Below are 57,348 nucleotides of genomic sequence, written 5' to 3'. Positions count from 1 at the left end.
GCCGAACCCGAGCTTGACGTAGACGAAGTGCTCGAGGCCGGCCGCGGCGCCGAAGGCCAGCTCGCCCAATGCTCCGAGGTTCGCGTCGTTGTGCACCGCCACGGCCCGCCCGAGCCGGCCGGCCAGCTCGTCGGCGAGCACGACCCCGTTCCACCGCGGCATCAGCGAGCGCGAGCCGATCGTGCCGTCGGAGGCCACCAGCGGCCCGGGGACGGACGACACGACGGCCCGCAGCGCCTCCAGCTCGGTCCGGGCCTCGAGCAGCGCGCTCCGCAGGAGCTCCTCGACGCCCTCGAGCGCTCCGGCCGGCGAGGAGTCCACGTCCAGCTCGGCCGCCCGCTCGGCGACGACGGAGCCCGCCAGGTCGGCCACGGCGACGCGGACGTGCCGGTGGCCGAGGTCGATGCCCGCGACCATGCCCGCGGACCGGGTAAGGGAGAGCAGCGTCCCGGGCCGGCCGCGCCCCTGCTTGGAGCCGCGGTCCGGCTCGGACTCCTGCACCAGGCCCGAGGACGTGAGCTCGGCGACGATGCTCGCGACCGTCGTCCGGGACAGGCTGGTCGCCCGGGCGAGATCGCTCCGGCTGGCGACCCGGACGGCTCCCAGCGCGCTCAGCACCCGGTCGCGGTTCGCCGCCCGCAGCGCTTCGATGGACCCCCGTGCATCTTTCACGCGTACAGGGTGCCCGACGCGTCAATGACGGCCGGGCGCGCTCAGTACGCTGGAAGGGACATGCCGCAGCCTTCCGTACCGCCGCTGACCGCCCTGCCCGCACCGACCGGCGCAGACGTGCTGCGCACCTTCCTCCCGGCGCTCGCGGCCGCGCTCGACGGCGCCGGGCCGGCCCTGCTGCCGCTCCCCCCGATGCCCGCGGCGACCCGGGCCCGGGTCGAGTCCGCGCTGCGCCCCGACGACCAGTCCGCTCCCCTCGAGCACGACGACGTCGCCGTGGTCGTGACCACCAGCGGCTCCACCGGCGCACCCAAGGGAGCCCTGCTTCGGCGAAGTGCGCTGCAGGCTTCGGGCATCGCGACCGAGCAGCGGCTCGGCGGGCCCGGTCACTGGCTCCTTGCCCTGGGCGTCGGGCACGTCGCCGGCCTGCAGGTCGTCGCCCGCTCGCTGCTGGCGGGCACCGAGCCCGAGGTGCTGGACCTCGACGCAGGGTTCACGCCGGGTGCGTTCGTGGCCGCGACCGGCCGGCTGCACCGGCGGGGCGGGCGGGCGTACACCTCGCTGGTCCCGACGCAGCTGGCCCGCCTGCTGGAGGCGGGGGGCGCCGCGCTCGAGGCACTGGCCGCGTACGACGCCGTCCTCGTGGGCGGGGCGGCGGCCCCGGCAGCGCTGCTCGAGCGCGCCCGCTCGGCCGGCGCCCGGGTCGTGACGACCTACGGGATGTCCGAGACGTGTGGGGGCTGCGTCTACGACGGCGTGCCGCTCGACGGCGTCGGGTTCGAGCTCGAGCCCGACGGGCGCGTGGTGCTCTCCGGCCCGGTCCTCGCCGCCGGCTACCGGCTGCGGCCCGACCTGACCGCCGAGCGGTTCGGCGAGCGCGGGTTCCGCACCGACGACCTCGGCGAGCGGGCCACCGACGGCCGGCTGCGCGTGCTCGGCCGCGTCGACGACGTCGTCATCAGCGGCGGGGAGAAGGTCGCGCTCGCGGCGGTCGAGGTCGCTGCGTCCGGCCACCCCGGCGTCCGCGCCGCCGCCGCTTTTGCCCGGCCCGACCCGGAATGGGGGGAGCGCGTGGCGCTGGCCGTCGTACCCGCCGACCCGGCCGACCCGCCGGCGCTCGCGGACCTGCGCGCCGTCGTGCGCGCCGCCGCCGGACGCGCGGCCGCCCCGCGCGAGCTGGTGCTGCTGCCCGCACTGCCGATGCTCGCCTCCGGCAAGGTCGACCGGCTCGCGCTGCGGACGGCCGGCTCGTGAGGACGACCGCCCAGTGGGTCTCCGGCGCGCGCCCGCGCACGCTGCCGGCCGCCGTCGCACCGGTGCTGGCCGGGACCGGTGCCGCAACCGCCGTCGACGGCGCCGTCGCCTGGCGCGCGGTCGTGGCCGGGGTCGTCGCCCTCGCGCTGCAGGTCGGCGTGAACTACGCCAACGACTACAGCGACGGCGTACGCGGCACCGACGAGAACCGCGTCGGGCCCTTCCGGCTCGTCGGCTCCGGCGCCGCCCGCCCCTCAGCGGTCAAGGCGGCGGCGTTCGCGGCGTTCGGCGTCGGCGCGCTCGCCGGCCTCGCGCTCGTCGTCGCGACCGGCGCGTGGTGGCTGATCGCGGTCGGGGCCGTGTGCATCGCCGCGGCGTGGGGCTACACCGGCACCTCGAGGCCGTACGGCTACCGCGGCCTGGGCGAGGTCGCGGTCTTCGTGTTCTTCGGCCTCGTCGCGGTCATCGGGACGACGTTCGCGCAGGCCGAGCGGGTGCCGGCCGAGGCGGTCGTCGCCGCGGTCCCGGTCGGCGCGCTGGCCTGCGCGCTGCTCGTCGCCAACAACCTGCGCGACATCCCGACCGACGCCGTGTCCGGCAAGCGCACGCTGGCCGTCAAGATCGGCGACCGGCGCAGCCGGCTGCTGTACGCCGCGCTCGTCGCCGTCGCGGGGGTGGCCCCGGTCGTCCTGGCCTTCCTGACCGGGCCGTGGGCGCTGCTCGGGCTGCTCGCCGCCCCGCTCGCCGTCGGGCCGCTGCGCGTCGTGCTCGGTGGGTCGCTCGGCCGCGCGCTCGTCCCCGCGATCGCCGGCACCGGCAAGCTGCAGCTCGCGTACGGCGCGCTGCTGGGGCTGGGGCTGGCGCTCTCCTAGCTCGCGCCGCGCGGGGTCGTCCGCTCGCGCCGGGCGGGGCCTGTCCACCGGGGCACCCGCGGCTCGCCTGGCTCGCGCCGGGCGGGGCGATGGGATAGGAACGCCCCATGCATGCCGACGACATCGACGTGACCGCCGCCGGCGAGCACGAGTACGCCGTGACCCTCGCCTCCCGGACGCTGCACGTCAGTGTCGACCCGGGCCTCCTCGAGGAGCTCGGGCTCACCGCCGTCCAGGAGCCGCTGCTCCTGCGCCGTGCGGTCGAAGGCCTGCCCTCCGCGGAGCTCGCCGAGCTGCCCGAGACGATCGACTTGCGCGAGCTGGGCGCGCGCGTGCCGGGGTTCCCCGAGGTGACGCTGGCGCGCCTGCGTACCTGAACTGGGCTTCGCGGCAGCGCGCTTCAGCGACGGCTCGTGCTCGCCCGCCCGCGAGGGTGCGCTTGCGCCCGAGCCGCTGCGCTCGCCCGCGACCGTGCCCCCCTGCGCCGCAGGCGCTGCGCTCGCCCGCGACGGCGCGCCTGCGGCGCTGCGCCGGACGGGTGAGCTGGCGGTCCGCCTCGCGCAGCGCCTCAGCTGCGCAAGTGCCCTCCCGATGAGGACGCCGAACCCGGCCGGGCGGCGGCCGCCACGAAAGGTACGAGGGTGAGAACGTTCCTCGGTCCCGGCCGCGCGCTGATGGCGCGTCTGCCCTACGCCGGCAAGCTGGGAGCGCTGACGGTCGTCCTGCTGCTGCCGCTGGGCTTCGTCGCGGCGCAGTACCTCTCCGCGCAGAACTCTCAGATCGCGTTCAGCCAGAAGGAACGCGAGGGCGTCGCATACGTCCGGCCCGCGTTGGAGCTGCTCGCCGGGGCCGTGTCGGCGCGTCACGCGGCCGTCTCGGGGCAGCCGGTCCCGGCCTTGGCGGCGCAGGTGGCCACGGTCGACGACGCCACCGACCGGCTGGGAAGCCGGCTCGGAGTCAGCGACGAGTGGCAGGCCGCGCGGGACGCGATCACCGCGGCGCAGGCCAGCCAGGAGGGGGCGGGATCGGCGTACGCGGACTGGACCGCGGCGACGCAGGCACTGCTCGCCCTGGTCGTGGCCACGTCCGACGGCTCCAACCTCACCCTGGACCCCGACCTCGACTCGTACTACGTGATGGACGCGGTGATGTTCCGGCTGCCGCTCCTGCTGGACACCGCGGGCGGCGCCGTCGACCGGGCGGCCGTGGCCCGGCTGGACGGGTCGGCGAGCGAGCTCGACAGCGCCCGGGTGGCCCTCGCCGTGTCGAGCGGCACGCTGACCACCACGCTGCAGGCGGTTTCCACCGGGCTGCAGACCTCGGTACGGCAGACGGCCGACGCCGGGCTCCGCGAGATCGAGCCGCAGGTCGGCACCGCCACCGGCGCAGCGCAGGGCGTTCTCGACACCGTGACGGCATCGGTGGGCAACGGGCGAGTGGACACCGTCCCTGTCGACGCCGCCGAGCCCGCGACCGCAGCTGTCGCCGCACTGTCCTCCCATCTCGTGGACGACCTCGACCGGCTCCTCGAGACCCGCATCGACGGCTTCGTGTCGGCCAAGCGCGTCGTCCAGTCGGCCACCGGCGCCGCGCTGCTGCTCGTCGCCTACCTGCTCGCCGGGTGCTACCTGTCGACCGTGCCTCCGCTGCGGCGTACCCGTGCCGCGCTCGACCGCATCCGCGGGGGCGACCTGACCGTACGAGTACCCGTCGACACCGCGGACGAGGTGGGCGCCATGGGCAGCGCCCTCAACGAGGCCGCCGAGTCCCTGTCGGAGACGATGCGCGCCATCACCGACAATGCCGAGTCGGTCGCGGGCGCGGCCCTGACCCTGAGCGCCGCATCGGGCGACCTGTTCGACGCGTCGCGGACCGCTGCCGGCGAGACCGCGTCCGCTGCGGAGGAGGTGCGCACGGTCACGGCGTCTGCCGACACCGTCGCGCACGGCACCGACGAGATCGGCAGCGCCATCCGCGAGATCGCGCAGGGCTCGGCGTCGGCGACCTCGGTCGCGGCGTCCGCGGTCGAGGCGACGCGCGGCAGCAGCGAGCTGGTCGCGCAGCTCGGGCGCAGCAGCGAGGAGATCGGTGCCGTGGTCAAGCTCATCACCACCGTCGCGGAGCAGACCCACCTGCTGGCGTTGAACGCGACGATCGAAGCAGCCCGGGCCGGCGAGTCCGGTCGGGGCTTCGCGGTGGTCGCGGAGGAGGTCAAGCAGCTGGCGCAGCAGACCGCGCAGGCGGCCGAGGACATCGTCGCGCGCATCAGCGGCATCCAGTCCGACGCGCGCGTCGCGGTCACGTCGATCGACGCTTCGGCCGACGTCGTCGTGCAGATCGCCGACATCCAGCAGTCGATCGCGGCCGCCGTCGAGGAGCAGGACGCCGCCGCAGCACAGATGGCGCGCAACGTCGGTGACGTCGCCGGCGCCAGCGCTCGCATTGCCGGCAGCGTCGAGGCGGCTGCCCGCTCGGCACGGGCCGTCGAGGCGAGCGCGGCGACCACCCGCACGGTCGCCGAGGGGCTCAGCGGCAACGCCGAGCAACTGCGGTCGGTCGTCGGGCGCTTCACAGTGGGGTGAGTAACGGCTCGCGCCCACACGCCCGAGCACGCCGGCCATAGCCGAGCACGCCATCGCACGCCGGCCATAGCCGAGCACGCCGTCGCACGCCGGTTACACCCGGGCACGCCGGAGCACGCCGGCCCACCGGGGCACGCCGTCGCACGCCGGCCACACCCGGGCACGCCGGAGCACGCCGGCCACACCCGGGCACGCCGAAGCCCGGGGTCTTGACGCCAATGCCCCGCGACTCGGCCTACTCCGGGTCCAGGTCCTCCGGCGGGACCACGTAGCGCCGGCCGAGCGGGCTCCGCCAGGTGACGACGCCGTCAGGTGAGCGTGTCGGCTCCCAGCCGCCGTGGGTCTTCGCGTTGTGCCATCGCCGTCGCAGCGGCTGCAGGTTGGCCCGCGTGGTGTTGCTCCCGTCGAACGGCACGACGTGGTCGAGGTCCGCGCGGCTCGCGGGGTAGCCGCTGCCCGGCCCTCGACATGTGCGGTCGCGCGCGCTGACGAAGGCCGCCAGCCGCGGGCTCGGCCGGTAGGCCTGTGACCCGACGTCCAGCAGCTCGCCGCTCTGTGGCTCGGTCACCCATCGCCGCCACGAGCCGTCCGCAGCCAGCTCTCGCGCGACCGGCGCCGGGATCGGCCCGTAACCCTCGAGCTCGCCCGGTCGCTCCGACAGCCCGAGCAGGGTGTCCAGCCCGACGGTCACACGCACCGCCGGGCGGGCCAGCGTCGCCCGTGGGAGCCCGGGCAGCACGTCGGGGTCGGCGAGGACTGCGGCGCACAGCGCGACCAGGCCGTCCGCGCGCCGTGCGGCGACCGGCACCGGCTTCCCGTCCTCGGGATCGACCGCCGGCATCGCCGAGGCCACCGCGCCGAGTGCCGCCCAGATGGTCGCCACGCCCGCCGCGTCGGTGGTGACGGCGACCTGCGCCATCCCGTCGGGCAGGTCCGACTTCTCCGCGCAGCGGGCCGCCCGAGCCGCGGCCTGTCGCTCCGCCGCTCCCGCTGGGTCGACCGCGGCCACGGCCCGCCGCAGAGCCCGCCGTGTCTGCGCCACGGTCTGCCGTCCTGCCCGGGCCAGCACCCGCTGCTGCACGAGCTCGGTCGCGGCGTCGTCGAGCGGGGCGCACAGCTCGACCACCGCGGCCGCTTGGCGAAGCTCGATACGGCCCGCCTCCAGCTCCGTCAGCGTTGGAGTACAGCGCCCGGTCAGCTCCGCGGCCTGGCGCAGGCGCGCGGACACCGTGGGCCACGACCACCGCAGAGCGGCGCCGATCTCGGCCTCCGCCGCCTGCTCCCCGGACCAGTGCTCAGCAGCCAGGCTCCCGGGCTCCGGGGCGCATTCGGTCGCTATCGCCGCGCCGGCGGCGGCGAGGGCACGCGCTTGCTGCGCAGACACCCACGCGCCGACCCGCTCCCAGCCGCGGACGACCTCCACCCGGTCGTCCGCAGGGAGCTCGCGCGCCGCGAGGAGCAGCAGGAGGTCGACGAGGGCAGGCCCTGGAGGAGCCGCCGCGACCAGCTCCGCCACCGGCGCCTCGATCGGCAGTAGATGAACCGACGGTTCGCGTCCGGGCACCGGCGGCAAGGTCTGGTTCAGGGCGAAGTGCGAGGCCGTCGGTGAGGGGTCATCAGGCGCGGTCGGCGAAGCGGTCGGTGAGGGGTCATCAGGCGCGGCCGGCGAAGCGTCGGACCGAGCCGCCGGCGAGACCTCGGCACCGGCCGCCGGCGAGACCTCGGCACCGGCCGCCGGCGAGACGTCGGTACCGGCCGCCGGCGAGACCTCGGCAGCAACAGCCGGCGTCGCCTCGCACCTGGCCGCCAGCGCGGGGTCGGCAGCAACAGCAGGCGAGACCTCCGCAGCAACAGCCGCCAACGCGTCCGACCCAGCCCCCGGCGACGCGTCAGCAGCCCCCGGCGAGACGTCAACAGCAGCTGCCGACAAGACGTCGTCAGCAGCAACCTCCGACGCGTCACACCCAGTCTCCGGAGGAGCGTCGTGTCGCGCGGAGGTGCCTGAGGTGGCGTTGGCGCCTGCGTGCACGATGTCGACTCGGTGACCGGCCGCAGCCTCGGGCCGGGAGGAAGGTGGAGCCGGTTCCGTGAGGGCTCGCTCGCCTTCTCCGTGGGCGCCCCACGTCGCGCTCTCGAGGGACTGCGCAGGCGCATCGTGCCCCAGCCTCGGAACTGACGTGGACCGGGCTGCCGGGTCCCGGCGCACGCACAGCGGGCGCAGGGTCCACGTGGCCGCCGCCGGAGTCTCCTGCCCGGCCCCATGGGAAGCCGACGGCGGGCGCAGGCGGAGCCTCCTCAGCCTGGCCGCGCTGGCCGCCGCTTCCGAGAGCCCCATGTCGCGCACGCTAGACGGCACCACTGACAATCCGCTCCGAGCTTCCACAGGGCTGAGGATCAGCCGCGTCCTGAGGGTGGTTCCGCGGGCACGGCTGGGGCGGCGGCTGAAGCACCCTGGAACCCAGCGTCGCCGTGTCGGCTCTCGGCCCTCGTGTTCAACAGCAGGCCGCCGGTCGCCCCTCGAGGCCCTGAGCGAGGCCGGTCGCCGCCTGCCAGCGTGCTCGCCGGAGCCCCGGCGACCACTCCCGCGCGGACAGGCATGGACGCGCTCCACCGCGTACCGTGAACCATGGCCCCGCACCGGACGTCCCGCGACCTGCGCCGCGCCAGCCTGCTCGCGGTGGCACTGACGCTGGGGCTGGAAGGGTGCTCCTTCGAGGACGAGCCCGGCTCCCTGCGCCCCGAGGCCGTCGCCCAGACCTCGAGCGCCGGGTCCGAACCGCCCACGCGGGACGTGACCCCGTCGCCCAGCCCGAGTGCCCCGTCCCCCGAGCAGAGCGCCGCACCGTCGCCCATCCCGAGCGCGACCACGACGCCCGCGCCGGGCGAGACCCCCACGCCGACCGCCACGCCCACCCGCCGCCCCGCGGTCACCGGCATGATGAGCATCCCGGCCCTCGGCGTACGCGGGCTGAAGGTCGTCCCCTACCGGGGCACCACCGACGACGCGGCCGGCACCCGCATCCAGAACCGCGGCGTCGCCGCCAGCCCCCGCGGATCTACCGGCGGCGTCGGGCCGGGCGAGGTCGGCAACTACCTCGTCACCGGCCACCGGCTCTCGGCGGGCGGGGTCTTCCGTGAGCTGCCGCGGCTGCGCAACGGCGACACCGTGACGGTGACGTCGGACGGCGTCGTCTACACGTACGTCATCTCGGGCACGCGGGAAACGTCGTTCCGCTCGACGTCCTCCCTCGCGCGGCAGCGGGCGGCGGTCCCGGGCTACCCGGGGCGGCGGGCCACCAAGGCCATGATCACCATTTCGACCTGCGCCACGCTCGAGGATCACGCCGCGGGCAACTACTGGTCCGACGAGTTCGACAACCCCGAGCACCGCATCGACAAGATCGGCGTGCTGCGGTCCAGCCGCGTGCTCTGACCGCCGCCGCGCTGAATACCGTCCGCAGGCACAAGCGCCTGCGCGAAAGCCCCGCTGGAAGGGGGGGAACCAGCGGGGCCTTCGCAGCCTGGTGGCCTTGCTGCCGTCAGCCGAGAAAGCGTCGGGCCGGCGACGGCAGGGCGGCTCGCAACGGGACTGACGAGCGACTGATCCCGGCCCGATCAACCGAGAGCGCGCTTCGCCCCGCACCACGGGAAGCCCTGAGGAAATGGCCGTTCACGAGGAACCGGCCGAATCCTCATCCCACAAGCGATGACGTCGCGCGCCTCAGCTGACCTTGACGGTCGAGGTCGCGACCTCCACCCCGGAGTCGTCGAAGACGACGACGGACACCGTGTAGGTGCCGGGAGTGGTGTAGCGGTGGGTGGCGAAGACCGCAGGCTGGTTCAGCGGACCCGCGACGAAGCCCGGCGTGATGTCCGAGACGTCGCCCCACGAGACGTACGCCGTGACCCCGTCGCGGGGGCCGCTGAAGGAGGAGATCGTGGCCAGCGCGCCTCCGAACATCACTCCGGACTTGACCGAGAGCGTCACCCCGGACACGGCCGGCGCGGCGTGCGCCGGCGTCGCCGAGGTGACACCCAGGGCGGCCGCGGCCACAGACGCGGATACGAGCGCGGCGGCTCGCGACATGCTTCTCGCCATGACGGTTCCCATGCTTTCTTCTCGAGTGAAAGGGGCGCAGGAGTCGGGACATCTCGTGGCCAACAGGTTGATCCCTGCTTCCTGGCCCCGGCTGCGCCACCGGGTCTCGAACGCTAGCCCAGATCTCGCCCGGCACCCGTCGGCAAGTTCTTACGCAAGTCTTTCGCCTTCTTCGCGAGTTGCACTAGTTGACTAGTAGGTCACTCAAACAGGTGAAGACTTCTCGAACTTTACCGGACACACCACCGGAGAAGTGCATGCAGAGCCCGAGCGCTCGCTCGCGCTCAGCGCCGCGCCGGCCCGTCCTCGCCGTCGTCGTCCGGCCGCACCTCGAGGCCGAGCGCCGTCACGAGCACGACCGCCTGGTGCACGTCCACCACCGCGCCGCGCAGCTCCACGCCCAGCGGGTCGACCCCGGACAGCTCGGACCCGCGCAGGTCGCACCGGGACAGGTCCGCGCGGTGCAGGGCCGCCCCGGACAGGTCCAGCCCGCGCAGCACCGCCCCGGCGCAGCGGGCACCGGTGAGATCGGCTTCACGCATGCGTACGCCCTCGAGAGCCGCGCGCCGCAGGTCGGCCCCCGCGAGCCCGACGAAGGACCAGTCGCCGCGCTCGACGCGCAGCAGGTCGAAGGTGCACCGGGAGAACAGGCTCCCGGTGGCCTTGCAGCCGGTCATGCGCGCGTCGAAGAACGAGCAGTTCGTGAACGTGCAGTTCAGGAACGCGGAGTCGGCATGCGTCGAGCCGTTGAACTGGCAGGCGCGGAAGCTGCAGCCCTCGAAGGCCGCGCCCTTGCTCGAGGCGTCGGTGAGGTCGACGTCGAGGAAGGTGACGCCCGAGAACGAGAGGCCGGACAGGTCCGCCCCGTCCCAGTCTTCGCCGCGCACCTCGCCGCCGGCGGGGACCTCGCGCACGCCGGTCACGTCAGCGCTTCGGCCGGAAGGTGACGTCGACGTCCTCGAACCCCTTTGCGCGCTGCGCCTGCGCCTGGGTCGTATAGGCCGCGACGTCCCCGGGCGTGAGGTCGACGGCGTCGGTGAACGGCGTCAGCAGGGCGCGCGGATGGAGCTTGTCGACGCGGACGACGTTGAGCTCCACGCAGAGGACGAGGGCCATGGAGGCAAGGTAGATGAAGGCGATCAGCCCGAGCATGAGGGCGAACACGCCGTTGGTGTCGCTGGCCGCCTTCACCACCGAGCCGACGTAGAAGGCTCCGAACGTCTGCAGCAGCTGCCACACGACCGCGGCGGCCACCGCGCCCGGCGCGATGTCGCGTACGCGGAGCCGACGCGCGGTGGCGACGAGGAACGCCAGCAGGAAGATGCCGGTGTTGACCACGACGGACGCGACCAGGACGAGCACGCGGATCAGCTCGTCCACGTCGGCGCCGTACGAGCCGGCCGTCGCGCCGAGCGCGGACAGCACCGTCGTGCCGATGATCGCGATGCCGAGCGTCGCCAGCAGCAGCAGGCCGCGCAGCCGGCCCACGATCGGGTTGGGCCGGCTGTTGCGCGGCACCCGCCAGGCGGTGTTCATCGCGTGCTGCACGGCCTGCGCGGCGCCCGTCCCGCCGTACAGGCCGACGAGGACGGCGATCACGACGCCCGCGGTCCCACCGCTGAGCCGGTCGGGCGTCTGCAGCTGGCTCCCGACGACGGGGAACTGCGCCAGCGCGGAGTCGCGCACCTGGTCGCGCAGCTCCTCGTTGTTGTCCAGCAGCACGCCGAGCAAGGTGGACAGGAGCAGGAGCACCGGCAGCACCGCGACGATGACGTAGTACGTGATCAGCGCAGCGAGGTAGTTGCCGTGGTCGTCGAAGAACTTGTAGACGACCGCGAGCGGGAACCCCGCCGCGGGGTGGCGGCGCTGGAACTGGTCCAGGCGCTCCGTGACCGACATGGGACCAGCTTCCCCGGGCGGCGCAGGCCCAGAACCCGTCGCCCCGGGCGCGGGGCCGGGACGGCTCGGCGCCGAGTGGACGTGTCCGGTTCTTCCCGGCGTAAGACTCCGGCCACCCGGACAGCAGCCTCAGGCGCTAGACCCGTCGGCATGTCGATCCCGACCCCCCGATCCGCCGCCTCGCTCGACCGCCGGCGCTTCCTCACCGCCGTCGGCGGCGTCGCCGGGCTGGCCATCGCCGCCCAGGTGCCCGGCGAGCTGACCGCCTTCGCCGCGGTCCGCGAGAAGGACGAATACCCGTTCACCCTCGGCGTGGCCTCCGGAGACCCCACGCACGACGGCGTGGTGCTCTGGACCCGGCTCGCGCCGCGGCCCTTCGAGCCGGGCTACGGGATGCGGGGGAAGACGACGAACGTGCACTGGCGGGTGGCGGCCGACCCGGGGATGACGCGCAGCGTCCGGCACGGGACGGCGCGGGTCAGCCCCGCGCTCGGCCACTCGGTCCACGTCGAGGTCGACGGCCTGCAGCCGGACCGCGAGTACTACTACCAGTTCCGCTACCACGGCCACTACACCCCGGTCGCGCGCACCCGGACCCTCCCCGCGCCGGGCACGGCGGTCAACGACCTCAAGTTCGCGTTCGTCTCCTGCCAGGACTACAGCAGCGGCTACTACCCGTCCTACCGCTTCATCGCCGAGGACGACCTCGACCTCGTCGTCCACCTCGGCGACTACGTCTACGAGGGCACCATCGGGGCCAACGGCGGCAACCGGCGTACGCCCGTCCCCGCCGCCGCGCGGCCGGCGCCCCGGAGCCTGGACCAGTGGCGCATGCGCTACGCGCTCTACAAGAGCGACCCGGACCTGCAGGCGGCTCACGCCGCGCACCCCTTCATGGTCACGTGGGACGACCACGAGGTCGTGAACGACTACGCCAACACGAAGGCCAACCGCCAGCCGGACATCTCCGCGCTGCGCGCCGCCGCGTACCAGGCGTACTACGAGCACCAGCCGCTGCGGCGCCGCTCCATCCCGGTCGACCGCGGTCTGACGCTCTACCGCCGGATCCAGTACGGCGACCTCGCCCAGCTGGACATGCTCGACGGGCGGCAGTACCGCGACGTCCCGCCGTGCGGCTGGGGCGAGGCGCAGGCCTGCGCCGCGGCGTACGACCCGAAGATCACCATGCTCGGGCAGCCGCAGGAGAAGTGGCTCCTCGACGGCCTCGCCGCCTCCACCGCGCGGTGGAACATCCTCGGCAACAACGTGATGGCCGCCCGGCTCGACCACGACGGCAACGCGGGCGAGCTGCTCTGGCACGACGCCTGTGACGGCTTCCCCGCCGCCCGCAACCGGCTGACGAGCCACATCCAGGACGCCGGGGTGCGCAACGCCGTCTTCGTGACCGGCGACTGGCACTCGACGTTCGTCAACGACATCAAGCGCGACTTCGACACGCCGGGCTCGCCCGTCGTCGCCACCGAGTTCGTCGGGACCTCGGTCTCGACCAACGGCGACGGGGCGGTCTACGGCCCCTACTACGGCCCGATGATCGGCTTCAACCCGCACATCAAGTTCTTCGACGGGGACCGCCGCGGCCACGTCCGCTGCATCGTCGGCCGCGACCAGTGGCGCACCGACCTGCAGATGGTCGACACCGTGAGCCGGCGCGACGCCCGCCTCTACACGTACGCGTCCTTCGTCGTCGACGACGGCGTGCCGGGGGCGCGGCAGGTGTGACGACCGCGGGCGCGGCTACGTCAAGCGGCCCGGCTGCAGGCCGTACGGGGCGGCGATCAGGAGGACGTCACGCTCCGGGCCGCGCGAAGACGTTCGCGAGGCTACTCGTCCTCGGCCGCGGCGGCGGCGTCGAGGCGCCCGCGGGTGCGGTCCACGCGCGCGGCGATCGCCTCGGACACGGCGTCGCGCTGCTTCGACAGCAGCTTGAGGCTGAGCAGGCTCGAGACGACCAGCGCGATCAGCAGGGCCAGCGCACCGTTCACGCCGATCACCCACAGGACGAGCGCGACCGCGACGAGCAGCGCGGTGCGCAGGGCGAAGAACGCGAGGACGGGATGGCGCTGCACGGGACGAGCGTACGCCGCCGGGCAGCGCTCATCTCCCGCGCGCGGCCACGCGGGCCTACGCTGGGCGTGTGCTGAGGGTTCTCACGGTCCTGATCCCGCTGGCCCTGCTCGTCTGGGCGCTGGTCGACTGCCTCCAGACCCCGGAGGAGGAGATCAAGGGCATGCCCAAGGTGCTCTGGGTCCTCTTCATGCTGCTGATCCCGCTCGTCGGGTCGCTGGTGTGGATCTTCGCGGGCAAGGACCGCCGCCGCGGGCGGGCGACCGGCTGGGGGCAGGGGGCCTTCCCCGCCGGCCCGGCCGGCCCGTACGGCTCCGCCCCGGTCGCGCCGGACGACGACCCGAACTTTCTGGAGCGGCTGCGGCTGCACAAGCTCGAGCAGGACCTCAAGGCGCGTGAGGAGAAGCTGCGCCGCGACGAGGACGGCGACGAGCGGCCCCGGCCCTGATGCCGGCCCAGCGGGGAGCGGGCCCGCAGGGCACGGCGACGGACGGGCACCAGCGGGCGTTGCGCTGGCTGCTCTGGGGCGTGCTCCACGTCGACGTGGCGCTCGTCGTCGCGCTGGGGTGGGCCTTCTTCTCCCGGGACGACGGCGAGGGCTTCTGGTCCGCGTTCGTCGGCGCGCTGCCCTTCGGCCTGGTCCTGGCGGCCGGGTTCGCCGGCCTGGACCTCTACCAGTACTTCCGGTACGGGCAGCTTCCCTGGCCGGTGCGCCGCAAGGAGCGCGCGGAGCGGTAGCAGAGGCGAAAAACCGCGCGCCCCGGGCCGAGGCCCGGGGCGCGGTCGTGACCAGCTTTGTGCAGGGTCAGACTCCGGAGTACGGCGCGTGGATGCCGCCGAGCCAGACGTTCACGCCGATGAAGTTGAACAGCAGCGCCGCGTAGCCGGCGAGCGCGATCGCGTCGGACTTCCACCCGCGCCAGCCGGTCGTCGCGCGCGCGTGCAGGTAGCCGGCGTAGACGATCCAGGTGATGAGCGCCCAGGTCTCCTTCGGGTCCCAGCCCCAGTAGCGGCCCCACGCGTTCTCGGCCCAGATCGCGCCGGCCATGACGGCGAAGGTCCACACCGGGAACGTGAAGACGTGCACGCGGTACGCCCAGGTGTCCAGCCGCTGCGCCGGCGGCAGCGCGATGCCGGCGAGCCGCTTCTCGTCCCCCGTGCGCAAGCGCCACCAATGGGCGGCCGAGAGGACGGCGCCGAGGGTGAAGGCGCCGGTCGAGATGATGGCGGCGGCCACGTGGATGACCAGCCAGTAGGACTGCAGGGAGGGGACGAGCTCCTCGGGCTCGGTGTAGAGCACGGTCACCGCGAGGCCGAGCACGAGCAGGGCGAACGGCACGACGACCACGCCGGCGAGCCGGATCGGCCACCGCCGCAGGGCGACCAGGAAGACCGCGACGGCGGCGAACGAGCCCGCGATCGCGAACTCGTACATGTTGCCCCAGGGGGCGCGGCCGGCGGCGATGCCGCGGCAGACGACGGCGGCCAGGTGCAGCAGCGCGGCGACGATCGTGAAGGAGACGGCGATGCGGCCCCAGCGCCCGGCGTCCGGGCCGGACGCGGGCGCGGGGGCGGCCGGCGGCGCGGGCGGGCGCTCCTCGGTCAGGACCGAGCCTTCTGCGGCGACCGCGCGCCGGGAGGCGGCCCGGGCCGGCTCCCGGACCGCAGCCTCCGTCGGCACGGGCCGCCCGAGCGCCAGCTCGACGAACGAGCAGAGCATCGCCAGGGCGTACACCGCCATCGCGGCGTAGACGAGGTCGAGGCTGAGTTCGGCGACGCTCACGTGCGCTCCTGGCCGGTCGGTCGGTCGGTGTCGGGCGGGCTGGCGGCAGGGGTACGGAGTTCGTCGGCGATGCGGTCGACCTCGGTGACGAGGCCGTCGGCGTCGCCCTTGCCCAGGCCCGCGACCTCCACGACGGTACGCCCGTCCTCACCCGCCGTCGCGCGGACCCAGACCCGGCGGCGGCGCAGCAGCAGCGACCCCATCAGCCCGACGAGGGCGAGGACCGCGGCCGCGAGCGTCGGGCCGTTGCCCGTGGTGTCCGAGACCTGGAAGTTGGCGAAGCGGATGACGTCGACGAGCTCGATCGTGCCCAGCCCGTCGGGGAGCTCGGCGGACTCGCCGACCCCCAGCTGGGCCAGCCAGGGCTGGTCGCCGTCCTCGATCCGCTCGAGCCCGTCGGTGTCGAGGGTGAAGACCGAGCCGGCCTTGCGCCCGTCCTCCGAGCCCCGGTAGGCGTTGAGGAAGACCTTCGGCTCGACCAGGTCGGGATAGGTCGAGTGCGGCCCGACCACGTCGTCGACGGCCGCGGTCGGCAGGAAGAAGCCGGAGAACGCCAGCCCTCCCCCGGCCGCCGACGGCGCCTTGACCGCGCCGAGCGAGGTCATGTTGGAGTCGCGCGGCAGGAAGGGCTGCGGGCCCTCGTAGACGACCGCGCCGGTGGAGTCGGTGACGCGGAACACCGGGGCGTAGCCGTTGCCGGTGAGGAAGACCTTGGTGCCGTCGACCTCGAGGGGGTGGTTCGGCGCGACCGACGCCGTGCCGGTGGCGTCCTCGTCGTTCCAGGTGACGCGCGCGTCGAAGCTGCGCGGCTCGCCGAGGCGCGGCCCGTCCTCCTGGTAGCGGACGCCCAGGCGGTCGAGCGTGACCTTGAAGGGGTCGAGGTCCGCGCCGTCGAAGCGGGCGCCGTGGCGGATCGAGTCGTACTGTCCGTCGGCGTTGACGAAGGACCCGCCCTCGACGACGACCTTGTTGGCCGTGTAGCCCACGAGCTGGCCGACCGCCACGGTGACGAGCAGGAGGAGCAGCGCCACGTGGAAGAGCAGGTTGGCGCTCTCCTTCGCGTAGCCCTTCTCCGCCGACAGCGACCGGTCGTACGCCTGCACCCGGAAGCCGCGCAGCACGCCCCGGGCGGACTGCAGCACCTGCTCCGGCGGCTGCTCCACCGTGAAGGAGCGGTGCACCGGCAAGCGCTCCAGCCGCCGCGGGGTCGCGGGCGGCTGCGAGCGCAGCGCGTTCCAGTGCACCCGCGTCCGCGGCACCACGCAGCCGATGAGCGAGGTGAACAGCAGCAGGTAGACCGCCGCGAACCACGGCGAGGAGTAGACGTTGAACCCGCCCAGCCGGTCGACCAGCTCCCCGAGCCGGCCGTGGTCCTCGATCCAGGTGGCCACCTCGTCCGGGGCGGAGGAGCGCTGCGGCAGCACCGAGCCCGGCACCGCGACGACGGCGAGCAGCAGCAGGAGCAGCAGCGCGGTGCGCATCGAGGTGAGCGTGCGCCAGCCCCAGCGCAGCCAGCCGCCGACGCCGAGGACAGGCCCCGACGGTGCCGAGGAGGGCGGGGTGGGGGCGCCGGCGCTGTCCGTCGCGGCCCCGAGGGTGGCGGTCACAGCGTCGGGACGAAGTCGGAGTAGCCCGCACGGAGCTCGGACACGATGTCGGCCCAGGTGCCCGTCACCAGCAGCACGCCGACGGCGACCAGCATCGCGCCGCCGATCCGCAGGACCCACTGGGAGTGCGTGCGGACGACCTTCATCGCCCCCAGCGCGCGCCGGTAGGCCAGGCCGGCGACGAGGAACGGGATGCCGAGGCCCGCGCAGTAGGCGATGGCCAGTCCGAGGCCGCGCCCGGTGCCGCCGCCGTCGGCGAGCGAGAGGCTGAGGACGGCGCCCAGCGTCGGGCCGATGCACGGGGACCAGCCGAGGGCGAAGAGCCCACCGAGCAGCGGGGCGCCGGCGAGGCCGACGGCGGGTCGCTTGTGCAGCCGCCACTCGCGCGACATGCCCGGCAGGGCGCCGGCGAAGGCGAGGCCGAGCAGGATCGTGAACACGCCCATGACCCGCTGCAGGGCGCTGGAGTGCTCGAGGAGGAACGCGCCCGCCGCGGCCTGCACGAGCACGAACTCCAGGACGAACACCGTGGAGAAGCCCGCGACGAAGAGCACGGTGCCGGCGGCGACGCGGCCCTGCCGGCGCTCGGCCAGCTCCTCGCCGGACAGGCCGGTGACGTAGGACAGGTAGCCCGGCACCAGCGGCAGCACGCACGGCGAAAGGAACGACACCAGCCCGGCGGCGGCCGCGATCGGCACCGCGAGCAGCAGCGAGCCCGACGAGACCGTGCTGGCCGGCCCCGCGAGCACCGCGGCGACGTCGGTCACTTCGGCGCCCCCGTGGCGGCGGGGGGCTGGGGGGCGTAGCTGCCCGAGACGTCCGACGGCCCCCCTGCGTCCGCGATCAGCCCGCGCAGGATCGACTCGTCCTCGAGCGTGCCGCTGACCCGGCCGGCGATGCGCCCCTCGGCGTCGATCACCAGCGTCGAGGGCGGCGACTGCGGGACGAGCCCGCGCAGCTTGACCAGGACCGAGCCGTCGGTGTCGTAGATGCTCGGGTAGGTCAGGCCGTACTGCTTCTCGAACGCCTCTGCGGCCTTGGCTCCGCCGCCGTAGGACCCCTCGAGGTCGAGCCCGACGAACTGCACGCCCTGCGGCATGAGGTCGGCGGACACGTTCGCCAACGCCGGGGCCTCGACCTTGCACGGGCCGCACCAGGAGCCCCAGACGTTGAGCACGACGACCGAGCCCTTCAGGCTCGCGAGGTCCAGGGGCTCGCCGTCGCGGGTCCTGCCGGCCAGCGGGGGCAGCTCGCGCCGGTCGGACACGTCCTGCCAGCTCTGGACGCGGTCGACCCCGATCGCGACGCCGTCGTCCTCGCCGCCCGAGCACCCCGCGAGGGCGACGAGCAGGGCGACGGCGGCGCCGGCCGGCAGCAGCCTCATGCGCCGAACCCCGCCTTCGCCGGGACGAGGTCGGCGGCCGGCTCGGCGTATTCGACCGCGACGAGCCGGTCGCCCTTCCACACGAGCGTGGTCACCGACGCCAGCGAGCACTGCCGCCGGCGCGGGTCGTGGTAGAGCTTGCGCCCCTCGTAGGACGAGCGCGCGGTCCACACCGGCAACTGGTGCGAGACGAGCACCGCCTCGTGCCCGCGAGCGCGCGCCCGGGCGTCCGCCACCGCGGCCCGCATGCGCGCGGCGATCTCTACGTACGCCTCCCCCCACGAGGGCCGGAAGGGGTCCACGAGCAGGGGCCAGACCTCGGGCCGCTTGAGCGAGCCGTCGCCGACGCCGAACGTCTTGCCCTCGAAGCGGTTGCCGGCCTCGATGACGCGCGGGTCGGTGCCGATGCCGAGGCCGAGCCGGTCCGCCAGCGGCCGGGCGGTCTCCTGCGCGCGCTCGAGCGGCGACGCGGCGACGTCGACGATGTCTCGGTCGCCGAGCGCCTCGCCGACCCGCTCGGCCATCGCCCGGCCGAGGTCGGACAGCGAGTAGCCGGGCAGCCGGCCGTAGAGCACGCCGCGCGGGTTGAACACCTCGCCGTGGCGGACGAGGTGGACGCGGGTCGTCTCCTGCTCAGCCACGGGAGGGCTCCTTCGCCGCGGCGGCGGCCTTGGCGGCGGTGGGCAGCGCCTCGGCGACGCGCGCGACGGCGGCGGAGTCGTGGGCCGCGGAGAGGAACCACGCCTCGAACGCCGAGGGCGGCAGGTAGACCCCCGCGTCGAGCATCGCGTGGAAGAACGGGCCGTAGCGCCAGGCCTGCTGGGCCTTCGCCCCGTCGTAGTCGAAGACCTCGTCGGCGGTGAAGAAGATGCTGAACATGTTGCCGGCGTACTGCACCCGGTGGGCGACGCCCTCGGCGGCCAGCGCCGCGGACGCGAGCGAGGAGATCTCGGCCGCGGTGCGGTCGACGTGGGCGTACGCGTCGGCGTCGGCCGCACGCAGGGTGGCCAGGCCCGCGGCCGTCGCCACCGGGTTCCCCGACAGCGTGCCGGCCTGGTAGACCGGCCCGGACGGGGCCAGCTGGGCCATGAGGTCTGCGCGGCCGCCGAAGGCAGCGGCCGGGAAGCCGCCGCCCATGACCTTGCCGAACGTCATGAGGTCCGGTGTGACGCCCTCCAGGCCGAACCACCCGGCGGGCGAGACGCGGAACCCGGTCATCACCTCGTCGCTGACCAGCAGCGCGCCCTGCTCGTCGCACAGGTCGCGCAGCCCCTGGGTGAAGCCGGGCCGCGGCGGCACGACACCCATGTTGCCCGCGGCGGCCTCGGTGATGACGCACGCGACGCCGCCCTCCGCCGCGGCGAACGCGACGCGTACGGCATCGAGGTCGTTGTAGGGCACGACGATCGTGTCGGCCGCCGCGCCCGCGGTCACGCCCGGGGTGCCGGGGATGCCCAGCGTCGCCACCCCGCTGCCGGCGTCGACGAGCAGGCTGTCGGAGTGGCCGTGGTAGTGGCCGGCGAACTTGATCACCTTGTCGCGGCCGGTCGCGGCGCGCGCCAGCCGGACCGCTGACATCGTCGCCTCGGTGCCCGAGCTGACCAGGCGCACCTGCTCGACCGGCGCGATCCGGGCGACGATCTCCTCGGCGAGCTCGAGCTCGTTGACGTTGGGGGCGCCGTACGAGGTGCCGAGCGCCGCCTGCCGGGTCACCGCCTCGACGACGGCCGGGTGCGCGTGGCCGAGCAGCAGCGGGCCCCAGGAGCACACGAGGTCGACGTAGTCGCGGCCGTCGGCGTCGGTGAGGTAGGCCCCCTTGCCGCTGACGAAGAAGCGGGGGACGCCGCCCACGGCGCGGAAGGCGCGCACCGGCGAGTTGACCCCGCCCGGGCTCACGGCCAGCGCCCGGTCGAAGAGAGCGGACGAGGTCGGCGCGTCGTCGCGTAGTGGCACGAAGCCATTCTCCCTGCTGCCGGACGCCCCGCGCGCGTGGCGTCCGCCACGCCCGCCGGGGCCGCAACTGGTTCGCGAGCATCCCGGACGGTGACGCACAATCGGAGCCAACCGGACGCGCGTCCCGACGCATCCCATCCTGTGGGGTCGGTGTGCCCCGGCCGACCGCGTCGACTGTCGAGAAGGGGCTGTCCGACGGTGATGACTCTCCCGCGTCCCGGGGACCTCAGGCTCGGCGGGCCGATCTACGGCTCACCCGGCGGAGCTCCCGCGCTCGACCCGGGCACGCCGGTCGCGCGGCTCCAGCTCCCCGGCGTCGCCGAGTCGGTGCCGACCGCGCGGGCGTTCCTGACCAGCCTGCTGCGCAGCTGGAAGGTGGCGACGGAATCGGTCGAGGACGTCGAGCTGCTCGTCAGCGAGGTCGCCGGCAACGCGGTCCGGCACGGGCGCGGCGACGTCGCGGTCGAGGTGAGCAAGTCGGCCGAGACCGTCCACATCGAGGTGCACGACTCCGAGCGGGCGATGCCGCGCTTCGTCGACTCCGAGACCCACCCGGACGCCGAGGGCGGGCGCGGCATGTGGCTCGTCGACGCCCTGGCCGAGCGCTGGGGGACGCGCGGGCTGGACGACGGCAAGGCCGTGTGGTTCGAGGTGAGCGCCCGCCGGGGGTAGCCGTTGCCCCGGGCGACCGTGCGGCAGGATCGAGCGGGTGCCGCGCCTGCTCCTCGACCTGACCCCACTGCGCGAGAGCCCCGCCTTCCGCCGGCTCTGGGTCGGCAACTCGCTCTCGGGAGCCGGCGCCCAGCTGACCGCGGTCGCCGTCGGCCTGCAGGTCTACGACGAGACCGGCTCGACGTTCTCGGTCGGCCTCGTCGGCGCCTTCGCCCTCGTCCCGCTCGTCACGATGGGGCTGTACGGCGGCGCCATCGCCGACACCCACGACCGCCGCCGCGTGGTCCTCGTCACCGGCCTCGGCATGCTCGCCGTCGCGGCGGCCTTCGCGCTGCAGGCCGCGCTCTCGGTCGGCAGCGTCTGGCTGCTCTACGCCCTGGTGGCGGTGCAGCAGGGCTGCTACGCGGTGAGCTCGGCGGCGCGCGCCTCGATCGTCCCCCGGCTGCTGCCGGCCACCTCCTTGCCCGCCGCGAACGCGCTGAGCTCGCTGTCGATGGGCTTCGCGCTCACCGTCGGGCCGCTGCTCGCGGGCGTGCTCGTGGGTGCCGCGGGCTACGCCACGACGTACGCCGTCGAGGTCGCGCTGCTCGCCGTGGCGCTCGTCGGCGTGGCTGCGCTGCCGCCGCTGCGCCCCGAGGGCGACGTCGTCCGCGCCGGGCTGTCGTCCGTGCTGGACGGGCTGCGCTTCCTGCGCGGCCGGCCCAACCTGCGCATGACGTTCCTCGTGGACCTCTCGGCCATGGTCCTGGCGCTGCCGCGCGTGCTGTTCCCCGCGATCGCGGCGGCCGTGCTCGGCGGCGGCCCCGGCACGGTCGGCGTGCTCACGGCCGCGATCGCGGTCGGGACGATGGCGGCCGGCCTGCTCTCCGGGCCGCTCGGCGGCGTACGCCGGCAGGGCCTCGCTGTGCTGGCCTCGGTCGCGGGGTGGGGCTGCGCGGTCGCGGCGTTCGGCCTCGTCGTCATGGCCGCGCCCGGCTCGGGCGAGGGCTCGGCCCACTGGCTGCTCTGGCCGGCCGCTGCCTGCCTCGCCGTGGCCGGGGCGTGCGACGCGGTGAGCGCCGTGTTCCGCTCGACGATCCTGCAGGCCGCGACGCCGGACGTGCTGCGCGGCCGGCTGCAGGGCGTGTTCCTCGTCGTCGTCGCCGGTGGCCCGCGGCTCGGGGACATGGTCCTCGGCTCGCTCGCCTCGTGGACGACCGACTCGGCCGCCGCGGTGATCGGCGGGGCCGCGTGCGTCACCGCCGTCGTGCTGCTCGCGGCCGCGCAGCCCGGGTTCGCGCGCTACGACGCGCGGCACCCGGTGCCGTAGCGCCGGCTCGTCAGGCCGGCGGCGTGCCCAGTGACTCGACCAGGGAGCTCGGAACGACGAGGTCAGCCTGGCCGCGGGTGGCGGCGATGAGGTCCGCGTTGACCTGGTCCACCTCCCGCACCCAGGCCCGGGCGGCCTCCGGCGCCTTGCCGAAGCGCTCGTGCCGGGCCACCAGCCGGTCCAGGCGCACGTCCTCGTCGAGGTCGACGTACCAGACCTCGCGGATGGCAGCCCGCGCCCGCCTCCACCCGGCGGCGTCATGAAGCAGGTAGTTGCCTTCGGTGATCACAAGGCGTGCCGCCGGCAGGACGGGGACGCTGCCGGCGATCGGCTGCTCGATCGTGCGCTCGAACGCCGGGGCGTAGACGACGTCGGCGGTCTCCCGCAGCACCCGCTCCAGCAGGCTCGCGTAGCCGTGCGCGTCGAACGTGTCGGGCGCCCCCTTGCGCCCGCGCCGCCCGAGCCGGTCCAGCTCGACGTCGGCCAGGTGGTAGCCGTCCATCGGCAGGTGCGCGACCCACTCCCCCGCCGGCAGCCCGGAAGGCGGCTCGTCGCGCACCGCGGCGAGCAGCTCCTCGGCCAACGTCGACTTGCCCGCGCCCGGGCTGCCGGTGATGCCGAGGACGACGCGCGGCCCGCCGGAAGTGACGAGGGACCGGGCGCGCTCGACGAGGTCGGAGAAATCCACTGTCGTCAAGCGTCCCGTCTAGCGCGCCACCCCGAGGTGGCGGCACACCCATTCCACCGTCTCCTGCACGAAGCGGACACGGTTGGGCGTGGCCAGCAGCACGTGCCCCTCGCCCTCCACCCGCCAGTAGCGCACCTCGACGCCGCGCTCCTGCAGGGCCGCGACGACCTGGTCGGCCTCGACCACGGGGACGTTCGTGTCCTCGGCGCCGTGCACGACGAGGAGCGGGGCGCGCAGCCGGTCGATCCGGGTCATCGGCGACAGGTCGCGCAGCAGCTCGCGGTCGCGCTCGGGATGGCCGTACTTGCTCACGGCGGCGGCCGCGATGTAGGGCTCGGTGTGCTCGTAGAACGTCGCGAAGTCGCTCATCCCGCAGACGTCGACGCCGACCGCGTAGAGCTCGGGGTCGGACACGAGCGCCGCCAGCGTGAGGTAGCCGCCGTACGACCGGCCCATGACCCCGACCTTGCCGGCTGGCGCGATCCCGGCCTCGGTGAGGTAGGCCGCGCACGCCGCGACGTCCTCGATCGCCCCGTAGCGCCGGTCGAGGTCGTCGGCGTGGACGAAGGTGCGGCCGAACCCCGACGAGCCGCGCACGTTGGGGGCGAAGACCGCGACCCCGGCCGCGACGAGCGACTGGAACAGCGAGTTGTAGACCGGGCGCTCCTGCGCCTCCGGGCCGCCGTGCAGGTGGATCATCGTCGGCCACGGCCCCGCGTGCGCCGGCCGGTAGAGCCAGCCGGTGACCGGGGTGCCGTCCCCCGACAGCAGCCAGCGCAGCTGCGGCGCGGCGAGGGTGCCGACGTCGACCGAGTGCGTGGTCGCAGCCGGGGAGCTGAGCAGCACCCGGCCTCCGTCGGAGCTGAGCGGCACCGCCTCCCGGGTCGAGGGGTCCAGCGCCCACACCCCGCGCGGGTCCGCCCAGCCCTCCGCGGTGAGCAGCAGGCGGCTGCCGTCCGGGGTGAAGCGCACGTCGTCGATCACCTCGCGCGGCAGCGGGTCGAGCTGGCGCTGCACACCGGTCTCGAGGTCCAGCGTGCTGAGGGCGCTCCGGCCGCCAAGGACGTTCCAGACCAGCGCGATGGACCGGCCGTCCGGAGAGAGCGCGATGTCGGCGAGGTCGGCGTCGTGCCGGCCCGCCACGAGGCGAGGGGCTCCACCGTCGAGCGGGACGGCGACGAGCGCCACCAGCTCCCGGCCGGCGTCGGTCCGGGCGTAGACGACCGACCCGTCAGCGGACAGCACGCCGGCGTCCGTGGACCCCTCCCTCTCGCCGGGAACGACGGGCAGCTCGACGCCGTCGCGGCGGTCGACGACGAAGAGGCTGCGCGCCCCGCGCGGGCCGCGCCGCAGCAGCGCCCGCCGGCCCGAGCGGTCCACGTCGAGCAGCGTGAGCAGCGGCCCCTCGGCCACGACCTCCTGCTCGCCGGTGAACGGGTCGACCAGCATCGCGCGGGACGTCCGCCCGGTCTCGGTGACGAGCAGGCGCCCGTCCTCCACCCACGCGTGCCCGCGCCCGGTGCCGACGGTGGCGTTCGTCGCGTCGCGCCCGCCCACCATGCGCAGTCCGGATCCGTCCGGGCGCACGATCCACGCCTCGCTGCGCGACCGGCCGTGCGCCGCCACCGAGCAGGCCAGCCACTTGCCGTCCGGGGACCAGCTGACCATGTCGACCCGGCCGAAGTCCGCGCCGAGCGGGGCCCAGCGCCCGAGCCGGCCGTCGAGGAGCTCGGCGAGCCACACCCGCGGCTCGCCGCTGCGGTCGGACACGAACGCCACTTGCGACCCGTCCGGGGACGCGGTCGGCGACCAGCTGCTGTAGACGTCCTCGGGCACGGGCAGCGCCGCTGCCGGGTGCGCCGCACCCGACGGGTGCGGTCCGCGATGCTGCAGCCCCGTCATGCGCCCCCGACCTCTCTTCCGCCCACCGGCGCAACCCTGCGTGATCGACACCGGGAGAGGCAAATCCTCACCCGAGCAGCCACGTGTCCTTCGACCCGCCGCCGCGGGAGGAGTTGACGATCATGCTGCCCTGGGGCGCGACCCGGCTCAGCGCGGCGGGTGCCACGACCACGTCCTCGCCGAGGAACACGAAGGCCCGCAGGTCCACGTGGCGGGGGTCGAGGCGGGCGCCGTCGAAGGCCGGGTGCGTGGACAGCTGCACGGTCTCCTGCGCGATCCAGCGGTGCGGGGCCGCCAGCATCTGCCGCCGCCCCGCCTCCAGCTCCTCCTCGGTCGCCTTGGGGCCGATGAGGACGCCCTCGCCGCCGTAGCCGTCGACGGGCTTGAGCACCAGCTCCGGCAGCCGCGCCAGGACGGTCTCGCGGTGCTCGGGCAGGCCGCACAGGAAGGTCGGCACCGAGCTCAGCAGCGGCTTCTCGCCGAGGTAGTACTCGACCATCGCCGGGACGAACGCGTAGACCGCCTTGTCGTCGCCGACCCCGTTGCCCGGGGCGTTGGCGAGCGCCACCCGGCCCGCGTCCACCGCGGCCATGAGCGGCGGGCCGAGCGGGCGGCCGTCGGCCCCCGCCGAGTGCAGCAGCTCGCTCTCGCCGATGCGCAGGTAGATCACGTCGACGCGCCTGCGGGTGCCGCCCTGCATGAGCAGCACGGTGCCGTCCTCGACGGCGAGGTCGGCGGGGCCGATCACGGGCACCCCCATCTCCTCGCCGAGCATGCGGTGCTCGAACCAGGCCGAGCCGGCCGGGCCCTCGCTCAGCAGCACGATGGAGGGGTCGTCGGCCGCGGACGGCAGGGCTGCGTCCTGCAGCGTCCGGCGCAGCAGCGCCGGCGCCGCGTCGACGTCGAGCAGCCCCGGCGGGGTCGGCAGGTCGCCCATCACAGCCCGCGTCAGGCGCCGGTTCTGCACGGCGTACCCGATCCCCGAGGGCACCCGGAGGTTGTCCTCGAGCACGAACCACTCGCCGGCGCCGTTGCGCACCAGGTCCATCCCGCTGATGTGGGCGCGCACCTTCTGGCGCCGCATCAGCGCGCCGGACGAGCGCAGCCCGGGAGCCGCGTCGATCACCCACCCGGGGATCACCCCGTCGGCCACCGCGGCCCGCTCTCCGTAGACGTCGTGCAGGAACGCGTCGAGGGCCCGCACCCGCTGGACGAGCCCGGCCTGCAGCTGCCGCCAGTCCTGCGCGGGGACGATGCGGGGCACGAGGTCAACGGGGAAGAGCCGCGTGCTGCCCTCACCCGCGACCATGAACGTGACGCCGTGCGAGCGCTGCTCCTCGTCGCGCGCAGCCTCGCGCTGGCGGAGCCCCGCCGGGCCGAGCCGCTCGAGCGCGTCGAGCACCGGCGCGTAGTCCGGGCTCGGGCCGGCCGGCGGCAGGAACTCGTCGCCCTCCGCGAAGTAGCCGGCGTGCAGGCGCATCCCGCCCGGCGTCGCCGGGACGACACTGGCGCCGGGCGCCGCGCGGGTCTGGTCGAGGACCAGGTCGACGACGTCGGTGAGCCGGCCGCGACGCTCGTACGCCCGCCGCTGCTGCGACGCGGAGCTGCCGTTCGCGAGGGCGCGCCGGACCAGCTCGGAGACCTGCTCCCAGTCGCCTGCCGCCTCGAGGTACGGCTGCACGCGCTCGAGCAGCCCGGACACGGCCGCCTCGGCGGGCACCGGCCGCGGGGAGTACGCGAGGGCGAGCAGCCCCTCCTCCAGCCCCGAGCGCGCCGCCCGCCACATCGCCGCCCGCAGCAGCGGCGCCGGCGGCAGCACCGCCGGGCGCCCGGCGAGCACCGCGTCGCGCTCGCGGCGCACCAGCGCCCGGAACAGGCCGGCCAGCAGCACGACGGTGTCGATGTCCGGGCAGGAGTCGCCGACGCGCAGCTCCAACGTGGGCAGGTGGGCCGACGGCCGGACGTCGAAGTAGACCATCTTGGGGTCGCTGATCGTCCCCGACGCGACCAGGTCGGCCACGAGCGCGTCGTGCTCGGCGGCGGTGGAGATCGAGCCGCTCGACCCCGCCGTGGGCCAGCGCTGCCAGACCAGCGAGCGCATGCTGGCGTACCCGCTGTCGGCGCCCATCCAGTACGGCGAGCTCGCGGTCAGCGCGAGCAGCACGGGCAGCTCAGGGCCGAGGCGCTGCGCCACAGCGACCGCCATGTCCCGGTCCGCCATCCCGACGTGCACCTGCGCGCCGCAGATCAGCTGCTCGCGGGCGAGCAGCTGATACTCGTCGTGCATGTGCCGGTAGCGGCTCGTGGGCGTGATCTCGAGGGCGTGCACGTCGACCAGCGGCACCGTCCCGGTCGCGGCTACGCCCAGCCCGGCCGCCTCGGCGACCCCGACGAGCAGCCGGCGCGAGCGGACGAGGTCGGTGCGCAGGTCGTCCAGGCTCGTGGTGACCTCGCTGTTGGTCTCCACGACGCTGCGGTGCAGCTCGCCGATGAACCTGCCGGCCGGCAGCCGGTCGAGCAGGTCCTGGGCCCGCGGCACGAGCTCGCGGGTTCCGAGGTCGACGACGTGGAACTCCTCCTCCACGCCGAGGGTCGAGGTGTCCAGCAGGTCGCCCGTCCTCTCCACCGGCAGCGGGCCGGCCGCCCGAAGCCCGTCCGGAAGCCCGTCCGGAAGCCCGCTCATGGCGAGGCCTTCGGGGCCGCGCAGGTCGAGGTCCTCGCTCAAGGCGCAGTCTCCGTTCCGTGACTCTGCGGTCCAGCCGCGTGCGGCGGTGCCGACCGGGACGCCGTCCCGTTTTTTTCGTTCCTTGCCCTGTCTGAGCTGCGGAGACGCCTCAGGCTCGCCAACCTGTGTGTCGGGCAGGTTCCGCCCGTGTGAAATGCCCGACGCTCAGGTCCCCTTCAGGTTCTGGCGACGATGCGGCAGAGTGGGTTCGGGCGTTTTCTCCGACCTCGGCAGCCCCGAGGGCACCGCGGGGAGCCGACGACGGCGCGGCGAAGGCCGGCACCGTCGCCGGGCCTCCGGCGTTGTCAGGTGCGTCCGCACGTCCGGCCGGGCCCGCTCGGCTGGAGAGGCACGTCACCGAGGTCGAGGAGCCGCCGCCGCATGCGCCTGTCGCGCTGGACACCGGACCGCGTCCGGGCGCTCGGAGTCTTCGCTACGCGCAGTGCCGCTTCGGCTACGTCACGCGACTTCGCGCCCGCCGTGGCGTCGCGCCGGCAGCGCGCCGTCGCCTCGACCGCCCTGGTGGCCGTCCCGCTCGTCGCGCTCGGCGCCTCGGCCGCCCCGGCCACCCTCGCCGCCCCCGCGCCGGCCGCCCCCGCCTCCCCCGTGGTCGCGATCGTCGTCCCGACCGACCCCGTCGTGTCCTCCCTCGGCGAGGAGCTGCGCGCCGGCGGGCTGACCGGACCGACGTCGCCTCCCTCCTCCGGCGCGCCCGGCTCCGGCTCCGGCTCCGGGGAGGCCACCTCCGCGCGCGTCGTGCCGTCCGAGCTCACCCGCAGCGGCATCCCGCTCGCCGCGCTCACCGCGTACCGCCGGGCGCAGATCCTGCTCGGGCGGTGGGAGCCGTCCTGCAAGCTCGACTGGTCGCTGCTCGCCGCGATCGGGCGGGTCGAGTCCAACCACGGCCGGTTCGGCGGCAGCGTCCTCGGCACCGACGCCAAGCCCAGCCCGCCCATCCTCGGCCCGCGCCTGGACGGCGTCGCCTTCGCGAACATCGCCGACAGCGACGACGGCCGGCTCGACGGCGACACCGAGTACGACCGCGCAGTCGGGCCCATGCAGTTCATCCCCACGACCTGGGCGATGGTCGCCGCCGACGGGGACGACGACGGCGTGCAGGACCCGCAGGACCTCGACGACGCCGCCGTCGCCGCCGGGCTCTACCTCTGCTCCGGCGGCCGCGACGTGTCGACGCTCGAGGGCCGGCAGGCCGCGGTCTTCAGCTACAACCACAGCGACAGCTACGTCTACGACGTGCTCATGCTGTCGCACGCGTACGCGACCGGCCTGACCGTCACGCTGCCCACGCCGGCCGTCGCCGACAAGCCCAAGCCGACGCCCTCGGTGGCGCCGACCCAGGCGGCGTCGCCGGAGCACACGGCGAAGCCCAAGCCCAGCGCCACGCCCAAGCCCAGCGCCCCGCCCAAGCCCCGCGCCCCCGCCAAGCCCAGCGCCACGCCCAAGCCCAGCGCCCCCGCCGAGCCCAGCGCCACCGCCAAGCCCAGTGCCACGGCCAAGCCCAGCGCCCCCACCGAGCCCACGGCGCCGGCTGCGACACCGACCGGGTCGAGGCCGAGCACGCCGAAGGCCTCCGCCTCGCCCGCCACGAGCCCGCGGACGAGCGGGACGGCGGCGTCGCCCGCTGCCGCAAGCGCCTCGCCCGACGGCTCCTCCGCTCCCCGCGACTGACCCGCGGGTCCCGGTGCGTCCCGCCAGGGCTGCCGGCGCGGGCAGGATGGCCCCGTGAACCGACTCGACGACTGGACCGACCGGCTCGTCCGGGAGCTGGGGCTGCCCGAGCAGCTCGCCGGCACCGACGTACGCGACCTGGTGCTCGACCTGGCCCGCGACGCCGCGCACGGGGTGGCCCGGCCGGCGGCGCCGCTGACGACGTTCCTCGTCGGGGTGGCCGCGGGACGGTCGGGGGCGGGCCCCGCTGCGTTGCGCGAGCTGGCGGACCGGGCGGTCGCGCTGATCCCGCCCGCCGCTCCCGATCCCGAAGTCGAGGGCGCCCCCGAGTGAGCCCGCTGCTCCCGGCCTACGCCGCGGTCGTGCTCGCGGGGGGCGCGGCGCGTCGGATGGGCGGCGTGGACAAGACCTCGCTGCCCGTCGGCGGGCGGATGCTGCTGGACCGCGTGCTGGACGCCGTCCCGGACGCGGCCGAGGTGGTCGTCGTCGGGCCGGAGCGGCCGGTCGCGCGGCCGGTGCGCTGGGCGCGCGAGGAGCCGGCCGGGGGCGGGCCGGCGGCCGCGGTCGCGGCGGGGCTGGCGTCGGTGGCGTCGCCGGTGACCGCGTTGCTGTCGGCAGACCTGCCGTTCCTGACTCGCGCTGCGGTCGAACGGCTGCGCGAGGAGCTGGCGGCAGGCGGCACGGCCGGCGCGCTCTACGTCGACGACGGTGGCGCCGAGCAGCTGCTCTGCGGGGTCTGGCGCACCGCGGCCCTGCACGACGCCGTCGAGCGCGTGGGCGCGGTCGAAGGCCTGGCGCTGCGCCGTCTGCTGTCGCCCTTGTCCCGCAGTTCGGTCAGGGCTGTGGGCGCAGGAGTGCCGCCCTGGCTGGACTGCGACACCCCTGAGCAGGTGGCCCGGGCGGAGGAGCTTGCGGCCGGCGCCAGAGCGTCCGGAAGGCCTTCGGAGGACGCCCGCGCGGAAGCCCGCGAAAAGGCCCCGAGAACCCCAGAGCCCGGCTCGAGACGGGGGATGCTCGAGCCGGGCTGAGGCCAACGCTACGCCCGCTGCAGTGCCCGGAGCCTTGTCCCCAGCTGATTCTTCACGATCTTTCAGGAAGGCCCCGTTGCCCGAGACCCGGTTGGAGCGGCTCGACGAACGGCTCCTCGACGAGCTGCTGCTGACGGCGGTGGACGACGCGGACCCGGCCGAGGTGATGCCTTCCGTCGAGGGGCCGCCGGGCTGGACGCCGCAGCGCCGCGACGCCTTCCTCACCTTCCACCGCGCACGGGCGCTGGCCACACCGCCGGTCGAGACGGTGTACGCCGTGGTGGTCGACGGCCGGGTCTGCGGCGCCGCCCGGCTGGAGCCCCCGCCCGGGCCGGGCGCGACCGTCGAGGCCGGCATCTGGCTCGGCCGCTCCTGCCGCGGGCGCGGGGTGGGCGGGAGAGCCCTGCAACTGCTGGCCGCGCAGGCGCGGGGGGCCGGGGCCGTGGGCCTCGTCGCGGTGACGACGGCGGGCAACGCCGGGGCGCTCGGAGCGCTGCGCCAGGTCGGAGCGAGCCTGTCCCCCGCGCACGCCCCCGGCACGCCCGTCCCGGAGCCGGCCGCGCGCGTCGACGCCCGGCTCGACCTGTCCTGACGGCGAGGAGCCGGCCCGGTCAGCGGCGGCGCGATGCCCGCGCTTCGGGAGCAGGACGCGCAGGCCGGCACGCCCCGGAGGAGCGTGCCGGCCTGTGGACAACTCGCCAGATGTGCTTGATCAGCTAGGGGTGGGGGTCAGCGAGGGGTGGGGGTCAGCGGGCGGCGCGCAGCCAGCCGGCCGCCTCGCCGGCCCAGTAGGTGAGCACGAAGTCCGCCCCCGCCCGCCGGATGGCGGTCAGCGACTCCAGGACCGCGCGGTCGCGGTCGATCCAGCCGTTGGCGGCGGCCGCCTCGATCATGGCGTACTCCCCCGAGACCTGATAGGCCGCGACGGGGACGTCGGACTCGTCGGCGACGGCGCGCAGGATGTCGAGGTAGGCCGAAGCCGGCTTCACCATGACCATGTCCGCGCCCTCGGCGAGGTCGAGCCGCACCTCGCGCAGCGCCTCGCGGGCGTTGGCGCCGTCCTGCTGGTAGGCCCGCCGGTCGCCCTTGAGCGAGGAGTCGACCGCTTCGCGGAACGGGCCGTAGAACGCCGAAGCGTACTTCGCCGAATAGGCGAGCACGGATACGTTGCTGAAGCCGGATTCGTCCAACGCACTTCGGATGACGCCGACCTGGCCGTCCATCATCCCGCTGGGGGCGACGACGTGCGCCCCCGCCTCGGCCTGCACGATCGCCATCTCCGCGTAGCGCACGAGCGTGGCGTCGTTGTCGACCGAGCCGTCCGCGGCGAGCACGCCGCAGTGGCCGTGGTCGGTGAACTCGTCGAGGCAGAGGTCGCTCATGACGACGAGCGAGTCCCCGGCCTCCTCGACGACCGCGCGCAGGCCCTGCTGCAGGATCCCGTCGGGGTCGGTGCCGGCCGAGCCGACCGCGTCCTTGTGAGCCGGGATGCCGAACAGCATGATCCCGCCGAGGCCCGCGGCCGCCGCCTCGGCCGCCGCCTTGCGCAGCCCGTCGAGCGGGTGCTGGACGACGCCGGGCATCGAGGCGATCGGGACGGGGGCGTCGATGCCCTCGCGCACGAACACCGGCAGCACGAGCTGGCGCGGCTCGAGCGTCGTCTCGGCGACCAGCCGGCGGACCGCCGGCGTCGACCGGAGCCGACGCGGGCGGGCCGCCGGGAAGCCCACGGGGGCGGGGCGGGTCACTTGCTGGCCTTCCTCCGCGCGGACGGCCGCTTCTCCGACGGGCGCAGCACGGGCTCGCCCGCCTCGGCGGCCGCGAGGCGCAGCGACGAGCCGTACTCCGCGAGTGCGGCGGCCAGCGCCGAGACCGAGGGCTCGGCGGCCATGACGTCCACCCGCAGCCCGTGCTCCTCGGCCGTCTTCGCCGTCGCGGGGCCGATGCAGGCCACGACGGTCGTCGCGTGCGGCTTGCCCGCGATGCCGACGAGGTTGCGCACCGTCGAGGACGAGGTGAAGAGCACCGCGTCGAAGCCGCCGGACTTGATGGCGTCGCGGACCGGGGCGGGCGGCGGGGCGGCCCGGACGGTGCGGTAGGCCGTGACGTCCTCGACCTGCCAGCCGAGGTTGGTCAGGCCCTCGACGAGCGTCTCGGTCGCGATGTCGGCGCGGGGCAGGAAGACCCGGTCGATCGGGTCGAGCACCGAGTCGTACTCCGGCCACTCGGCGAGCAGGCCGGCACTGGACTGCTCGCCCTTGGGGACGAGGTCCGGCACGATGCCCCACGCGCGCAGGTCGGCGGCGGTCTGCTCGCCGACGGCCGCGACCTTGATGCCGGAGAAGGCGCGGGCGTCGAGGCCGTACTCCTCGAACTTCTCACGGATCGCCTTGACCGCGTTGCGCGAGGTGAACGCGATCCACTCGAAGCGGCCGGTGACGAGGCCCTTGACCGCGCGCTCGACCTGCTGCGGCGTGCGCGGCGGCTCGACGGCGATCGTCGGGACCTCCTCGGGCACGGCGCCGTAGGAGCGCAGCTGCTCCGAGAGCGCGCCGGCCTGCTCGCGGGTGCGCGGCACGAGGACACGCCAGCCGAACAGCGGCTTGGTCTCGAACCACGAGAGCTTGTCGCGCTGGGTGACGACGTCCCCGACGACCACGACCGCCTGGCCCGACGAGCACGACGCGATCGCCGGCGCGGCGTCGGCGGCCACGGCGGCGAGCGTCGACACGACGGTCTGCTGGCGGGTGGTCGTGCCCTCGCAGGTCACGGCCACCGGCGTCGAGGCCGAGCGCCCCGCCGCGACGAGCTTGGCGGCGACGTCGGCGAGCTCGGGCGCGGCGTTGAGCAGCACCACGGTCCCGCCGGTGGCGGCCAGGGCGTCCCACGCGACGTTCTTCGCGGTGACGTCCACGACGCGCACCTCGGGCGACTTGGTCGAGGTCAGCGGCACGCCGGCGTACGCCGGGACGGCCGTGGCGCTCGAGAGCCCGGGGACGACCTCGAAGGCCACCTTCGCCTTCGCGAGCGCCGCGGCCGCGTCCGCGCCGTGGCTCTCGACGAACGGGTCGCCGGCGAAGAGCCGGACGACGCTGCGCCCGTCGCGGGCGTGCCGGACGAGGATGCGGGCGAGCTCGGTGTCGGTGAGCGCGCCGTCCTTGGTGTCCACCCGCTCGACGTCGTCCCGGACGTGCCGGGCGAGGACGTCGGCGTGGCGGGTGAGGTCCCCCACCACGACGTCGGCAGTGCCGAGGAGCTCGACGGCACGGACCGTGAGCAGGGCAGGGTCGCCGGGACCGGCGCCGACGAGGGCGACGTTGCCGGAGGGCGCGGCGGACGAGGCCTTCTCGCCGCTCGGCTTCTTCTGCGTGACGGGCCGGGTCACGGCACACGCTCCCCTGGTTGTGTTGTGGGTGGGATGGGACCGGATGGCATGGGGTCGGCCCCGCTTCCGGACGGTCGTTCGGGCATGAGCTCGGCCGCGCCGGCCTCGAAGAGGTCGGCGGCGAGCCGCCTGCCCAGGGCCTCCGCGTCGGCGAGCGAGCCGGTGGCGGACAGCCGGACGGCGGCTCCGTCGGGCGCCGCGACGACCCCGCGCAGATAGACCTCGGGGCCGTCGTCGCCCTCCGCCACCTCGCCGAGCGCGCCGACGGGAGCGGCGCAGCCGGCCTCGAGCGCGGCGAGCAGGGCGCGCTCGGCGAGCACCGCGGCCCGCGTGACCGGGTCGTCCAGCACGGCGAGCAGCGCGGCGGTGGCCGCGTCGTCGGCGCGGCACTCGACGGCGAGCGCGCCCTGCCCGGGCGCCGGCAGCATCTGCAGCGGGTCGAGCGTCTCGGTCACCGCGTCGAGCCGGCCGAGCCGCGACAGCCCGGCCCGGGCGAGGACGACCGCGTCGACCTGCGCGTCGGTCACCAGGCGCAGCCGGGTGTCGACGTTGCCGCGGATCGGCACCGTCTCCAGCCCGAGCCCGAGCGCGGCCAGCTGAGCGGCGCGCCGCGGCGACCCCGTGCCCACCCGGGAGCCGGCCGGGAGCTCGCCGAGCGTCAGGCCGTCGCGCGCCACGAGCGCGTCGCGCGGGTCCTCGCGGACCGGCACGGCCGCGAGGGCGATGCCGTCGGGCGCCGCCGTGGGCAGGTCCTTGAGCGAGTGGACGGCGAAGTCGACCTCGCCGGCGAGCAGGGACTCGCGCAGCGCGCTGACGAAGACACCGGTCCCGCCCAACGCGGTCAGCGCCTCTCGGGAGACGTCGCCGAGAGTGGTCACCTCGACCAGCTCGACGTCGCGGCCGGTGGCGGCCCGGACGGCGTCGGCGACGTGCCCGGACTGCGCGAGGGCCAGAGCGCTGCGGCGGGTGCCCAGCCGCAGCGGGGCGGTCACGGACGCCGCCGTTCGGGCGGGGCGAGCAGGTCTGCCTGCGCCAGCGGGTCGACGCCCGGCGTGCCCGGCTCTTCCACGACCGGCCGCGACAGCGCCTCGGCCGGTCCGGGGCCGAGGTCGAAGAGCTCGCGCAGCACCTCGGCGTAGGACACCGGGACGGGCTCGTCGGCGAGCTGCTTCACCCGCACCGTGGGCGCATGGAGCAGCTTGTCGACGACGCGGCGCACGGCCTGGTCGACCTCGCGGCGGACGCGGTCGTCGAGCTGGGGCAGCCGGCCGGCCAGCCGCTCGAGCTCGCTCTGCACCACCGTCTCGGCGCGGGCGCGCAGCGCCACCACGGTGGGGGCGACGCTGGCGGCACGCTGCCAGGACAGGAACGCCTCGACCTCGCCGGCCACGATCTGGCGTGCCGCGCCGACGTCCGGGCCACCCTCCTGGGCGGCGACGAGGGCGCCGACCTTCTCCAGGTCCATGAGCGTGACGCCGGGCAGCCGCGCCACGTCGGGGTCGACGTCCCGCGGGAGGGCGAGGTCCACGATCGCCAGCTGTCCCGGCCGCCCGGCGGTGGTGCGCCGCGCAACCGCGCGCTCGACGACGTCCGCGGCGATGACGGTGCCGAGCGCCCCGGTGCAGGACACGACGACGTCGGCGGCGGCGAGGACGTCCTCGAGCTCCTCGAGGGGCACGTGCCGGCCCCCGACGGCGGCGGCGACGCGCCGCCCGTGCTCGGGCGTGCGGTTCGCGACGACGATGTCGACCGCCCCGGCGCGCGCCAGGGTGGTCGCGGCGAGCGCGCTGAGCGACCCCGCGCCCACGACGAGGGCGGAGCGGCCGGCCAGCCCGGCCAGCGTGGTGAGGCTGCCGCCCGCCAGGACGTCGACGCCCTCGCCGCCGAAGGCGGCCGCCGCGAAGCCCAGCCCGACCCCGACGACGCTCTGGCCGGCGCGGTCGATGCCGGTCTCGTGGCGGGCCCGCTTGCCGACGCGCAGGGCGGCCTGCAGCAGCTCGTTGGTGACGCGGCCGGCGGTGCCGGTCTCCTGCGCCGTGCGCAGCGCCTGCTTGACCTGCCCGAGGATCTGGCCCTCACCGACGACCATCGAGTCGAGCCCGGCCGCGACGGAGAACAGGTGCGCGACCGCGCGCTCCTCGTAGTGCACGTAGATGTGCGGGGTGAGCTCGTCGATCGTCAGGCCGGAGCGCTTCGACAGCAGCTCCCCGAGGGCGGCCACGCCGCCGTGGAACTTGTCGACCTCGGCGTAGACCTCGACGCGGTTGCACGTGGAGACCAGGACCGCCTCGGCGATGTGGTCGGCGGCGACCGCGGTGAGCAGGACCTCGGGCACGTCGGAGGCGGGGACGGCCGCGCGCTCCAGGACGGGCACCGGCGCGGTGCGGTGGGACAGGCCGACGGCGAGGAGGGTCATCGGACACCCCCGGCGGCCGAGCCCAGAACGGGGCTCGCGGCGATGGCCTTCGACGTCTTGCGTTGTTCCTTGAAGGCCAAGATCTGCAGCTCCATGGAGAGGTCGACCTTGCGCACGTCGACGTCCGCGGGGACGGTGAGCACGACGGGCGCGAAGTTGAGGATGCTCCGCACTCCGGCAGAGACGAGCCGGTCGCACATGCGCTGCGCGACCGGGGCGGGCGTGGCGAGCACCCCGATGCACGCGCCGGTGTGGCGTACGACGTCCTCGAGCTCGGCGGCCGGCTGCACCCGCAGCCCGCGCACCGTCGTCCCGATCACGTCGGGGTCGGCGTCGACGAGGGCGCAGACGCGGAACCCGCGCGAGGCGAAGCCGGCGTAGCCGGCCAGGGCGGAGCCGAGGTTTCCCACACCCACGATGAGCACCGGCCAGTCCTGTGTGAGACCGAGCTCCCGGCTGACCTGGTAGGCGAGGTGTTCGACGTCGTAGCCGACACCGCGCGTGCCGTAGGAGCCCAGGTGGGAGAGGTCGCGCCGCAGCTTGGCCGAGCCGACCCCGGCGAGGGCCGCGAGCTCGTCCGAGCTCACGGTCCGGGTGCCGGCGTCGGCGAGGGCGCCGAGCACGCGCAGATAGATCGGAAGGCGGGCGACCGTCGCCTCGGGGATCCCGCGGGACGTCGGCCCGGTCATGTCGTCCACCCCGTCTCCCGGCTCCGTCCGGTGGGTGCCGAGAACCGCGTCGTCGACGTCGACGGGTAGGTCGGTCCGGCGGTCGGTCACTCGGGGGCTCGCACTCCCTGAAAAGTCCTGGTGGGGCGCCGCACAGGCTACGTGTTTGTGAACGTTGGAACAAAGTCAGTGATCATCGGCCGGAGCGCTCCCGACGGCCGACACGGGAAGTTAGGCGACCCTAAGCAGGTGGCTGCGCACATCCGCTTCTCCGCCCGGAATGCCCGGAACGACAAGGGTTCTGCCGGCACTCCGGCGATTGCCGGTGATCGAAACGGAGCGGCGCGCACACGCGCGGCGAACCGGTGCTGCGACCAGCGATGTCTCGTACGCCACACCCCCGGCGCGGGCCGCTCCGCCCTGCGCGCCGGAGGCGGATGCGCGAAGGCCCCGTCCCCGCCGGTCGGCGGGGACGGGGCCGGGAGCCTGCTTGCGCAGACCGGTCGTCAGCGCGGGTAGACCGCGTCCACCTCGATCTCGATCAGCCAGCCCTCGACGGCCAGGCTGGCCACCTCGAGCGTGGACCGCGAGACGCGGGTCGGGTTGACGAAGAACGGCGGCGCCGCGGGGGCGGTACCCAGCGGGACGTTGATCGTCGCGCCGGTGAGCACGTTGGTGTTGGCGAAGTACTGCCGGTACGCGCGGTTCCAGCCGGCGTAGTCCGCGCGGGCCGCCCCGGGAGGCGCGTCGAGGAAGACGCGCATCGTGACGACGTCCTTGAACGTCAGCCCCATGGCTGACAGGTTCTCGCCGATACGGCGCAGGTTGTTGATGGCCTGGGCCTCGGTGACGGTGACGCCCTGCGGCAGCACGCCGCCCGGGAAGATCGCCGTGTCGATGTAGCGCTCCGGCGTGCCCGCGGGCGCGGCCGTGTTGAGCCCCGACGGGCCGATGCCGCTCGAGTTGTAGAGCGCGACGTTCTTGGCGAAGGCGACACCGTTCGCGATCGAGGGGTTGGCCTGGCCGGCCGGCAGGATCGTGACTGCGGTGCGCGACTTCGGGATCGACGGCCCGTCGGCCACCGCGCCGGCGGTGAAGCCGCCGCCCGCGACCAGCATGCCCGCGGCCGCGAGCACGGCGACGCGCGCACGACGCGAAGGTAGAGCCGCGCGCACCTTCGCAGATGCGAAATTCATGGAAGCACCCTTCATGGAGTTGGCAGAGGTCAGCGGCTGAGGACGCGCTCGTGCAGCTTGGTGATGGCGAGGCGGGCCGACTCGATGGCGCCGTGCTGCCAGGCGATCGTGTGGCTCAGGTGGTCGCCGGCGAAGTAGATGTTGCCCGCGGGCTCGAGCAGCCGGCCGTAGTGGCCGTTCGTGCGCGACGGCCAGGAGTTCCACGCCGCCTCCTGGTACTTCACCAGGTCCCAGGAGATCGAGAACGTCGACTTGATGTCCTGCTTGTACTTCTCGCCGTGGATCTTGGCGCCCTGCATGAGCGCCCGCTCGACGCGGCCGGCGTGGTTGAGGTTGCCGTAGTTCGCGGACGAGGAGTAGTAGCCGATGACGACACCGCGCTCGCCGTGGAAGCCCGACGAGGGGTACCACATGTTGGAGATGTCCATGTTGGTGTTGGTGATGCCGCCGTAGATGCGCTCGTCCTCCTCCCACCAGCGGCGGTTGTACTCGATGCCGAGCTTGCCGCTGCGCGACTTCGTGGCGTACGCGTTCGCGGCGATGATGTCCGCGGGGAGGTTCGACGGGGTCTTGGCGACGATCTGGGGAGGCATCGTGCAGATCGCGTAGTCGGCGGAGATCTCGCGCATGTGGCGGCCGCGCGACATGTACTGCACCTTCACGCCCGTCGAGGTGTTCTCGATGTTCGTGACCTCGGCCTCGTAGCGGATGTTCTCCTTGCCGACGGCCTCCTCGAAGGCGTAGGCGATGCGGTCCATGCCCCCGACGGGCTGGAACATCATCATCGCCTGGTCCCAGCCGAACTCGAACGAGAAGTAGTTGCCGAGGCCGGCGGCCAGCACGTCCTGCATGGCGAACGGCGGGACGGGCTCGCCGTCCTCGAAGCCCGCGCCGGGCGTCGTGATGAAGCCACGCCGGTCGGTCCCCGTGTACTTGAAGCTCCCCGCCGGGTCGCCGGCCACGCGGTTGCCGAGCGCGCCGAAGTTGCGCAGGAACGCGATGAGCGCGTCCTTGTCCGTCTGGGTGAGGTAGGTGTCGAGAGAGCCCTGGTCCGTGGCCTTCGCGAGCAGCTCGGAGACGTAGCCGTAAACGTCGGCCTTCGCCTCGCGGTGCCGGATGGGGCGGTTGGAGATGGGCGTCGTGCCCTCGCGGTACTGGTAGGCGTCCGCGTTCTGGTTGATGAACGGCTCGATCGGGACGCCGAGCTCACGGCAGTAGTCGAGCGTGACCATGTTCTGCGGCAGCCGGGCGGGACCGGCGTTCATGTACTGGTCACGGGTGAACGTGGCTTCCTGCGTCTCACCACGCAGGTCCGTGATGGTGTCGCCCTTGCGGACCGTCCAGTTGCGCCCGCCCGGGCGGTTGTTGGCCTCGAGGATCGTGACGTCGTAGCCGGCCTTCTGCAGGTGGTACGCGGACGTCAGGCCGGCGATGCCGCCGCCCAGGATGAGGATGTTCTTGTGCGCCTTGCCGGTGAGCGTGAAGTCGGACTTCTTCGGGGCACGGAACGGAAGCGTCTTGGCCTCCGCCGCGGGCATCATGCCCATGGCCCCCATCGTGGAGAACATCACTCCAGCGCCACCGGTGATGCCTACCTGCTGGAGGAACTGCCGTCGCGTGACCGCCATGAAATGCCTCTCGTACAGAGCATGGGAAGCGCGCCACAGGAGGCGCGCCGTGACTCTTTCGGCGAGGTGTTACGGGCGTATCAACGACATGTAAGGGTGTGGCAACGGACGGTTGCTCAGACAAACGAGTAGGAAGAGGAGTTCGCCTGTCAGCGGGGCGGCAGGCGGTTCCGGTCCGATGCCGGCGACTCGGCCGCGACGAGGCTCAGGCCCGGCGGGCGAGGGCGGCGCGCATGCGCTGCTCGTCGACGTGCCAGTAGTCGACCTGCACGTCGTCGACGAGCAGGACGGGGATGCGCTCCCAGTAGCGCTCGTGCATGGCAGCGTCCTCGAGGATGTCGCGCTCGACCCACGCCTCGCCGGTGTCGGCGGCGACCCTGGCCACCGTCGCGCGGGCGGCCTCGCAGAGGTGGCACCCCGGCTTCGCGACCAGGACGATCCGCGGCTGCTTCTCGGGCACGGGCCGATCCTCGCACTACGCGGGGTCCGCGCCGACGAAGGCCCGGTCGGCCCGCGGCGTGGCCCCTGTCCGCGTCCCGATCCCCGTGCCGGCGCCCGCCGTCAGCCGAAGGCCGGGCCGCGCTCGTCGAGCAGCCGGGCGAGCGACTCCGCGACGGCGTCCCGCACCCGAGCGGTCAGCTCGGCCACGAGGCCGGGGTCGTCGGCCGCCTCGGGCCCGTAGCCGGCGGTCTGCACCGCCGGCAGGAACTCGATCAGCCACTTGGACGGCAAGGGCACCAGGCCGAGCGGCCCGAGCCACGGGAACGTGGGCGTGACGGGGAAGTACGGCAGCCCGAGCAGGCGGGCGAGCGGCGCGGCGTCGGCGATCATCGGGTAGATCTCCTCGGCGCCGACGATGGCGCACGGCACGATCGGGCGGCCGGTGCGCAGGGCGGAGGCGACAAAGCCACCGCGGCCGAAGCGCCGCAGCTGGTAGCGCTCGGCCCAGGGCTTGCCCAGCCCCTTGTAGCCCTCGGGGAAGACGCCCACGAGCTCCCCGTGGGCCAGCAGCCGCTCAGCATCCTCGCGGCGGGCGAGGGTGGCGCCGCTGCGGCGGGCGAGGCTGCCGAGGAGCGGCAGCTCGAAGACCAGGTCGCCGGCGAGCAGCCGCAGCGGCCGGTGGGCGGGGTGACGGTCGAGCAGCACGACCTGCGTGACGAGCGCGTCGACCGGCAGGGTGCCGGAGTGGTTGGCTGCCACGAGCGCGCCCCCGGTGCCGGGGACGTGCTCCAGGCCGCGTACGTCGACGCGGAACCAGTGCTCTACGAGCGGGCGCAGCGGGGCCGCGAGCACCGTCTCGGTCAGCTCGCGGTCGAAGCCGAACTCGTCGACCGGGGCGTCGCCGCGCAGCCGCGAGCGGGCCAGTTCCAGCCCGCGCACCAGCCAGGGCGGGATCAGCTCGCCGCCACCAGCCGGGCCGCCCCCGTGGGCCTCAGCCACCGGAGGCGGGTACGACTGCGCCGCGGGGCCGGCCGGGCGTACCCCTGACCAGCTCCGCGGCGCTCGATGCGTCCCGGACCGACGCAGGCCTACTTCTTGCGGCGCTGCACGCGAGTGCGACGGAGCAGCTTGCGGTGCTTCTTCTTCGCCATCCGCTTGCGGCGCTTCTTGATGACAGAACCCACGCGAGCTCCTAGCCCAGATCCGAGAGAGATCAACTTCGCACGTGCCGCCCGGCCGTGGGAATCGCGCCCCGGAGGGGGCACAAGGGCACACGACTGGACCGTGGAGGCCAATCCTACCGTCTCGATCGGGTCTCAGTGGGCCCCGGGACGGCGAGCGTGAGGTACCTGTAGTTGGCTGTTCACGTCTGGTAGTAACGGGGAGAGAGGCAGCGTGTCCACCGTCGTCGCGGAACGCACCCAGCGGGTGCTGCACCTCGCGCGCACCCATCTCGGCATGGATGTCGCCTGGCTCTCGCAGTTCACCCGAGGTGAGCAGGTGATCCTGGCGGCCGACGGCGACATCGCGGGCATCGGGCTGGAGATCAACTGCGGCACCAGCTACTCGGACTCGTACTGCGCCCGCGTGCTGGCCGGCGACCTCCCCTCGGTGATCCCGCAGGCCCGCCACGACCCCCGCACGCGCGACCTGCCGATCACCGACCAGCTGAGCATCGGCGCGTACGTCGGGGTCCCGGTCACGCGCCCGGACGGCTCGGCCAAGGGCATGCTGTGCTGCGTCAGCCGGAGCGCCCAGCCCCGGCTCGACGACCGGGACGCGCGGTTCCTGCAACTGCTGGCCGGGCTCCTCGATGAGAGCGAGGACGGGGCGCTGGACGCCGCGGCAGCCGCGGAGGAGCAGGCCCGCGACCGGTCCCGCACCCGCATGCTGCGCGCGCTCGCCGCCCGCGCCGTCGAGCCGGTCTTCCAACCCGTCGTGCGCCTGGCGGACATGCAGGTGGTCGGCGCCGAGGCGCTGTCCCGCTTCGACCTGGCCCTGGGGCCGAACCCGGCGCAGGTCTTCTCCGACGCCGGCCAGCTCGGGCTCGGCCCCGACCTCGAGCTGGTCGCCCTGGACCGCGCGCTCGAGCACCTGCCCGAGCTGCCCGAGGGCATGCGCCTGGGCGTCAACGCGTCACCGGAGGCGCTCCTCGACCCACGGGTCCTCGCCCGGCTGCTGGCCGAGCCCGGGCACCGGCTGGTCGTCGAGGTCACCGAGCACGCGCCGGTGGTGGACTACCCGGCCCTGCTCCGGTCCCTGGACGAGCTGCGGGCCGGAGGGGCGTACGTCGCGGTGGACGACGCCGGCGCCGGCTTCTCCAGCCTCCGGCACATCCTCCAGCTGCGCCCGGACTCGATCAAGCTCGACATCGACATCACCCGCGGCATCGCCGCCGACCCGGTCCGGCAGGCGCTCGCCCGCTCGCTCGTGGGGTTCGCCGCCTCGCTGGGCGCCGAGCTGCTGGCCGAGGGCGTGGAGACGGTCGAGGACCTGCACGCTCTCGAGGAGCTGGGGGTCGACCTGGTGCAGGGGTTCCTGCTGGGGCGGCCGGGGCCGCTGGCTCAGGCGGTCTCGACGAAGGAGTCGCGCAGGTAGTCGTGCACGGCCTGCTCCGGCACGCGGAAGGACCGCCCCACGCGGACCGCGGGCAGGTCGCCGTTGTGGACCAGCCGGTAGACCGTCATCTTCGAGACGCGCATGATCGACGCGACCTCGGCGACGGTGAGGAAACGCACCTCGCCGAGGGCCGCTCCCGCGGCCCGGTCCTTGCCTGCCATCGCCCACCGGCTCCCTGCGACCGGGCGGGTGCCGGCTTCCCCTCCGGCACTCGCGTCACCCGGACGCCCGCCCGTAAGCGTAGGGGCGTGAGGTACTCGTGGGGAAGCCGGTGTGTCGGTTAGGCCCGGGTGGCCTACCTGTGCTAGGTCATCGGCCCGCCATGGGCTACGGCTGCGGGTCCAGCCCGTAGCAGGGGAAGACGGCCGCGCGGGTGGCGAGGATCGCCTGGTCCAGCGGGTCGGCGGGGTCGTAGCCCCCGGTCCACGGGGCGAACGACGCGCTCGCGCCGTCGGTCATCCGGGCCGGCGCCGGGCGCCCGACCAGCTCGCCGACGTACGCCCGCCAGGCCTCCGGGCAGGGGGTGGCGGGGTCGAGCGGGCGGTGCGCGGCGATCGCGATGAGGTGCGCCCACGCCCGCGGCACCACCTCGACGGCCTCGTATCCGCCGCCCCCCGTCGCGACCCAACGGCCCTCGCAGTGGTCGTGGGCCAGCCGGTGGAGGGCGGCGTAGGACGCCTGCTGCGCGTCGACGGAGAGGGCCAGGTGGGCGAGCGGGTCGGCCGCGTGGCTGTCGGCCCCGTGCTGGCTGACGAGCACCTGCGGGCGGAACTCCGCGAGCAGCGGCGGGACCACGGCGTCGAAGGCGCGCAGCCACCCCGCGTCACCGGTGCCGGGCGGCAGCGCGACGTTGACCGCCGTGCCCTCGGCACCGGCCGCCCCGCTCGACCCCGGCCACCCGGTGCCGGGGAAGAGCGCGAGCCCGGTCTCGTGCAGGCTGATCGTGAGGACGCGCGGGTCGGTGTAGAACGCCTCCTCCACCCCGTCCCCGTGGTGCACGTCGACGTCGACGTAGGCGACGCGCTCCGCCCCGAGCTCGAGCAGCCGCGCGATCGCGACGCCGCAGTCGTTGTAGACGCAGAAGCCCGCCGCGGCACCGCGCAGCGCGTGGTGCAGGCCGCCGCTGATGTTGACCGCGTGCGAGGCCTCCCCCGACCACACGTGCTCCGCCGCCTGCACGGTCGCCCCGACGTAGTGCGCGCTCGCCTCGTGCATCCCGCGGAAGGCGGGGGTGTCGTCCGTCCCGAGCCCGTGGGCGAGGTCGGCGTCCTCGGGCGCGGCGCCCGCCGCCTTGACCGCGTCGACGTAGCCCGCGTCGTGGACCAGCTCCAGCAGCCGCTCATCCGCCAGCGGCGCGTCGGTGACCTTGACGCCGGCGAGCAGGCCGAGCTCGTCGGCCAGCCGCATGGTCAGGTCGAGCCGGAGCGGCGTCATCGGGTGGCAGGGGCCGAAGTCGTAGGACAGGAACGAGGCGTCCCACGCGACCTCGACCGGACTCGTCACGGCGGTCACCGTACGCCCGACGGTGACAGGATCCCAGCGTGAGCGCGCCGGAGGCCCCCCGTGGCCGCGCGCGGGTCTTCCTCGGCTTCGCCGGCTTCGCGCTCTTCTGGGGCTCCTGGGGGGCGATGCTGCCCGCCGTCCAGCGCTCCGCGGGAGTCGACGACCGCGAGCTGGGGCTGGCGCTGCTCATGGTCGGGCTCGGCGCGCTGCTGACGATGCGGCTGACCGGCGCCCTGGTCGATCGGTACGGCGGGGTGGTCCTCCCGCTGACGGCCGTGGCGTTCGCGGCGGCGGCCGTCGGCCCGGCACTGGCGTCGGGCCCGCTCGCGCTTGCCGTGGCGCTGCTCGTGCTCGGCGCGGCCTCCGGGGCGTACGACGTTGCCGTGACGGCGGCCGGCGTCGCCCAGGAGACCGCCGAGGGCCGGCCGCTGCTCAACCTGGCCAACGCCGCCTTCTCCGGCTCGGTCGTCGTCGCCAGCCTCGGCGCGGGTGCGCTGCGGGCGGCCGGGGTCGGGCCGGCGGCGGTGTTCGCCGGCGTCGCCGCCGTTCTCGTCGTCCTCGCCGCCGCCGTGCTGCGTCCCCGGCCCGGGACGTCACGTCCCACCGTCGTCCGGGAGCGCCCCGGCAGGAGGCGGGGACGACAGCTGCTCCCGGCGCCGACCCTGCTCGTGCTCGGCGGGCTCGGCGCGCTCGCCTACCTGGTGGAGAACGCCTGGCAGAGCTGGGGCGCGGTGCACCTGGAGACGACGCTCGACGCCCCGGCCGGGCTGTCCGCCGCCGCCCCGGCCACGTTCGCCGCCTGCGCCGCGCTCGGCCGGGTCCTCGGCAACCGGCTGCTCTCCTCGTACGCCCCGGCGGGGCTGCTCGCCGTGGCCTCCGCCGTCGCGGCCGCCGGGTCCCTGCTGGCCGCCGTCGCCCCGTCCGCACCCGTCGCGCTGGCCGGCATCGCGCTGGCGGGAGCCGGCACGTCGGTGTGCATGCCGACGCTGGTGAGCGTCGCGGGGGCGTGGGCCGGGCGGGACCGGCAGGCCGGCGCCACGTCGTCGGTGGCGGCGATGGCGTACCTCGGGTTCCTGGTCGGGCCGGCGCTCGTGGGCCTGCTCGCGGGCGCGCTCTCGCTGCGCGCCGCGCTCGTCGGGGTCGCGGTGCTCGCGGCGGTGCTCTGCGCGCTCACGCCCGCGGTGGCGTGGGCGGCGCGACGGCCGCGTACGCCGGCAGCTTCTTGATCGTGGCCCCACCTCGGCCCTCGTGCAGGAGGTCGGAAGCGGGTCTGCGTGACCCGAAGATGAGGAGGCCCGCGGGCAGGCTTACTCCTGCCGGAGCGCCACGACGGGGTCGAGCCGCCCCGCCCGCCGCGCCGGCGCGACGCCGAAGAACACCCCCACCCCCACCGACACCGCGAAGGCCAGCGCCGGCGACCACCAAGACACGACGGCCGGCAGCGGCGAGACCGAGCCGATGAGCAGGGCGCCGCCGACGCCGAGGACGATCCCGATGACGCCGCCGACCGTCGTCAGCAGCACCGCCTCGACGAGGAACTGCAGCAGGATGTCGCGCTGGCGGGCGCCGAGCGCCTTGCGCAGGCCGATCTCCCGGGTCCGCTCGCGGACGCTCACGAGCATGATGTTCGAGACGCCGACGCCCCCGACGACGAGCGAGATGGCCGCGATGGCGGCGAGCACGAGGGTGAGCAGGCCGAGGATGGTCCCGATGGTGCCGAGGATCTGCGACTGGGAGACGGCGGAGAACTCGTCGTCGGGGTACTTCTCCTGCAACGCCTCGACGAGCAGCGGGGCGAGCCGGTCGACGTCGTCGCTCGTCGGCGCCTTCACCGCCAGCCCGTCGATGCGGTCGACGCCGAAGAGCCGCTGCGCCGAGGTGACCGGGACCTGGACCTCCTGGTCGCGGCTGACGCCGAACGCCGTCCCCCGCTCGGCGAGGACGCCGGTCACGCGGAACCGCACGCCGCCGATTGTGACGAAGCGCCCGAGCGGCTCGCGGTCGCCGAAGAGCGTCTCGGCCACGACCGAGCCGAGGACCGCGACGCGGCGCCGCGTCTCGACGTCGGTCTCGGTGAAGTAGCTGCCGCGCGCGAGCGGCTGGTCGAGGACGTACGGCACGTTCTCGTTGGTGCCGCTGACCGTCACGAAGAGGGACCGGGCGCCGACCCGCACCTGCTCGCCGGAGGCGACCGTCACGGCGACCGCGCGCCGGTCCCCCACCACCCGCCCGAGCACGTCGACGTCGTCCAGCGTCAGCCGGCTGATCGACGGCGCGGCACCGAGCTCGAACTTCCCGGGCACGACGAGCAGCAGGTTCGCCCCCAGCCCCTCGACCTGGGTCTCGACCTCGCGCTTCGCGCCGCTGCCGATGGCGACGAGCAGCACGACGGCGGCCACGCCGATGACGACGCCGACCATGGTGAGCGCGGAGCGCAGCCGGTTGGCCTGCAGCGCGTCGAGCGCGACGCGGAAGGCCTCGGCCGTCCTCACGGGGCCGGCTCCAGCGCGGTGTCGCGCTCGACCAGCCCGTCGCGCACGTGCACCTGCCGGCGGGCGCGCGCGGCGACCGCAAGATCGTGGGTGACGAGCACGACGGCAACGCCGTTCTCTGAATTGAGCTTCTCGAGCACGGCCATCACCTCCTCGCCGGTCCGCGTGTCGAGGTTGCCCGTCGGCTCGTCGGCGAGCAGCACCGCCGGCTCCCCGACGAGGGCCCGCGCGATGGCGACGCGCTGCTGCTCGCCACCGGACATCTGGTTGGGCCGGTGCGTCATGCGGTGGCCGAGCCCGACGCGCTGCAGCGCCGCCTCCGCACGCTCCTTCCGCTCCCGGCGCGGCACGCCCCGGTAGACCAGGGGCAGGCCGACGTTGTCGACCGCGGTCGTGCGCGCCAGCAGCTGGAAGCTCTGGAAGACGAAGCCGATCGTCGCGTTGCGCAGCTCGGCGAGGGCCGCGTCGTCGAGGCCGGCGACGTCCTGGCCACCGACGCGCAACTGGCCCGTCGTCGGCCGGTCCAGGCAGCCGAGCAGGTGCATGAGGGTCGACTTGCCGGACCCCGAAGGCCCGACGATCGCGGCGTACTCACCGGCGTCGATGCGCAGCGACACCCCGCGCAGCGCGTCGACCGTGACCCCCTCGAGCGCGTAGGAGCGGGTGACGTCGACAGCCTCGATCGCCGGCGCGCCGCCGGCGCCGGTCACCCGAGGCCCTGCCCGTCCCGTACGCGGTCGGCGCCGCGGACGACCACGGTCTCCCCGCCCTTCAGCCCGGCCGTCACCTGCACCATGTCCTCGGCCTGCGCCCCGAGCGTGACCCGGCGCTTCTCGGCGCGGCCGGTCCGCTCCACCCACACGGTGTCCTGGTCGCCGTCGCGGAACACCGCGGCGACCGGCACCGCGAGCGCGTCGCGGACGGTGCGGACGGCCAGGTCGACCACGGCGCTCATGCCGGGGCGCGGCTGCGGGGCGTCCGACCCGTCGGCCAGCTTGCCCTCGAGCAGCCGGAGGCGTACGCGGTAGGTCACGCCGCCGCCGGTCGACGCGGCCGGCGCCGACTCGACGGACGACACGGCGGCCGAGTAGGTCGCGTCCTGGACGGCGTCGAGCTCGACCGACGCCCGAACTCCCCTTCGCACGAGCAGGATGTCGGTCTCGTCGACCTCGGCCACGAGGGACACGGTCGACGCGTCGGTGACCGTGAGCAGGCTGGTCCCGGCGGAGACCGGCGCGCCCTCGGTGATCGCCCCCGCGCCCGCAGCGGAGCCGCCGCCCGACGACGCCCCGGCCGCCCCTCCGAGCAGCTCGGACGCCTGCCCCTGCAGCTGGGCCGGGAGCGAGTCGAGCGCCCCGGCGAGCTGGTCGCCGCCGCCACCCCCGCCGGCCGGGGCGAGCGTCACGGTCCCGCCGATCGGCGCCCGGACGACGAGCGCCTCGACCGTCTGCTCGGCTACCTCGACCGCGGCCCGGGTCTGCACCCGCTGCGCGCTCGCCAGTGACGACAGCGCGCGGGCCAGGCCGCCCAGGCCCGCGTCCACGCGCCGGGCGGCGTCGGCGGCCGCGTTGCTGGCGGCGGCGTACTGGCCCTCCGCGGTGGCGACGGCCGCGAGCGCGCGCGCCCGCGCCGTGACGTCCGGGATCGCGTTGGCCGCGGCCCGGGCCTGCGCGAAGCCGCGCTCGGCGGCGGCGTCGGCCTGGCGCTGCTGCTCCCCGAGGCCGCCGGAGGGGACGTCCACCACCGCGGCGTCGGCCGCCTCGGCGTCGGCGCGGCGGGCCTGGTCAAGCCGGGCCTCGGCCTCCGGGGAGTCGATCCGGAGCAGGACCTGCCCGGCCGTCACCTGCTGCCCGTCGCGCACCCGCAGGCGCAGGACCGTCCCGTCGGCGGGGCTGGAGACGGTCGCGGTCGCCTTCGCGACCACCGACCCCGGCGCCTCGACCACCTCGCGGACGTCGGCGCGGCCCACGACCCCGGTGGTGACGTCCGGGCTGCCCTCGTCCCTCGTCACGGCGTAGGCCCCGGCCGCCACGAGGACGACGGCGAGCGGGCCGGCGACGACGGCGGCCCGGCGGAGGCGGCGAGGCACGCTGCCAGGCTACGTGCCGGCTGCCGGGTCGGCCCGTCGTTAGTCTCCCGGCCGTGGACGGGGCACTGGTGCGGCGCGGCGGGCCCGTGGCCGCCGTGGTGCTCGTGGCCCTCGTCGTCCGGCTCGTCGTGCTGCGCACGCCGCTCGCCGCCCTCAACGGCGACGAGGCCGTCGTGGGCCTCATGGCCGAGCGGATCGGGGACGGGCACCTCTACGCCTTCTTCGCCGGGCAGGGCTACATGGGCGCCCTGGAGCAGTACGCACAGGCCGCCGTCGTGGCGGTGCGCCCGGGCGACCCGTTCGCGCTGCGGCTGACGACGGCGCTGCTGTCGAGCGCCGCGGCGGGCCTCGTCCTCGTCGTCGGCCGGCTCCTCCTGCGCAGCGAGCGCCGCGCCGTCACCGCCGCGGCCGTCTACGCCGTCGGGCCCGCGTTCAACGTCCTCGACGGCGTCACGACCCTGGGGGCGTACGCCGACGCGCTGGTGGTCGGGCTGATCGGGCTGTGGGCCGCGCTGCGGCCGGGCGCTCCGACGGCCCGCCGGAGCGCGGCGCTCGGCCTGTGCTGCGGGGCGGGGCTGTGGCTGACTCCGGTAGCAGCGTTCCTGTTGCTGCCTGCGGGTGTCTGGTTCGTTGGTGCGCTGCGCGGGCTCGGCCGGCGGCGCTCGGCGCTCCTCGTGTCGGTCGCCGCGGCCGCAGCCGTGCTGGGATCGCTGCCGATGTGGCTCTGGGCGGCGGCCGAACGACGGGTCCCGCTGCTCGGCAGCGAGCCCCCCGTGCACGCGTCGCTGCTCGACCGCTTCGCCGGCCTGGTGGACAGCACCCTGCCGGAGGCGGCGGGCCTGGCCTGGATCGGCCCGTCGTCGGTCCTGCCGCGCCCCGTCCTCGTGGCCTTCTCGGCGGCGGTGCTCCTGGCGGGCGCCGTCCTGGCCTGGCGCCGCCGCACCTCTCTCCTGCAGACCGTGCTGCTGCGCTCGGAGGGCCGGGACCCGCGCGACCTGCTCCTCGTCGCGCTCGTCCTCGGGACGCTGCTCTACGTCGCGTCCCCGTTCACCTGGTACGCCGCCTCCCCGCGCTACCTCTTCCCCGCGACGCCCTGGCTGGTATGGGCGCTCGCCGCGGCCCTGCCGGCGAGACGAGGGGTGCCCGCGGTCGCCGTGGCGGCCGTCGCCGCGGTCTCGTGGGCGACGCTCGCCTCCGCCCAGCAGGGGCGGCCGGCGAGCTGGACGAGCGACCTGCGGGAGACCATGTCGTGGCTGCGCGGTCAGGGCGTCGAGGGCGTCTACGCCGACTACCGGTCCGCGCACACCCTCGACTTCGTCGACCGGGCCGACGCTCCCCCGGTGGTGCCGTTCGAGGGGGTGCCGTGCCGCTTCCCCGAGCTGGACCGAGCCGTCGCCGCAGCGGGGCGGGTGGCGTACGTCTCCAGCCCGGCCAAGCGCGAGGCGCTGGAACGGGCGTTGACGCAGCGGCGCGTGCCCGTGGCGGCGCGGCACTCCACCGCCACCCTGGAGGCGTTCGTGGTCGACGGGACGGCCCCCGTCCCGTGGCGCCTCGGGCTCGAGCCGCGGCCGTGGTGCGCCGGCTCCTGAGGCCGGAGCGGCCCGTGCCGGCCAGCGATAGCCTGCGGTCCCTGACCGCCTCACCCGGGGAGCCTTCGTGGACGTCGCGATCGTGGGCGCGACCGGGGACATCGGCCGGCAGCTGTGCACGCAGCTGGTGGAGCGCCAGGTCGTCCCGTCGACGTCCCGCCTGCAGCTCGTCGGCCGGGAGGACGGCCCCAGCGCCCGCGCCGCGCACGGCCTGCGCACCGACCTTGTGGACGCCTACGACGAGGTCGCCCCGCTCATCGACGTCGCGCTGCACCCCGACGAGCTCGTCGCGGACGTCGTCGTGGTCGCCGCCGGGCGCACGCTCGTCCCGCGGCGCAGCGCGGACCGCAACGAGCTGGCAGCGCACAACGTCGAGGTCTTCCGGGCCTACGCCGACGCGTTGGCCCGCAACGGCAGCGGCCACGAGGTCGTCATCGTGGTGTCGAACCCGGTCGAGCTGGGGGTCGCGGTGTTCGCCGAGCGGCTCGGCCGGCACCGCGTCATCGGCATGGGGGCCTGGCTCGACACGCTGCGCTTCCGCCGCGAGATCGCGCTCTCGCTGGGCGTACGCCGCCAGCAGGTCACCGGGTTCGTCACCGGCCAGCACGGCACCGAGATCGTCCCGCTGTGGTCGACGGTCCGCGTGCACGGGATGGACGCGGACGAGCTCGCCACCCGGCTGGCGCAGCTGCGCGGCCCGCGGACGATGGCGACGTTCCCGGCCGAGCTGCAGGACGTGAAGGGCCGGCTCCTGGCGACCGCGGAGACGGACACGCACGCGGCGTTCCGACTGATCGACGGCTGCCCGCCGGACGTGCGCGCGGCGATGCGCCCCTGGCTGACGCAGATGTCCGGGGCCAAGACGGCCACCGCGACGGCGAGCGCCACGGTCGACCTGGTGGACACCGTGCTGGACGGCCGCGACATCGTCGTCGCGGGGCAGGTCCGGCTCGACGGCGAGCACAAGCTCTCGACGGTCGTCGGCGTCCCGGTCGTGCTGACGCCCTCGGGCTGGACGAAGGTGATCCTCGACGAGCTCGCGGAGGACGAGGAGGCCCGGCTCACCGAGGCGGCCGAACGGATCGACGAGGGGCTGCGCCCGTGGACGTCCGCATGACGACGCACGAATCCGTCTTCACCGAACGGCGCTGGGTGTTCCTCGCCGACAGCGACGACCAGCCGGGGGCGCTGACGAGCATCACCGGCGTGTTCTCGACGCGGGGCGTGAACTTCGACAGCGTGGCGACGAGCACGAGCACCCCCGGCATCGGCACGGTCGTCGGGCTCTTCCGCGCCTCCGAGCGGCGCTGCCAGCAGCTCGCGCGGACGCTGCGCCGGCTCGAGGCCGTGCACCGGGTGACGCTGCGCCCGGCGGAGGACCCGTCGGTCCGGGCCGCGGCCGTGGTGCGGATGCCGGAGTCCGGGACGTTCGCGCCCTCCGCCGCCACGGCGACGACGTGGACCGGGGACGGCAGCGCCGAGCGGCCGCTGCTCGTGCAGGGGTCGCTGCGTGCCGTCGAGCGGGTCGTCGACGAGGCGCGGCGCAGTGGCGGGACGGCGACGCTGACGGTGCTCGCGCTCTGACCCCGCGCCGGCTCAGGCGGTCCCGGCGGCCAGCTCCTTGCTCCGGTCGCGCGCGGCCTCGAGCGCGCTCAGCAGGGCGGCGCGCACCCGGTGGTTCTCCAGCTCACGGATCGCCGCGATCGTGGTGCCCGCGGGCGAGGTGACCGCCTCGCGCAGCGCGACCGGGCTCTCCCCCGCCTCGCGCAGCATCCGCGCCGAGCCGACCGCGGTCTGCACGACGAGCTCGTGCGCGACCGAGCGCGGCAGGCCGAGCAGCAGCCCGGCCTCGATCATCGCCTCGCACATGTAGAAGAAGTACGCCGGCCCGCTGCCGGACAGCGCGGTGACCGCATCGAGCTGGTACTCCGGCACCCGCAGCACGCGGCCCACCGGCGCGAGCAGCTCCTCGACGTACGCCAGGTGCTCGCTCGTCGCGTGCGACCCCGCGCTGACGGCGCTCATGCCCTCGTCGACGAGCACCGGGGTGTTCGGCATGACCCGGACGACCGGCGTCCCGGCGGGCAGCCGGCCCTCGAGCCAGCTCGTGGGCAGCCCGGCGGCGACGGACACGACGAGCGCCCCCGGCGCGAGCGCCGTGCCGACCTCCTCGAGCAGCGTGCCCATGTCCTGCGGCTTGACCGCGAGCACGACGGTCGCCGCGGCGCGGGCCGCCTCGAGGTTGGAGACGACCTCGACGCCGTGCCGGCTGCGCAGCTCCTCGGCCCGCTCCGGCTCCTGCGTCGTCGCGAGCAGGTCGTCGGCCGTGTGGCCCGAGCGCAGCAGGCCCGCGATCAGGGCCCCACCCATCTTGCCGGCACCGAGCACCGCGATGCGTCCACGTGTCATGGGGAGCATGCTGCCAAAGGGCGCCGCCCGCCCGGTCGCGCACCGGCTCAGGAGGTACGCCGCCGCAGGGTCGCGGCGCCCAGCCCGAGCGCGGCGACGACGCAGGCGGCCACCACGGCGAGGTCGCGCACGAGGCCCCCGGTGACGTCCCCGCTGGCCGTGACCCGCTGCATGGCGTCCACGGCGTAGGTCAGCGGCAGCACGTCCGAGAGCGCCTCCAGCGCGGCCGCCATCGACTCGCGCGGGGCGAGCAGGCCGCACAGCAGGACCTGGGGCAGGACCACCGCGGGCAGGAACTGCACGGCCTGGAACTCGCTCGCGGCGAACGCGCTGACGAGGAGCCCGAGCGCAACGCCGAGCAGGGCGTCGAGGACGGCGACGATCAGCAGCGCCCACCAGGGGCCGAGAACGTCCAGCCCGAGCGGCCCCAGCGCCAGCGCCGTCGCGAGCACGGCCTGCACGACCGCGACGAGGCCGAAGGCGAGCGCGTAGCCGAGGATCAGGTCGAGCTTCGACAGCGGCATCGTCAGCAGCCGCTCCAGGGTGCCCGACGTGCGCTCGCGCAGCGTCGCCACCGACGTCACGAGGAACATCGACACGAACGGGAAGATCCCGAGCAGCGAGGCGCCGACACGGTCGAACAGCTGCGGCTGCCCGTCGTAGATCCAGGCCAGCAGCGACAGCAGGACGCACGGCACCAGCAGGAGCAGGGCGAGGGTACGGGGGTCGCGCCGCAGCTGGGCGAGGACCCGCGCCGTGGTGGCGAGCGCCGGGCGCGTGCTCATGCGAACGCCTCCTCGCGGTCGACGAGGGCGAGGAACGCGGCCTCGACGTCGTGCTCCCCGGTCCGCTCCCGCAGTTCAGAGGGCGAAGCGTCAGCCAGGAATCGGCCTTCCCTCATCAGGAGCAGCCGCTCGCAGCGCTCGGCCTCGTCCATCACGTGGCTCGAGACGATCAGCGTGACGCCGCGGCCGGCGAGCTCGGCGAACAGCGACCAGAGGTCGCGCCGGAGCACGGGGTCCAGCCCGACGGTCGGCTCGTCCAGCACGAGCAGCTCCGGCGTGCCGAGCAGGGCGGTGGCGAGCGACACGCGCGCCCGCTCACCGCCGGACAGCCGGGCCACGACGGACGTGGCGTGGTCCTGCAGCCCGACCTCGCGCAGCACGCGGTCGACGTCGCGCGCGGGGGCGCCGAGCACCGCGGCGAAGTAGCGCAGGTCCTCGCGGACGGTGAGGTCGCCGTAGACGCTCGGCGCCTGCGTGACGTAGCCGACGCGTGAGCGCAGCGCCTTCGCACCCGCGGGCAGTCCGAGCACCTCGACCTGCCCGGACGCGACGACCTGCACGCCGACGACGGCGCGCAGCAGTGTCGACTTGCCGCAGCCGCTGGGGCCGAGCAGGCCGGTGACCGAGCCGCGGGCGACCCGGCAGGAGACGCCCGGCAGCACGGTGCGGCCGCCACGGCGTACGACGAGGTCTCGCACCTCGACGGCGTTCGCGGAATTCACCATGTGATGAATATGCGCCCGCCGCACCGGTCCGTCAAGACCGCAGCAGCGTCCGGAGCGAGCGGAGCGCCACCGAGAGGCTGGCGAGGTCCGGCGTGGCCAGCGCGAGCGCCTGCCGGGTGGTGCCGAGGGCCCGGTCGAGCAGCGCCTGCCGGCTCGCCGCCCAGGCCTCCACCCGGGTGTCCGCGTCGGCCTCCTCGGTCCGCGCCAGCACGTCCGCCGTGAGCGCGGCGAGCGTGCCGTAGAGGTCGTAGCGCAGCGAGGACCGCGCCATCGCCTGCCAACGGTCGGCGCGCCCCAACCCGCTCACCGCCGTCAGCAGCTCGTCCACCTCGAGCCGGTTCGCGAGTGTGAAGCAGACTTCGGCCGTCTCCTCGACGCCGTGGTCTGCGTCCCGGGCCACGTCGGTGGCGTCGAGCAGCGGGAAGGCGTGCAGCAGCACGGCCGCGCGCTGTGCGAGCGGCCGGGGCACCCCCGGCTGGGCGAGCCGGTCGGTGGCCTCCTCGAGCCGCTGCAGCTCGCGACCGCGCAGCAGCTCCGGGACACGCGGCAGCATCTGCGACACGACCGGCGCGTAGCGCCCCCACTCCTGCTCGACGTCGAAGGCCGGCGGCCGCGACTGCAGGAACCAGCGCGCGGCCCGGTCCAGCAGCCGGCGCCCCTCCAGCAGCAACGCCCCCTGCGCCGCGGGCGTGACGATCTCGTCCAACGCCTCGATCTCGCGCCAGAAGCTGCCGAGCGCGAACGTCTCGCCGGCCAGGACGTACGCCCGCACGACGTCCTCCGCGGGCGCCCCGGTCTCCTCCTGCGCGCGGAAGACCGCGCTGACGCCGGTCCGGTCCACCAGCCCGTTGACCAGCACGGTGGTCACGATCTCGCGCCGCAACGGGTGCGTCTCGAGCCGGTCGCCCAGGCGCTCCACGAGCAGCGGCGGGAAGTACGACGCCAGCAGCTGCGCCGTCCAGGCCTCGTCGGGAAGCGAGGTGGCGAGCAGCTCGGCGTTGAGCGTGTTCTTCACGTAGGCGATGAGCACGGCGTACTCCGGGCTGGTCAGCCCCTTGCCCTCGGCCCGCCGCGTCGCGATCTCCTTGCCCGACGGCAGCCGCTCGAGCCGGCGGTCGAGGACGCCTCGCTCCTCGAGCCTTCGGACGAGCCGCTCGTGAACCGGGAGCATCGCGGCCGCCTGCATGCGCCCCATCCCGAGCAGCGCGTTCTGCGCGTAGTTCTCGCGCAGCACGAGGCGTGCGACGTCGTCCTCCATCGCCGCGAGCACGTCACCACGCTCGCCCGCCGGAAGGGCCCCGTCGCGGATGGCGGCGTCGATCAGCACCTTGATGTTGACCTCGTGGTCGGAGGTGTCCACCCCCGCGGAGTTGTCGATGGCATCGGTGTTGATGCGCACACCCCCCTGCGCCGCCTCGATGCGGCCGAGCTGGGTGAGGCCGAGGTTGCCCCCCTCGCCGACGACGCGGCAGCGCAGTTGAGCGCCGTCGATGCGCACCGGGTCGTTGGCCTTGTCGCCGACGTCGCCCGCGGTCTCCGTCGAGGCCTTCACGTAGGTCCCGATCCCGCCGTTCCACAGCAGGTCGACCGGCGCCTGCAGGATCGCGCGGATGAGCTCGACCGGGGAGAGCACCGCCGTCCCCTCGGGCAGGCCGAGGCGCTCGCGGACCTGCGCCGGGATCGCGATGCGCTTGGCCGAGCGCGGGTGGACCCCGCCACCGGCCGACAGGAGGGCGGTGTCGTAGTCCGCCCACGAGGAGCGCGGAAGCCTGAAGAGCCGTTCCCGTTCGGCGAACGAGACGGCGGGGTCCGGGTCGGGGTCGAGGAAGATGTGCCGGTGGTCGAAGGCAGCAACGAGCTTCAGCTGTCGGGACAGCAGCATGCCGTTGCCGAACACGTCACCGGACATGTCGCCGATGCCCACGGCGGTGACGCTCTCGCGCTGCGGGTCGACACCCAGCTCGCGGAAGTGGCGCTTCACCGACTCCCAGGCGCCGCGCGCGGTGATGCCCATGGCCTTGTGGTCGTAGCCCGCGGAGCCGCCGGAGGCGAAGGCGTCGCCGAGCCAGAAGCCGTAGTCCGCCGCCACCCCGTTGGCTATGTCGCTGAAGGTGGCCGTGCCCTTGTCGGCGGCCACGACGAGGTAGGCGTCCTCGCCGTCGCGCCGCACGACCCCGGCCGGGGGCACGACCTCGCTGCGCCCGGACGTCTGGACGATGTTGTCGGTGATGTCCAGCAGCCCGCCGATGAAGGCCTTGTAGCAGCGGACCCCCTCGGCGAACACCGCCTCGCGGTCGCCCGGGACCGCCGGCGGGCGGCGTACGACGAACCCGCCCTTCGCCCCGACCGGCACGATGACGGCGTTCTTGACCGCCTGCGCCTTGACCAGGCCGAGCACCTCGGTGCGGAAGTCCTCGGGCCGGTCGGACCAGCGGAGCCCGCCGCGAGCGACCGGGCCGAAGCGCAGGTGGACGCCCTCGACGTCCGGTGAGTGCACCCAGACCTCGAACGCCGGGCGCGGCTCCGGGCAGTCGGGCACCTGGCGCGGGTCGAGCTTGAGCGCCAGGGCGGCGCCGGGCCGGCCGTCCGCGCCCACCCGGAAGTAGTTGGTGCGCAGCGTCGCGAGGACGACGGCGAGGAACGCGCGCAGGATGCGGTCGTCGTCGAGCGCCTCCACCGCGTCGATCTCCTGGCGGATCCGCGCCGCCAGCCCCTCGGCCACGTCCTCGCGGCCGTCGACCACAGCGGGGTCGTGCCGGGCGGTGAACAGCTGCACGAGCAGCTCGGCGATGCCCGCGTTGCGCAGCAGGGCCTGCTGCACGTAGACCTGGCTGAACGGCAGCCCGACCTGGCGCAGCCAGCGGGTGTAGGCCCGCAGCAGCACGACCTGCCGCCAGGACAGCCCGGCGCGCAGCACGAGCGCGTTGAAGCCGTCGCTGTCGGCGTGGCCGCGCCACACCGCGACGAACGCCTCCTGGAAGCGGCGCACCGCCGACGCGCGCGCCTCCGGGCCGGGCTGCAGGAGGCCGGCGTCGTAGCGCAGCCCGAGGTCGTAGACCCAGCCCCGCGGGCCGTCGGCGGCCTCGATCTCGTAGGGGCGCTCGTCGTCGACGTCCACGCCCATGCGGGCCAGCAACGGCAGCACCTTCGACAGCGACACAGGAGCGTCGCGGTAGAGCTTCAGCCGGGCCGCGCCGGGG

The 57,348-nt window shown here is 74.8% G+C and carries 52 protein-coding genes and 1 pseudogene (1 of these 53 only partly in view); 19 read left to right on the top strand and 34 right to left on the bottom strand.

Annotation, left to right across the window (positions count from 1 at the left end):
- On the bottom strand, positions 1-672 hold the 5' portion of the coding sequence (locus G9H71_RS14080) for an ROK family transcriptional regulator (RefSeq protein WP_166282886.1). The gene continues 513 nt to the left of window position 1, outside the view; 672 of the gene's 1,185 nt are visible here — the first part of the coding sequence; the start codon lies at positions 670-672; the stop codon falls past the left edge of the window.
- Between the two features lie 60 nt (positions 673-732).
- Here G9H71_RS14080 and menE point away from each other — a divergent pair, with 60 nt between their 5' ends.
- From menE to G9H71_RS14060, 4 genes are all read left to right on the top strand, one after another.
- Entirely contained in the window at positions 733-1,926 is a 1,194-nt protein-coding gene (menE, locus tag G9H71_RS14075; RefSeq protein WP_166282884.1) for an o-succinylbenzoate--CoA ligase, read from the top strand.
- On the top strand, positions 1,923-2,798 hold the full coding sequence (locus G9H71_RS14070) for a 1,4-dihydroxy-2-naphthoate polyprenyltransferase (protein WP_166282882.1): 876 nt from the start codon (positions 1,923-1,925) through the stop codon (positions 2,796-2,798). The genes menE and G9H71_RS14070 overlap by 4 nt, the downstream gene beginning before the upstream one ends.
- Positions 2,799-2,905: 107 nt before the next feature.
- Positions 2,906-3,175, top strand: coding sequence for a hypothetical protein (locus G9H71_RS14065; RefSeq protein ID WP_166282880.1), 270 nt, complete (start codon positions 2,906-2,908; stop codon positions 3,173-3,175).
- 264 nt (positions 3,176-3,439) lie between these two features.
- Entirely contained in the window at positions 3,440-5,380 is a 1,941-nt protein-coding gene (locus G9H71_RS14060) for a methyl-accepting chemotaxis protein (RefSeq protein WP_166282878.1), read from the top strand.
- A 235-nt stretch (positions 5,381-5,615) separates the two neighbouring features.
- Here G9H71_RS14060 and G9H71_RS14055 read toward each other — a convergent pair whose 3' ends face one another.
- Entirely contained in the window at positions 5,616-6,896 is a 1,281-nt protein-coding gene (locus tag G9H71_RS14055) for an HNH endonuclease (RefSeq protein ID WP_166282876.1), read from the bottom strand.
- Positions 6,897-8,006: 1,110 nt separating this feature from the next.
- Here G9H71_RS14055 and G9H71_RS14050 point away from each other — a divergent pair.
- Positions 8,007-8,813 (top strand): class E sortase, encoded by an 807-nt coding sequence (locus tag G9H71_RS14050; protein ID WP_166282874.1) that lies wholly within the window; start codon positions 8,007-8,009, stop codon positions 8,811-8,813.
- Positions 8,814-9,101: 288 nt separating this feature from the next.
- On the opposite strand, the gene G9H71_RS14045 is transcribed toward G9H71_RS14050, so the two are convergent.
- The 3 genes from G9H71_RS14045 to G9H71_RS14035 form a co-directional block, all read right to left on the bottom strand.
- Positions 9,102-9,491, bottom strand: coding sequence for a PKD domain-containing protein (locus G9H71_RS14045; RefSeq protein WP_166282872.1), 390 nt, complete (start codon positions 9,489-9,491; stop codon positions 9,102-9,104).
- Between the two features lie 272 nt (positions 9,492-9,763).
- Positions 9,764-10,393 (bottom strand): pentapeptide repeat-containing protein, encoded by a 630-nt coding sequence (locus tag G9H71_RS14040; RefSeq protein ID WP_331272996.1) that lies wholly within the window; start codon positions 10,391-10,393, stop codon positions 9,764-9,766.
- 10 nt (positions 10,394-10,403) lie between these two features.
- A complete protein-coding gene (locus G9H71_RS14035; RefSeq protein ID WP_166282870.1) occupies positions 10,404-11,378 on the bottom strand; it encodes a YihY/virulence factor BrkB family protein in 975 nt (324 codons plus the stop codon).
- 150 nt (positions 11,379-11,528) lie between these two features.
- Here G9H71_RS14035 and G9H71_RS14030 point away from each other — a divergent pair, with 150 nt between their 5' ends.
- Complete coding sequence (locus G9H71_RS14030; RefSeq protein WP_166282868.1) at positions 11,529-13,118, top strand: alkaline phosphatase D family protein; 1,590 nt, start codon at positions 11,529-11,531, stop codon at positions 13,116-13,118.
- 101 nt (positions 13,119-13,219) lie between these two features.
- On the opposite strand, the gene G9H71_RS14025 is transcribed toward G9H71_RS14030, so the two are convergent.
- Positions 13,220-13,465, bottom strand: a complete 246-nt coding sequence (locus tag G9H71_RS14025; protein ID WP_166282866.1) for a DUF4229 domain-containing protein — start codon at positions 13,463-13,465, stop codon at positions 13,220-13,222.
- 68 nt (positions 13,466-13,533) lie between these two features.
- Between G9H71_RS14025 and G9H71_RS14020 the strand changes: the two genes are divergently transcribed.
- Positions 13,534-13,911, top strand: a complete 378-nt coding sequence (locus tag G9H71_RS14020; RefSeq protein WP_166282864.1) for a PLD nuclease N-terminal domain-containing protein — start codon at positions 13,534-13,536, stop codon at positions 13,909-13,911.
- A complete protein-coding gene (locus tag G9H71_RS14015; RefSeq protein WP_166282862.1) occupies positions 13,911-14,201 on the top strand; it encodes a hypothetical protein in 291 nt (96 codons plus the stop codon). The genes G9H71_RS14020 and G9H71_RS14015 overlap by 1 nt, the downstream gene beginning before the upstream one ends.
- Before the next feature lie 67 nt (positions 14,202-14,268).
- On the opposite strand, the gene ccsB is transcribed toward G9H71_RS14015, so the two are convergent.
- From ccsB to hemL, 6 genes are read right to left on the bottom strand one after another with little or no spacing between them, the layout of a single operon-like run.
- Positions 14,269-15,246, bottom strand: coding sequence for a c-type cytochrome biogenesis protein CcsB (gene ccsB / locus G9H71_RS14010; RefSeq protein ID WP_331272995.1), 978 nt, complete (start codon positions 15,244-15,246; stop codon positions 14,269-14,271).
- Complete coding sequence (gene resB / locus G9H71_RS14005; protein WP_166282860.1) at positions 15,243-16,853, bottom strand: cytochrome c biogenesis protein ResB; 1,611 nt, start codon at positions 16,851-16,853, stop codon at positions 15,243-15,245. Before resB ends, ccsB begins: the two co-directional genes overlap by 4 nt.
- Positions 16,850-17,620 carry a cytochrome c biogenesis CcdA family protein gene (locus G9H71_RS14000; protein WP_331272994.1) on the bottom strand — a complete coding sequence of 257 codons (771 nt, stop codon included), beginning with the start codon at positions 17,618-17,620 and terminating at the stop codon, positions 16,850-16,852. Before G9H71_RS14000 ends, resB begins: the two co-directional genes overlap by 4 nt.
- Positions 17,617-18,237, bottom strand: a complete 621-nt coding sequence (locus G9H71_RS13995) for a TlpA family protein disulfide reductase (RefSeq protein ID WP_166282858.1) — start codon at positions 18,235-18,237, stop codon at positions 17,617-17,619. Before G9H71_RS13995 ends, G9H71_RS14000 begins: the two co-directional genes overlap by 4 nt.
- On the bottom strand, positions 18,234-18,878 hold the full coding sequence (locus G9H71_RS13990; protein WP_166282856.1) for a histidine phosphatase family protein: 645 nt from the start codon (positions 18,876-18,878) through the stop codon (positions 18,234-18,236). Before G9H71_RS13990 ends, G9H71_RS13995 begins: the two co-directional genes overlap by 4 nt.
- Positions 18,871-20,190 carry a glutamate-1-semialdehyde 2,1-aminomutase gene (gene hemL / locus G9H71_RS13985; protein ID WP_331272993.1) on the bottom strand — a complete coding sequence of 440 codons (1,320 nt, stop codon included), beginning with the start codon at positions 20,188-20,190 and terminating at the stop codon, positions 18,871-18,873. The genes G9H71_RS13990 and hemL overlap by 8 nt, the downstream gene beginning before the upstream one ends.
- Positions 20,191-20,391: 201 nt before the next feature.
- Between hemL and G9H71_RS13980 the strand changes: the two genes are divergently transcribed.
- Entirely contained in the window at positions 20,392-20,862 is a 471-nt protein-coding gene (locus tag G9H71_RS13980) for an ATP-binding protein (protein ID WP_166282852.1), read from the top strand.
- Between the two features lie 37 nt (positions 20,863-20,899).
- The gene (locus tag G9H71_RS13975) at positions 20,900-22,171 is read left to right on the top strand and encodes an MFS transporter (protein WP_166282850.1); all 1,272 of its coding nucleotides are present in this window, start codon (positions 20,900-20,902) and stop codon (positions 22,169-22,171) included.
- A 10-nt stretch (positions 22,172-22,181) separates the two neighbouring features.
- Here G9H71_RS13975 and G9H71_RS13970 read toward each other — a convergent pair whose 3' ends face one another.
- From G9H71_RS13970 to G9H71_RS13960, 3 genes are all read right to left on the bottom strand, one after another.
- Positions 22,182-22,868: a nucleoside/nucleotide kinase family protein gene (locus tag G9H71_RS13970; protein ID WP_166282848.1), complete on the bottom strand. Its 687-nt coding sequence runs from the start codon at positions 22,866-22,868 to the stop codon at positions 22,182-22,184.
- Between the two features lie 9 nt (positions 22,869-22,877).
- Positions 22,878-24,761 (bottom strand): S9 family peptidase, encoded by a 1,884-nt coding sequence (locus G9H71_RS13965; protein WP_166282846.1) that lies wholly within the window; start codon positions 24,759-24,761, stop codon positions 22,878-22,880.
- A gap of 67 nt (positions 24,762-24,828) precedes the next feature.
- Complete coding sequence (locus G9H71_RS13960; protein WP_166282926.1) at positions 24,829-27,444, bottom strand: glutamate--cysteine ligase; 2,616 nt, start codon at positions 27,442-27,444, stop codon at positions 24,829-24,831.
- Between the two features lie 423 nt (positions 27,445-27,867).
- On the opposite strand from G9H71_RS13960, the gene G9H71_RS13955 reads away from it, so the two are divergent.
- From G9H71_RS13955 to G9H71_RS13940, 4 genes are all read left to right on the top strand, one after another.
- Complete coding sequence (locus G9H71_RS13955) at positions 27,868-29,175, top strand: lytic transglycosylase domain-containing protein (RefSeq protein ID WP_166282844.1); 1,308 nt, start codon at positions 27,868-27,870, stop codon at positions 29,173-29,175.
- A 54-nt stretch (positions 29,176-29,229) separates the two neighbouring features.
- Positions 29,230-29,508: a DUF6457 domain-containing protein gene (locus G9H71_RS13950; RefSeq protein ID WP_166282842.1), complete on the top strand. Its 279-nt coding sequence runs from the start codon at positions 29,230-29,232 to the stop codon at positions 29,506-29,508.
- A complete protein-coding gene (mobA, locus tag G9H71_RS13945) occupies positions 29,505-30,203 on the top strand; it encodes a molybdenum cofactor guanylyltransferase (protein WP_331272992.1) in 699 nt (232 codons plus the stop codon). The genes G9H71_RS13950 and mobA overlap by 4 nt, the downstream gene beginning before the upstream one ends.
- A 76-nt stretch (positions 30,204-30,279) precedes the next feature.
- On the top strand, positions 30,280-30,795 hold the full coding sequence (locus G9H71_RS13940; protein WP_231134807.1) for a GNAT family N-acetyltransferase: 516 nt from the start codon (positions 30,280-30,282) through the stop codon (positions 30,793-30,795).
- 154 nt (positions 30,796-30,949) lie between these two features.
- Here the strand turns inward: G9H71_RS13940 and hemB are convergent, their stop codons facing one another.
- The 10 genes and pseudogenes from hemB to G9H71_RS13890 all read right to left on the bottom strand — a co-directional run bounded on the left by hemB (position 30,950) and on the right by G9H71_RS13890 (position 41,121).
- Positions 30,950-31,951 carry a porphobilinogen synthase gene (gene hemB, locus G9H71_RS13935; protein ID WP_166282839.1) on the bottom strand — a complete coding sequence of 334 codons (1,002 nt, stop codon included), beginning with the start codon at positions 31,949-31,951 and terminating at the stop codon, positions 30,950-30,952.
- Complete coding sequence (locus G9H71_RS13930; RefSeq protein ID WP_166282837.1) at positions 31,948-33,588, bottom strand: bifunctional uroporphyrinogen-III C-methyltransferase/uroporphyrinogen-III synthase; 1,641 nt, start codon at positions 33,586-33,588, stop codon at positions 31,948-31,950. The genes hemB and G9H71_RS13930 overlap by 4 nt, the downstream gene beginning before the upstream one ends.
- Complete coding sequence (hemC, locus tag G9H71_RS13925) at positions 33,585-34,580, bottom strand: hydroxymethylbilane synthase (protein WP_331272991.1); 996 nt, start codon at positions 34,578-34,580, stop codon at positions 33,585-33,587. The genes G9H71_RS13930 and hemC overlap by 4 nt, the downstream gene beginning before the upstream one ends.
- Positions 34,577-36,004 carry a glutamyl-tRNA reductase gene (locus G9H71_RS13920; protein ID WP_166282835.1) on the bottom strand — a complete coding sequence of 476 codons (1,428 nt, stop codon included), beginning with the start codon at positions 36,002-36,004 and terminating at the stop codon, positions 34,577-34,579. Before G9H71_RS13920 ends, hemC begins: the two co-directional genes overlap by 4 nt.
- Positions 36,005-36,057: 53 nt before the next feature.
- Positions 36,058-36,693, bottom strand: a pseudogene (locus tag G9H71_RS13915) (redox-sensing transcriptional repressor Rex); the annotation flags it as partial.
- Positions 36,694-37,178: 485 nt separating this feature from the next.
- Entirely contained in the window at positions 37,179-37,868 is a 690-nt protein-coding gene (locus G9H71_RS13910; RefSeq protein WP_231134806.1) for a Rid family hydrolase, read from the bottom strand.
- A 29-nt stretch (positions 37,869-37,897) separates the two neighbouring features.
- Complete coding sequence (locus G9H71_RS13905; protein ID WP_166282833.1) at positions 37,898-39,496, bottom strand: flavin monoamine oxidase family protein; 1,599 nt, start codon at positions 39,494-39,496, stop codon at positions 37,898-37,900.
- A gap of 205 nt (positions 39,497-39,701) precedes the next feature.
- Positions 39,702-39,956: a glutaredoxin family protein gene (locus G9H71_RS13900; protein ID WP_166282831.1), complete on the bottom strand. Its 255-nt coding sequence runs from the start codon at positions 39,954-39,956 to the stop codon at positions 39,702-39,704.
- Positions 39,957-40,057: 101 nt separating this feature from the next.
- Entirely contained in the window at positions 40,058-40,936 is an 879-nt protein-coding gene (locus G9H71_RS13895) for a lysophospholipid acyltransferase family protein (RefSeq protein ID WP_331272989.1), read from the bottom strand.
- 89 nt (positions 40,937-41,025) lie between these two features.
- On the bottom strand, positions 41,026-41,121 hold the full coding sequence (locus tag G9H71_RS13890) for a 30S ribosomal protein bS22 (protein ID WP_166166998.1): 96 nt from the start codon (positions 41,119-41,121) through the stop codon (positions 41,026-41,028).
- A 211-nt stretch (positions 41,122-41,332) separates the two neighbouring features.
- On the opposite strand from G9H71_RS13890, the gene G9H71_RS13885 reads away from it, so the two are divergent.
- A complete protein-coding gene (locus G9H71_RS13885; protein ID WP_331272988.1) occupies positions 41,333-42,535 on the top strand; it encodes a sensor domain-containing phosphodiesterase in 1,203 nt (400 codons plus the stop codon).
- On the opposite strand, the gene G9H71_RS13880 is transcribed toward G9H71_RS13885, so the two are convergent.
- The gene (locus G9H71_RS13880; protein ID WP_166167004.1) at positions 42,502-42,717 is read right to left on the bottom strand and encodes a helix-turn-helix domain-containing protein; all 216 of its coding nucleotides are present in this window, start codon (positions 42,715-42,717) and stop codon (positions 42,502-42,504) included. The genes G9H71_RS13885 and G9H71_RS13880 overlap by 34 nt on opposite strands.
- Positions 42,718-42,883: 166 nt before the next feature.
- Positions 42,884-44,059 (bottom strand): acetoin utilization protein AcuC, encoded by a 1,176-nt coding sequence (locus G9H71_RS13875; protein ID WP_166282829.1) that lies wholly within the window; start codon positions 44,057-44,059, stop codon positions 42,884-42,886.
- 38 nt (positions 44,060-44,097) lie between these two features.
- Here G9H71_RS13875 and G9H71_RS13870 point away from each other — a divergent pair, with 38 nt between their 5' ends.
- The gene (locus G9H71_RS13870; RefSeq protein ID WP_166282827.1) at positions 44,098-45,285 is read left to right on the top strand and encodes an MFS transporter; all 1,188 of its coding nucleotides are present in this window, start codon (positions 44,098-44,100) and stop codon (positions 45,283-45,285) included.
- A gap of 81 nt (positions 45,286-45,366) precedes the next feature.
- On the opposite strand, the gene G9H71_RS13865 is transcribed toward G9H71_RS13870, so the two are convergent.
- Genes G9H71_RS13865 through G9H71_RS25140 form a run of 3 tightly spaced genes read right to left on the bottom strand, consistent with a single transcriptional unit; the run spans position 45,367 to position 48,640 of the window.
- The gene (locus tag G9H71_RS13865; protein WP_166282825.1) at positions 45,367-46,551 is read right to left on the bottom strand and encodes an ABC transporter permease; all 1,185 of its coding nucleotides are present in this window, start codon (positions 46,549-46,551) and stop codon (positions 45,367-45,369) included.
- Positions 46,548-47,261, bottom strand: a complete 714-nt coding sequence (locus G9H71_RS13860; protein ID WP_166282823.1) for an ABC transporter ATP-binding protein — start codon at positions 47,259-47,261, stop codon at positions 46,548-46,550. The genes G9H71_RS13865 and G9H71_RS13860 overlap by 4 nt, the downstream gene beginning before the upstream one ends.
- On the bottom strand, positions 47,258-48,640 hold the full coding sequence (locus tag G9H71_RS25140) for an efflux RND transporter periplasmic adaptor subunit (protein WP_166282821.1): 1,383 nt from the start codon (positions 48,638-48,640) through the stop codon (positions 47,258-47,260). Before G9H71_RS25140 ends, G9H71_RS13860 begins: the two co-directional genes overlap by 4 nt.
- Positions 48,641-48,693: 53 nt before the next feature.
- On the opposite strand from G9H71_RS25140, the gene G9H71_RS13850 reads away from it, so the two are divergent.
- The 3 genes from G9H71_RS13850 to G9H71_RS13840 all read left to right on the top strand — a co-directional run bounded on the left by G9H71_RS13850 (position 48,694) and on the right by G9H71_RS13840 (position 51,813).
- The gene (locus G9H71_RS13850) at positions 48,694-50,229 is read left to right on the top strand and encodes a hypothetical protein (protein ID WP_166282819.1); all 1,536 of its coding nucleotides are present in this window, start codon (positions 48,694-48,696) and stop codon (positions 50,227-50,229) included.
- Positions 50,230-50,296: 67 nt separating this feature from the next.
- Positions 50,297-51,346 (top strand): lactate/malate family dehydrogenase, encoded by a 1,050-nt coding sequence (locus G9H71_RS13845; RefSeq protein WP_166282817.1) that lies wholly within the window; start codon positions 50,297-50,299, stop codon positions 51,344-51,346.
- On the top strand, positions 51,343-51,813 hold the full coding sequence (locus G9H71_RS13840; RefSeq protein ID WP_166282815.1) for an ACT domain-containing protein: 471 nt from the start codon (positions 51,343-51,345) through the stop codon (positions 51,811-51,813). The genes G9H71_RS13845 and G9H71_RS13840 overlap by 4 nt, the downstream gene beginning before the upstream one ends.
- Positions 51,814-51,825: 12 nt before the next feature.
- Here G9H71_RS13840 and proC read toward each other — a convergent pair whose 3' ends face one another.
- The 4 genes from proC to G9H71_RS13820 form a co-directional block, all read right to left on the bottom strand.
- Positions 51,826-52,638: a pyrroline-5-carboxylate reductase gene (gene proC / locus G9H71_RS13835; protein WP_166282813.1), complete on the bottom strand. Its 813-nt coding sequence runs from the start codon at positions 52,636-52,638 to the stop codon at positions 51,826-51,828.
- A 47-nt stretch (positions 52,639-52,685) separates the two neighbouring features.
- Positions 52,686-53,423 carry an ABC transporter permease gene (locus tag G9H71_RS13830; protein WP_166282811.1) on the bottom strand — a complete coding sequence of 246 codons (738 nt, stop codon included), beginning with the start codon at positions 53,421-53,423 and terminating at the stop codon, positions 52,686-52,688.
- The gene (locus G9H71_RS13825; RefSeq protein ID WP_166282809.1) at positions 53,420-54,148 is read right to left on the bottom strand and encodes an ABC transporter ATP-binding protein; all 729 of its coding nucleotides are present in this window, start codon (positions 54,146-54,148) and stop codon (positions 53,420-53,422) included. The genes G9H71_RS13830 and G9H71_RS13825 overlap by 4 nt, the downstream gene beginning before the upstream one ends.
- Positions 54,149-54,179: 31 nt before the next feature.
- Positions 54,180-57,348 (bottom strand): NAD-glutamate dehydrogenase (locus G9H71_RS13820; RefSeq protein ID WP_166282807.1); only part of this gene is annotated, 3,169 nt, incomplete at its 5' end.

This window comes from Motilibacter deserti, assembly GCF_011250635.1.
GTDB classification, from domain to species: Bacteria; Actinomycetota; Actinomycetes; order Motilibacterales; family Motilibacteraceae; genus Motilibacter_A; species Motilibacter_A deserti.
This window is presented reverse-complemented; position numbering and strand designations above follow the sequence as displayed.

Bases quoted from the DNA above. Each gene is read 5' to 3' on its own strand.
- menE (WP_166282884.1), top strand. From the start codon at position 733: ATGCCGCAGCCTTCCGTACCGCCGCTGACCGCCCTGCCCGCACCGACC.
- G9H71_RS14065 (WP_166282880.1), top strand. From the start codon at position 2,906: ATGCATGCCGACGACATCGACGTGACCGCCGCCGGCGAGCACGAGTAC.
- G9H71_RS14050 (WP_166282874.1), top strand. From the start codon at position 8,007: ATGGCCCCGCACCGGACGTCCCGCGACCTGCGCCGCGCCAGCCTGCTC.
- G9H71_RS14045 (WP_166282872.1), bottom strand. From the start codon at position 9,491: ATGGGAACCGTCATGGCGAGAAGCATGTCGCGAGCCGCCGCGCTCGTA.
- G9H71_RS14035 (WP_166282870.1), bottom strand. From the start codon at position 11,378: ATGTCGGTCACGGAGCGCCTGGACCAGTTCCAGCGCCGCCACCCCGCG.
- G9H71_RS14030 (WP_166282868.1), top strand. From the start codon at position 11,529: ATGTCGATCCCGACCCCCCGATCCGCCGCCTCGCTCGACCGCCGGCGC.
- G9H71_RS14015 (WP_166282862.1), top strand. From the start codon at position 13,911: ATGCCGGCCCAGCGGGGAGCGGGCCCGCAGGGCACGGCGACGGACGGG.
- G9H71_RS13995 (WP_166282858.1), bottom strand. From the start codon at position 18,237: ATGAGGCTGCTGCCGGCCGGCGCCGCCGTCGCCCTGCTCGTCGCCCTC.
- G9H71_RS13980 (WP_166282852.1), top strand. From the start codon at position 20,392: ATGACTCTCCCGCGTCCCGGGGACCTCAGGCTCGGCGGGCCGATCTAC.
- G9H71_RS13965 (WP_166282846.1), bottom strand. From the start codon at position 24,761: ATGACGGGGCTGCAGCATCGCGGACCGCACCCGTCGGGTGCGGCGCAC.
- G9H71_RS13960 (WP_166282926.1), bottom strand. From the start codon at position 27,444: ATGAGCGGGCTTCCGGACGGGCTTCCGGACGGGCTTCGGGCGGCCGGC.
- G9H71_RS13955 (WP_166282844.1), top strand. From the start codon at position 27,868: ATGCGCCTGTCGCGCTGGACACCGGACCGCGTCCGGGCGCTCGGAGTC.
- G9H71_RS13920 (WP_166282835.1), bottom strand. From the start codon at position 36,004: ATGACCCTCCTCGCCGTCGGCCTGTCCCACCGCACCGCGCCGGTGCCC.
- G9H71_RS13910 (WP_231134806.1), bottom strand. From the start codon at position 37,868: ATGAATTTCGCATCTGCGAAGGTGCGCGCGGCTCTACCTTCGCGTCGT.
- G9H71_RS13905 (WP_166282833.1), bottom strand. From the start codon at position 39,496: ATGGCGGTCACGCGACGGCAGTTCCTCCAGCAGGTAGGCATCACCGGT.
- G9H71_RS13880 (WP_166167004.1), bottom strand. From the start codon at position 42,717: ATGGCAGGCAAGGACCGGGCCGCGGGAGCGGCCCTCGGCGAGGTGCGT.
- G9H71_RS13840 (WP_166282815.1), top strand. From the start codon at position 51,343: ATGACGACGCACGAATCCGTCTTCACCGAACGGCGCTGGGTGTTCCTC.
- proC (WP_166282813.1), bottom strand. From the start codon at position 52,638: ATGACACGTGGACGCATCGCGGTGCTCGGTGCCGGCAAGATGGGTGGG.
- G9H71_RS13830 (WP_166282811.1), bottom strand. From the start codon at position 53,423: ATGAGCACGCGCCCGGCGCTCGCCACCACGGCGCGGGTCCTCGCCCAG.
- G9H71_RS13825 (WP_166282809.1), bottom strand. From the start codon at position 54,148: ATGGTGAATTCCGCGAACGCCGTCGAGGTGCGAGACCTCGTCGTACGC.